The organism is Mesorhizobium sp. WSM4306 (genome assembly GCF_007003975.1).
GTDB lineage: Bacteria > Pseudomonadota > Alphaproteobacteria > Rhizobiales > Rhizobiaceae > Mesorhizobium.
Genome location: NZ_VFTC01000005.1, coordinates 166,808 through 222,255 on the forward strand (window position 1 = coordinate 166,808; position 55,448 = coordinate 222,255).

General features: G+C 63.0%; 53 protein-coding genes and 1 pseudogene (2 of these 54 running past the window's edge). 22 read left to right on the plus strand and 32 right to left on the minus strand.

Translation table 11 applies throughout. The features are described from left to right. Together FJV77_RS09320 and FJV77_RS09325 are read left to right on the plus strand one after the other, a co-directional pair. A protein-coding gene (locus tag FJV77_RS09320) for a LacI family DNA-binding transcriptional regulator (protein ID WP_142866503.1) crosses the window boundary here: on the plus strand, window positions 1–433 show its final stretch. It extends 566 nt beyond the left edge of the window; only the last 433 of its 999 coding nucleotides appear in the window; its start codon lies off the left edge, out of view; the stop codon is at window positions 431–433. A 155-nt stretch (window positions 434–588) separates the two neighbouring features. Beyond that, window positions 589–1,338: a PLP-dependent aminotransferase family protein gene (locus tag FJV77_RS09325; protein ID WP_142866504.1), complete on the plus strand. Its 750-nt coding sequence runs from the start codon at window positions 589–591 to the stop codon at window positions 1,336–1,338. Between the two features lie 502 nt (window positions 1,339–1,840). On the opposite strand, the gene FJV77_RS09330 is transcribed toward FJV77_RS09325, so the two are convergent. From FJV77_RS09330 to FJV77_RS09340, 3 genes are read right to left on the minus strand one after another with little or no spacing between them, the layout of a single operon-like run. Continuing rightward, window positions 1,841–2,182: a TadE/TadG family type IV pilus assembly protein gene (locus FJV77_RS09330; RefSeq protein ID WP_246691200.1), complete on the minus strand. Its 342-nt coding sequence runs from the start codon at window positions 2,180–2,182 to the stop codon at window positions 1,841–1,843. Window positions 2,183–2,240: 58 nt separating this feature from the next. After that, window positions 2,241–2,681, minus strand: coding sequence for a TadE/TadG family type IV pilus assembly protein (locus FJV77_RS09335; protein ID WP_142866506.1), 441 nt, complete (start codon window positions 2,679–2,681; stop codon window positions 2,241–2,243). 4 nt (window positions 2,682–2,685) lie between these two features. Then, the gene (locus FJV77_RS09340) at window positions 2,686–3,927 is read right to left on the minus strand and encodes a pilus assembly protein TadG-related protein (protein WP_142866507.1); all 1,242 of its coding nucleotides are present in this window, start codon (window positions 3,925–3,927) and stop codon (window positions 2,686–2,688) included. 254 nt (window positions 3,928–4,181) lie between these two features. Here FJV77_RS09340 and FJV77_RS09345 point away from each other — a divergent pair, with 254 nt between their 5' ends. Continuing rightward, the gene (locus tag FJV77_RS09345) at window positions 4,182–4,913 is read left to right on the plus strand and encodes a class I SAM-dependent methyltransferase (protein WP_142866508.1); all 732 of its coding nucleotides are present in this window, start codon (window positions 4,182–4,184) and stop codon (window positions 4,911–4,913) included. A gap of 63 nt (window positions 4,914–4,976) precedes the next feature. On the opposite strand, the gene FJV77_RS09350 is transcribed toward FJV77_RS09345, so the two are convergent. The 7 genes from FJV77_RS09350 to FJV77_RS09380 form a co-directional block, all read right to left on the minus strand. Beyond that, the gene (locus FJV77_RS09350; RefSeq protein ID WP_142866509.1) at window positions 4,977–5,963 is read right to left on the minus strand and encodes a methyltransferase; all 987 of its coding nucleotides are present in this window, start codon (window positions 5,961–5,963) and stop codon (window positions 4,977–4,979) included. A gap of 115 nt (window positions 5,964–6,078) precedes the next feature. Then, the gene (gene chrA, locus FJV77_RS09355) at window positions 6,079–7,470 is read right to left on the minus strand and encodes a chromate efflux transporter (RefSeq protein ID WP_142866510.1); all 1,392 of its coding nucleotides are present in this window, start codon (window positions 7,468–7,470) and stop codon (window positions 6,079–6,081) included. Beyond that, on the minus strand, window positions 7,467–8,282 hold the full coding sequence (locus FJV77_RS09360) for a chromate resistance protein ChrB domain-containing protein (protein WP_142866511.1): 816 nt from the start codon (window positions 8,280–8,282) through the stop codon (window positions 7,467–7,469). The genes chrA and FJV77_RS09360 overlap by 4 nt, the downstream gene beginning before the upstream one ends. 143 nt (window positions 8,283–8,425) lie before the next feature. Then, window positions 8,426–9,139, minus strand: coding sequence for an ABC transporter permease (locus tag FJV77_RS09365; RefSeq protein ID WP_142866512.1), 714 nt, complete (start codon window positions 9,137–9,139; stop codon window positions 8,426–8,428). A 39-nt stretch (window positions 9,140–9,178) separates the two neighbouring features. Next, on the minus strand, window positions 9,179–10,219 hold the full coding sequence (locus FJV77_RS09370; protein ID WP_142866513.1) for a cation diffusion facilitator family transporter: 1,041 nt from the start codon (window positions 10,217–10,219) through the stop codon (window positions 9,179–9,181). Continuing rightward, window positions 10,216–10,482 carry a metal-sensing transcriptional repressor gene (locus tag FJV77_RS09375; RefSeq protein ID WP_142866514.1) on the minus strand — a complete coding sequence of 89 codons (267 nt, stop codon included), beginning with the start codon at window positions 10,480–10,482 and terminating at the stop codon, window positions 10,216–10,218. The genes FJV77_RS09370 and FJV77_RS09375 overlap by 4 nt, the downstream gene beginning before the upstream one ends. A gap of 74 nt (window positions 10,483–10,556) precedes the next feature. Beyond that, complete coding sequence (locus FJV77_RS09380) at window positions 10,557–11,345, minus strand: 3-hydroxybutyrate dehydrogenase (protein WP_142866515.1); 789 nt, start codon at window positions 11,343–11,345, stop codon at window positions 10,557–10,559. A 224-nt stretch (window positions 11,346–11,569) separates the two neighbouring features. Here FJV77_RS09380 and FJV77_RS09385 point away from each other — a divergent pair. After that, window positions 11,570–12,354 (plus strand): annotated as a pseudogene (locus FJV77_RS09385) (acetoacetate decarboxylase). After that, a complete protein-coding gene (locus tag FJV77_RS09390; protein WP_142866516.1) occupies window positions 12,347–13,507 on the plus strand; it encodes a patatin-like phospholipase family protein in 1,161 nt (386 codons plus the stop codon). Before FJV77_RS09385 ends, FJV77_RS09390 begins: the two are co-directional and overlap by 8 nt. A 311-nt stretch (window positions 13,508–13,818) precedes the next feature. Here FJV77_RS09390 and FJV77_RS09400 read toward each other — a convergent pair whose 3' ends face one another. Together FJV77_RS09400 and FJV77_RS09405 are read right to left on the minus strand one after the other, a co-directional pair. Beyond that, entirely contained in the window at window positions 13,819–15,420 is a 1,602-nt protein-coding gene (locus FJV77_RS09400) for an inorganic phosphate transporter (protein ID WP_142866517.1), read from the minus strand. A gap of 150 nt (window positions 15,421–15,570) precedes the next feature. Next, window positions 15,571–16,107 (minus strand): TetR family transcriptional regulator, encoded by a 537-nt coding sequence (locus tag FJV77_RS09405; RefSeq protein ID WP_142866518.1) that lies wholly within the window; start codon window positions 16,105–16,107, stop codon window positions 15,571–15,573. Window positions 16,108–16,257: 150 nt separating this feature from the next. Between FJV77_RS09405 and FJV77_RS09410 the strand changes: the two genes are divergently transcribed. Next, complete coding sequence (locus tag FJV77_RS09410) at window positions 16,258–17,577, plus strand: efflux RND transporter periplasmic adaptor subunit (protein ID WP_142866519.1); 1,320 nt, start codon at window positions 16,258–16,260, stop codon at window positions 17,575–17,577. Then, on the plus strand, window positions 17,574–20,657 hold the full coding sequence (locus FJV77_RS09415; RefSeq protein ID WP_142866520.1) for an efflux RND transporter permease subunit: 3,084 nt from the start codon (window positions 17,574–17,576) through the stop codon (window positions 20,655–20,657). The genes FJV77_RS09410 and FJV77_RS09415 overlap by 4 nt, the downstream gene beginning before the upstream one ends. 169 nt (window positions 20,658–20,826) lie before the next feature. Here the strand turns inward: FJV77_RS09415 and FJV77_RS09420 are convergent, their stop codons facing one another. Next, complete coding sequence (locus FJV77_RS09420) at window positions 20,827–21,288, minus strand: L,D-transpeptidase (protein ID WP_142866521.1); 462 nt, start codon at window positions 21,286–21,288, stop codon at window positions 20,827–20,829. Between the two features lie 310 nt (window positions 21,289–21,598). Next, window positions 21,599–22,021 (minus strand): hypothetical protein, encoded by a 423-nt coding sequence (locus FJV77_RS32300; protein ID WP_185970249.1) that lies wholly within the window; start codon window positions 22,019–22,021, stop codon window positions 21,599–21,601. Here FJV77_RS32300 and FJV77_RS32305 point away from each other — a divergent pair. Beyond that, on the plus strand, window positions 21,999–22,169 hold the full coding sequence (locus FJV77_RS32305) for a hypothetical protein (RefSeq protein ID WP_185970250.1): 171 nt from the start codon (window positions 21,999–22,001) through the stop codon (window positions 22,167–22,169). The two genes, FJV77_RS32300 and FJV77_RS32305, sit on opposite strands and share 23 nt — an antisense overlap. A 71-nt stretch (window positions 22,170–22,240) precedes the next feature. On the opposite strand, the gene FJV77_RS09430 is transcribed toward FJV77_RS32305, so the two are convergent. Further along, on the minus strand, window positions 22,241–22,945 hold the full coding sequence (locus FJV77_RS09430; RefSeq protein ID WP_142866523.1) for a response regulator transcription factor: 705 nt from the start codon (window positions 22,943–22,945) through the stop codon (window positions 22,241–22,243). 45 nt (window positions 22,946–22,990) lie between these two features. Here FJV77_RS09430 and FJV77_RS09435 point away from each other — a divergent pair, with 45 nt between their 5' ends. Both FJV77_RS09435 and FJV77_RS09440 read left to right on the plus strand, forming a co-directional pair. Continuing rightward, window positions 22,991–23,767 (plus strand): response regulator transcription factor, encoded by a 777-nt coding sequence (locus FJV77_RS09435; RefSeq protein WP_185970251.1) that lies wholly within the window; start codon window positions 22,991–22,993, stop codon window positions 23,765–23,767. Window positions 23,768–23,883: 116 nt separating this feature from the next. Next, on the plus strand, window positions 23,884–25,971 hold the full coding sequence (locus FJV77_RS09440; protein WP_185970252.1) for a PAS domain S-box protein: 2,088 nt from the start codon (window positions 23,884–23,886) through the stop codon (window positions 25,969–25,971). A 298-nt stretch (window positions 25,972–26,269) separates the two neighbouring features. Here FJV77_RS09440 and FJV77_RS09445 read toward each other — a convergent pair whose 3' ends face one another. Beyond that, entirely contained in the window at window positions 26,270–26,650 is a 381-nt protein-coding gene (locus FJV77_RS09445; RefSeq protein WP_142866524.1) for a hypothetical protein, read from the minus strand. 515 nt (window positions 26,651–27,165) lie between these two features. Here FJV77_RS09445 and FJV77_RS09450 point away from each other — a divergent pair. Then, on the plus strand, window positions 27,166–28,368 hold the full coding sequence (locus FJV77_RS09450; protein WP_142866525.1) for an aromatic ring-hydroxylating dioxygenase subunit alpha: 1,203 nt from the start codon (window positions 27,166–27,168) through the stop codon (window positions 28,366–28,368). 206 nt (window positions 28,369–28,574) lie between these two features. On the opposite strand, the gene FJV77_RS09455 is transcribed toward FJV77_RS09450, so the two are convergent. Beyond that, the gene (locus tag FJV77_RS09455) at window positions 28,575–29,987 is read right to left on the minus strand and encodes an aminotransferase (RefSeq protein ID WP_142866526.1); all 1,413 of its coding nucleotides are present in this window, start codon (window positions 29,985–29,987) and stop codon (window positions 28,575–28,577) included. A gap of 316 nt (window positions 29,988–30,303) precedes the next feature. Between FJV77_RS09455 and FJV77_RS09460 the strand changes: the two genes are divergently transcribed. From FJV77_RS09460 to FJV77_RS09470, 3 genes are read left to right on the plus strand one after another with little or no spacing between them, the layout of a single operon-like run. Beyond that, window positions 30,304–31,221, plus strand: coding sequence for an ABC transporter permease (locus FJV77_RS09460; RefSeq protein ID WP_142866527.1), 918 nt, complete (start codon window positions 30,304–30,306; stop codon window positions 31,219–31,221). Continuing rightward, window positions 31,218–32,042, plus strand: a complete 825-nt coding sequence (locus tag FJV77_RS09465; protein ID WP_142866528.1) for an ABC transporter permease — start codon at window positions 31,218–31,220, stop codon at window positions 32,040–32,042. Before FJV77_RS09460 ends, FJV77_RS09465 begins: the two co-directional genes overlap by 4 nt. Window positions 32,043–32,094: 52 nt before the next feature. Then, entirely contained in the window at window positions 32,095–33,168 is a 1,074-nt protein-coding gene (locus FJV77_RS09470) for an ABC transporter ATP-binding protein (RefSeq protein ID WP_142866529.1), read from the plus strand. Here the strand turns inward: FJV77_RS09470 and FJV77_RS09475 are convergent. The 5 genes from FJV77_RS09475 to FJV77_RS09495 form a co-directional block, all read right to left on the minus strand. Then, entirely contained in the window at window positions 33,132–34,442 is a 1,311-nt protein-coding gene (locus FJV77_RS09475) for a flavin monoamine oxidase family protein (protein ID WP_246691202.1), read from the minus strand. The two genes, FJV77_RS09470 and FJV77_RS09475, sit on opposite strands and share 37 nt — an antisense overlap. Then, a complete protein-coding gene (locus FJV77_RS09480; RefSeq protein WP_142866531.1) occupies window positions 34,439–35,515 on the minus strand; it encodes an extracellular solute-binding protein in 1,077 nt (358 codons plus the stop codon). Before FJV77_RS09480 ends, FJV77_RS09475 begins: the two co-directional genes overlap by 4 nt. Before the next feature lie 115 nt (window positions 35,516–35,630). Further along, window positions 35,631–36,713, minus strand: a complete 1,083-nt coding sequence (locus tag FJV77_RS09485; RefSeq protein WP_142866532.1) for an ABC transporter substrate-binding protein — start codon at window positions 36,711–36,713, stop codon at window positions 35,631–35,633. A 54-nt stretch (window positions 36,714–36,767) separates the two neighbouring features. Then, on the minus strand, window positions 36,768–37,433 hold the full coding sequence (gene betI / locus FJV77_RS09490) for a transcriptional regulator BetI (RefSeq protein ID WP_142866533.1): 666 nt from the start codon (window positions 37,431–37,433) through the stop codon (window positions 36,768–36,770). A gap of 27 nt (window positions 37,434–37,460) precedes the next feature. Continuing rightward, complete coding sequence (locus tag FJV77_RS09495) at window positions 37,461–38,261, minus strand: methyltransferase domain-containing protein (protein ID WP_142866534.1); 801 nt, start codon at window positions 38,259–38,261, stop codon at window positions 37,461–37,463. A gap of 202 nt (window positions 38,262–38,463) precedes the next feature. Between FJV77_RS09495 and FJV77_RS09500 the strand changes: the two genes are divergently transcribed. From FJV77_RS09500 to FJV77_RS09515, 4 genes are read left to right on the plus strand one after another with little or no spacing between them, the layout of a single operon-like run. Next, window positions 38,464–40,083, plus strand: a complete 1,620-nt coding sequence (locus tag FJV77_RS09500; protein WP_142866535.1) for an NAD(P)/FAD-dependent oxidoreductase — start codon at window positions 38,464–38,466, stop codon at window positions 40,081–40,083. Next, the gene (locus tag FJV77_RS09505) at window positions 40,070–41,635 is read left to right on the plus strand and encodes an NAD(P)/FAD-dependent oxidoreductase (protein ID WP_142866536.1); all 1,566 of its coding nucleotides are present in this window, start codon (window positions 40,070–40,072) and stop codon (window positions 41,633–41,635) included. Before FJV77_RS09500 ends, FJV77_RS09505 begins: the two co-directional genes overlap by 14 nt. A gap of 3 nt (window positions 41,636–41,638) precedes the next feature. Continuing rightward, complete coding sequence (locus FJV77_RS09510; RefSeq protein WP_142866537.1) at window positions 41,639–42,898, plus strand: aminomethyltransferase family protein; 1,260 nt, start codon at window positions 41,639–41,641, stop codon at window positions 42,896–42,898. A 2-nt stretch (window positions 42,899–42,900) separates the two neighbouring features. After that, window positions 42,901–43,149 (plus strand): hypothetical protein, encoded by a 249-nt coding sequence (locus tag FJV77_RS09515; RefSeq protein WP_142866538.1) that lies wholly within the window; start codon window positions 42,901–42,903, stop codon window positions 43,147–43,149. Here the strand turns inward: FJV77_RS09515 and FJV77_RS09520 are convergent. The 4 genes from FJV77_RS09520 to FJV77_RS09535 all read right to left on the minus strand — a co-directional run bounded on the left by FJV77_RS09520 (window position 43,146) and on the right by FJV77_RS09535 (window position 46,335). Continuing rightward, window positions 43,146–44,204, minus strand: a complete 1,059-nt coding sequence (locus FJV77_RS09520) for a dipeptidase (RefSeq protein WP_142866539.1) — start codon at window positions 44,202–44,204, stop codon at window positions 43,146–43,148. The two genes, FJV77_RS09515 and FJV77_RS09520, sit on opposite strands and share 4 nt — an antisense overlap. A 269-nt stretch (window positions 44,205–44,473) precedes the next feature. After that, on the minus strand, window positions 44,474–44,773 hold the full coding sequence (locus FJV77_RS09525) for a GNAT family N-acetyltransferase (protein WP_142866540.1): 300 nt from the start codon (window positions 44,771–44,773) through the stop codon (window positions 44,474–44,476). After that, window positions 44,766–45,398, minus strand: coding sequence for an alpha/beta hydrolase (locus FJV77_RS09530; RefSeq protein ID WP_142866541.1), 633 nt, complete (start codon window positions 45,396–45,398; stop codon window positions 44,766–44,768). Before FJV77_RS09530 ends, FJV77_RS09525 begins: the two co-directional genes overlap by 8 nt. A 4-nt stretch (window positions 45,399–45,402) precedes the next feature. Next, a complete protein-coding gene (locus FJV77_RS09535; RefSeq protein WP_142866542.1) occupies window positions 45,403–46,335 on the minus strand; it encodes a VOC family protein in 933 nt (310 codons plus the stop codon). Between the two features lie 219 nt (window positions 46,336–46,554). Here FJV77_RS09535 and FJV77_RS09540 point away from each other — a divergent pair, with 219 nt between their 5' ends. Beyond that, the gene (locus FJV77_RS09540) at window positions 46,555–48,117 is read left to right on the plus strand and encodes an alkaline phosphatase family protein (protein ID WP_142866543.1); all 1,563 of its coding nucleotides are present in this window, start codon (window positions 46,555–46,557) and stop codon (window positions 48,115–48,117) included. Between the two features lie 88 nt (window positions 48,118–48,205). On the opposite strand, the gene FJV77_RS09545 is transcribed toward FJV77_RS09540, so the two are convergent. After that, window positions 48,206–49,537 (minus strand): PRC-barrel domain-containing protein, encoded by a 1,332-nt coding sequence (locus tag FJV77_RS09545; protein WP_142866544.1) that lies wholly within the window; start codon window positions 49,535–49,537, stop codon window positions 48,206–48,208. 256 nt (window positions 49,538–49,793) lie between these two features. Between FJV77_RS09545 and FJV77_RS09550 the strand changes: the two genes are divergently transcribed. Further along, a complete protein-coding gene (locus FJV77_RS09550; protein ID WP_142866545.1) occupies window positions 49,794–50,714 on the plus strand; it encodes a diacylglycerol kinase family protein in 921 nt (306 codons plus the stop codon). Between the two features lie 26 nt (window positions 50,715–50,740). Here the strand turns inward: FJV77_RS09550 and FJV77_RS09555 are convergent, their stop codons facing one another. Then, a complete protein-coding gene (locus tag FJV77_RS09555; RefSeq protein WP_142866546.1) occupies window positions 50,741–50,935 on the minus strand; it encodes a hypothetical protein in 195 nt (64 codons plus the stop codon). 157 nt (window positions 50,936–51,092) lie between these two features. Here FJV77_RS09555 and FJV77_RS09560 point away from each other — a divergent pair, with 157 nt between their 5' ends. Continuing rightward, on the plus strand, window positions 51,093–52,619 hold the full coding sequence (locus FJV77_RS09560) for an HWE histidine kinase domain-containing protein (protein ID WP_185970253.1): 1,527 nt from the start codon (window positions 51,093–51,095) through the stop codon (window positions 52,617–52,619). Window positions 52,620–52,638: 19 nt separating this feature from the next. Here the strand turns inward: FJV77_RS09560 and FJV77_RS09565 are convergent, their stop codons facing one another. From FJV77_RS09565 to FJV77_RS09575, 3 genes are all read right to left on the minus strand, one after another. Then, window positions 52,639–53,100, minus strand: coding sequence for a hypothetical protein (locus FJV77_RS09565; RefSeq protein ID WP_142866547.1), 462 nt, complete (start codon window positions 53,098–53,100; stop codon window positions 52,639–52,641). Between the two features lie 12 nt (window positions 53,101–53,112). Then, complete coding sequence (locus FJV77_RS09570) at window positions 53,113–53,439, minus strand: DUF883 family protein (RefSeq protein ID WP_142866548.1); 327 nt, start codon at window positions 53,437–53,439, stop codon at window positions 53,113–53,115. Window positions 53,440–53,580: 141 nt separating this feature from the next. Next, on the minus strand, window positions 53,581–54,342 hold the full coding sequence (locus tag FJV77_RS09575) for a Crp/Fnr family transcriptional regulator (protein WP_142866549.1): 762 nt from the start codon (window positions 54,340–54,342) through the stop codon (window positions 53,581–53,583). Between the two features lie 290 nt (window positions 54,343–54,632). Between FJV77_RS09575 and FJV77_RS09580 the strand changes: the two genes are divergently transcribed. Then, window positions 54,633–55,010 carry a response regulator gene (locus FJV77_RS09580; RefSeq protein WP_246691203.1) on the plus strand — a complete coding sequence of 126 codons (378 nt, stop codon included), beginning with the start codon at window positions 54,633–54,635 and terminating at the stop codon, window positions 55,008–55,010. Window positions 55,011–55,061: 51 nt separating this feature from the next. Here the strand turns inward: FJV77_RS09580 and FJV77_RS09585 are convergent, their stop codons facing one another. Then, window positions 55,062–55,448: the 3' portion of a sigma-70 family RNA polymerase sigma factor gene (locus tag FJV77_RS09585; protein ID WP_142866551.1), read on the minus strand. Its footprint extends 165 nt past the window's final position; 387 of the gene's 552 nt are visible here — the last part of the coding sequence; its start codon lies off the right edge, out of view — the gene reads right to left on this strand; it ends in the stop codon at window positions 55,062–55,064.

A 55,448-nucleotide genomic window follows, 5' to 3' on the forward strand; every position in this document is an offset into this window, starting at 1 on the left:
CGTTCCGGAGGATCAGGCGAGCGCCATGCGTCTTGCAGGCTATGGAAGGGCAATGGCGGAGGCCGGACTTCCGATCGACCAATCGCTGATCGGTCATGGCATGTTCACCATGGAATCGAGCGCGGCCTGGTTCGATCGCCTGCTGGCATCGTTGGATCCGCCGACGGGCCTGGCATGCGCCAACGAACTGGGGCTTCTGGGAGCGTTACACGCTCTCGGCAAGCGGGGTCTTGAGCCTGGCCGTGACGTCCACATCGTCACTCGTGACAGCACGCGGCTTGCACACTTCCTGCCGGCGAAGATTGGAGTTCATTTCGTGGACATGGCGGCGGTTGGGCGCAAACTTATCGAAGTCCTGGAGGGACAAATAGTCAATCCAGCGACAGCCGTTGAGACGGTCCTGTTGCAAGGTGAATTCGACCCTGGCGAATAACCCGATTGCGTAGAGGCTGGCGGTCGTAAAACGGTGGCTGCAAACCAATCGCGAGAGCGACTTGACGACCGGGGCGGGTGCCGAAGTGGTTCTTGCCGACCCTCCGAGCGAAGCCGTAGCAGCTGCGCCACCCCGACTTTGTGCCCTGACGTGACATGGCCGCTCAGCTCGGCGTCTCGCGCGGCACCGTACGCGTCGCGTACCAGCGCCTTATCGATGAGCAGTTCGCGGTCGGCGCCGGCGCTGCGGGCACCCGCGTCGCCAAGTGCCCATCGCCTTCGTCGTCGCCCTTGTGGTCGCCAGACGTGCCGCCTCTGCCGGAGCTGTTCCATACCTATGGAACGCCGCCTCTGCCGTTCCAGATGGGCGTGCCGTCGCAAGACGCCTTTCCGTTCAAGCTGTGGTCGCGCGTCGTCGCGCGAGCGGCGCGGCGGGCAGCGGCTGCGCCGGTCGGCTATCCCGATCCCCGTGGTGATCCGCAGTTGCGAAAGGAGATCGCGGCCTATGTCGGGATCGCACGGGGTCTTCGGTGCAGTCCCGCCCAGGTGTTCGTCGCCGCAGGCTATTCCGGGGCGCTTGGTCTGGCGGTGCGCGCTCTGCAGGTCGTGGGATCGCGAGCCTTGATCGAGGATCCGAGCTTCCCGATCACACGCAAAGCGCTCGACCTGTCCGGCATCACCGTGACGGCCGTTCCGGTCGACGCCGAAGGTCTGGATGTCGCTTCCGGCGTCCAAAGCGCCCGGGGCGCAGCGCTGGCGATCGTCACGCCAGGGCAACATGCGCCGCTCGGGATGACGATGTCGCTGACCCGCAGACTTGCGTTGCTCGCTTGGGCTCGGCGGAGCGACGCCTGGATCATCGAAGACGATTATCTGAGCGAGCTGCAACTGACCGGCCGGGCCTAGGCACGTCAGCCATTGCTCAACCAAGACTGAGGTCCCCGGTCTTCCGTGGGTTCTGTCCCTGCAGGCTCGCCGGGAACACCTCACCCCGAATTCTCAGCGAGCCAGCCATCCCGGCATGAGGCTACAACGGAGCGACCTCCAACCTGTAGGGTTCGACGTGCGGAAGTTGCGAAGCATCTCCCAGAGACTTCGGGCCACTTGACCTAAGACTGGGTAGCATCATCCAGACCAACGAAAACGTATGAGGATTCACTAAAAAGTTCGGAACATCAAATGGACAGGAACAGAACCAAAGCGGTTACATCAGACCTTCGAAAGCAAGTCGCAAGACTTTAGTCCGATAGCAAAAGCCAACCACTGAGGTCCCAGCGGCGGGCTTTCAACGGCTACATCCACAAGGGGAATCGACCGCCTCGCAAGTGCAACTGGGATAGGGAGGCTATGGTTCCCGGGGATCCGTTGCGGTCTGACTTGGGCCAACTCAACGAAAGCCGGTCGTAACCTAGCTGGCAACCAGCGGAACGGTGACGGTCGTAGCGTAATTTATCGGATACTGGTCGAAATACGGGAAGGCGATGACGAAGGCATAGCTGGCGGTCAGATGCGCCATCTTGAAGCCGCCGCTGGCAGGGTCGATCGAGATCGTCACAACGACGTTCTGCAGACCCAGGTTCGCCAATTTCTCCGTAGCGATGGCCTGGATGTCGCTCTGGGAAAGCGTGTTGTTCAGTTGCAGCGCCCGAGAAGAGGTCTCCAGCGTATAGCGGACGGTCGACACGGCGTTCATGGCCCAGCCGAACGCGAAGATTCCGAACAAAAGCATCACCAGGACGGGCGCGATCAAGGCGAATTCCAGCCCTGTTCCGCCGGAGCAGTCACGGCGCCATCTGGACCCGATCCTTTCAGCGGACACGGATCACCTGCTGATGACTGATCGCGCGCGGGTCCGGGAAGACACCGAAATTGAACGGGGGCACCCAGGTGCCCGTCGCCGTTATCTGGACGAAGACGGTCGGCAGCTTCGTTCCGCCGCAGATGGTGGTCGCATCCACGACCGTGGTGCCGCACAAATAGGAGCGAACCAGCACGACCGCGGCATCATCGGGCTTGTCGTTCCAGCTCGAAAGCGCGACCGCCTGCGTTCCCGTGTCATTGGACGCGCCGGCCATCACGAGATTGGCCGCGGTTTTGACGCCGGCGCGCATTTGCAGGTAACTCGTCACGTAGGACCAGCCGTCGGCGATGCCGAAGCAGACGAGGCACAGGATGGGCAGCAACATGGCAAATTCTACGGCAGCTATCCCGGATTTGTCCCGGACAATGTGCAAGGTCCGCCCACCCATCCCGCTACTCGACAAGTTGAACGGACTGCGTCGCCGGAATGTCCTTCATCCCGAGACTGGTGCAGTCCTGCTTGATGGTCGTGCTGCCGGACCACTGGATGGTGTCGGCGACGACCTGAGTGCAGCCGCCGTTCCCCGAGAAGTTGCCAAGGTAGTTGACCTGCTGCCTGGGGAAATAGATGGCGCCGGTCAAAAGCGAGTCCGCGGTGCCATTGAAAGTGCTCTGCGCCGCAGTCCCGGTCCTGTCGCCGTAGAACAGCACGCCGGAATAGGTTCCGGATGTCGGCGCGCTCAGCGTCACCTTGGCGTTGCCGTTCATGCTGACGGTGTTGCTGCCTGCCATGAAGATGGTTACCCCGCTGCCCGCGACGACCGCGTTGGCGTTGACCTTCATGCTGCCCTGCACGACATAGACGCCGGGCTGCAGGGTGACGTTGCCGCTAAGGCTCATGCCGCTGCAGTAGGTGCCAGGCTGGAGTGTTTGCGCCGTCTTGTTGCCGTTGACATTCTTGCACGGGTTGCTGGCTGTCGGGGTCGCCAGGCTGGAGAAAGGATCGGACGCCGGCAAGGCCTGGGTGATGTTTGACTTGCAGTCCGTGGTTGGTGGAACGTTCAGCACCATGCCGCCGACCGTGATCAGACAGTCGGCCTTTATCGTCGCCGAGCCCTGCGTCTTTATGGCGTCCGCGGCAATCGAGTCCGACATGACCGAGCAGCCGGTGAGATTGACGGCGGTGTTGCCGGAAAAGAGCGCAGCCTGGGCGGCCGACGGGCTGAGCGCCAGCACGCAGGCTTTCGAGGCGTCGGTGATGAGCGCCACGGCCCTCGCCTGTTCCGGAACCGGCGTGCTGTTGAAGATCGCCGTGAAGTAGCGATCGAGGTTCTGCTTGACGATGACCTCCACCGCCTTCTTCGCGGTGTTCGGGCCGGACAACGGCGGCGTGTTGACCTGGATCGTGCCCGGCGTGGCAAAATTGTTCGAGGTCGCCGACTGCGTGGCGGCGGCGATGATGGTCGGGTTGTCGGAACCCGCGACTTTCTCGAGCGCACCGGCATAGGCCGCGGCATCGGCGACGGCCTGTAGCTTAAGGCTGCTGTAGTACCAGAAGGACGTCTCCACACCGAGGCCGGCGCCGCCGACCACGATCGGCAAGGTGAAGGCAAAGGTGACGGCAACGTTACCGTTCGCGGCGCGTCTTAGGCGGCCGAAAACAAACCACATCCAGGTGAACGCATTGAATGCCATATGTTATTAGAAACCACGAATAGATAAACGAATGTCTAAAAACTCCATTCCGATTCGACGTAGTCCGACGGGCCAGGCGCAATTGTTGCGATCGCGCCTCGTGCCGCCGCTTGACTGTCGGAGGTATCGCCCCAGAAACGATGAATGCGAAAGATCGTTTTCATGGAGAGGTCACATGCCGCTATCGCGAACTTTGTTGCCGACCAAAATGACATTTTACCCGTCTGAGACGAAGCTATCGAGAAGACAGGGGGATGGTTTCAAGGCGCAAAATTGTTCAAATGTGCGGCGGGGCCGGAACGACAATCACGGGTACACTGAAGGAGCGCCTGTCAGGAATGGATTTTGATTGGCAGAGCATCAACGGCTCAGCTTCGTTTGCCGAGCGCGACTACGTGACGAACAAGCTGTCGACGTGGATGCCCATTCTTGAACCGCTGCGGGATACGCCGCTTTCGATTCTGGAAATCGGCTCCATGGAGGGCCGCTCCGCCCTCTTCTTTGCCAGCTATTTGCGAAAGGCTGTCATCACCTGCGTCGATCCCTTCCACAAACGGGGGAAACGCTTCGACAGGAATTTGAAGCGTTACGCCGATCGGGTGACGAAGATTCGCGACTTCTCACTGCCGGCGCTGATCAGACTACGCCAGGCAGGGGCGGAATTTGACCTGGTTTATATCGATGGTTGTCATGAGCGCGAAAGCGTCATGATGGATAGCGTCCTGGCATGGGGGATGCTCAAGCTTGGCGGCATGCTCATTTGGGACGACTACACCGACTATAAGGACGACAAGGCAAATTGGGAGCGTCCCACGTCCGCCGTCGATGGCTTCCTGGTCGCCTACGCGCAAGAGTTTCAAGAGATCTCGCGCACCAAACAGCTCATCGTAAAGAAGACTGCCGATACCCCGCGCTGCCCGGTGAGGGGAAAGATCGGTTCACGCCGCCTCAGGACCTTTGTGCAATCCATTCAGGGCTGGCTCTGAGAGCCACGGCGACGGGGGCGCCTCAGACAGACTTTCCGTCCGAAACCAGCCATTCCGTCACGATCAGCCCGCGAGGCGCGCACGAAATAACGTGCAGCCGTCCGGGAGGCGCGACCTGGAGATACTTCTGAATCCAGCCTCGGTCATCCACGCGCGATACTGACCTTCCGTGTAGGATTCGCCTGCGCGATAGAGATTCAGGAAGGTGAGATTGAGAAAGACACCCTCGGGCGGGCCGAGGCGATCGTCATCGACGACACCCCACCCCGCAATGGCGATCTCGCCTCCTTGCGTGAGGCAACGCGCGGCGTTCAGGATCGAACTGCGCGCCTGGTTTGGCGGAAGGATCTGGACGACGGCCTTCAGGATCGCCAGATCGTGCCGGCCGATCGATGGCGCAACAGTTATGTCGCCTTCTTCGACAACCACGTCGTCGGCACCGTATTCTGACAGGATGGCTGGCGCGACCGCTGCGACTGTTGGGAGTTCCATCAGCGTCGCCGCAATGTGCGGCCACCGCTCGCGAAGTCCGACGAGAATGGTCCCGGCGCCGCCGCCAATGTCGATCACCGAACCGATCGCCGAGAGGTCCAACTCACGGGCCAGATTTCGGCCGAAAATCACCCCGCCAGGGGCAAGGATGCGGCTGAAGGCCGCCGCGGACTCAGGCCCCGCTTCGGAAAAGTCGTGCAGCGCAGCCGGCCGGTTCTGCCGCAGCGATTCTGCGGTCAAAAGGTCGGCTCCCCAGAGCTCGCGCAGGAGCGCGTGGTCGCCACCGCGATAGGTCGGCTTGGACGCGTCTAGGAACTCCGACGCTTCGGCTCCGTTGCGGAATTGACCATCATCGACGTCGAGGAGAGCGATGCTGGCGAGCGCGTAGAGGAGCCGCGACAGACGATCGGGCTCGACCTTGAGCGCGATCCCAAGGCTGTCGGCAGTCATCGCGTTGCCGCCGAGCCGGGTGAAGATGCCAAGATCCAGCCCGGCGCGAAGCGCCAAGGCCGGGGGCACCCCTGCGATCAGCTTGTCGATCCGATCAGAATCCACCATGTCACATCCCGTTGCGCGATCCGGGACCGACTTTGAAACAGCTCGGCCGACCTCGTCAAATCAGCTTGACCGTGGTCGCGCATCATTGCTGGTTGAGCTTTGCTTGCGTCGAGCGCTACGCAGGCAGAGCCAGCAGGACCATCCCCGCCAGCGCCGAACCGGCTAATGTCGGCAGCATGCCGACCTTCAGTTTCAGCATGGCGACCATCGCGGCTGCCGCCAGCAGTGCGGCGCGCCAGTCCAGCGACGACAGCACCGGCACCTCCATCCCGAGGCCGACATGGTGCACCGCGCCGAAAACGACGTGCAGCGCAAACCACAGAGCAAGGTTCATCACCACGCCGACGACAGCCGCCGTGATCGCGGTCAGGGCTGCCGACAGCGCCTTGTTGCCGCGCAGCGCCTCGATATACGGGGCGCCGAGAAAAATCCAGAAGAAGCAGGGCACGAACGTCACCCAGAGCGTCAGCAATGCGCCGAGCGATCCGGCGACGAGCGGGCTCAGCGCACCAGCATGCCGTGAGGCGGCGACGAAGCCGACGAACTGGAGCACCAGGATCAGAGGGCCCGGCGTGGTCTCGGCAAGGCCAAGACCGTCGACCATTTCACCGGGGGCGAGCCAGCCGAATGACGTCACGGCCGCCTGTGCGACATAGGAGAGCGCGGCATAGGCGCCGCCGAAGGTGACCACCGCCATCAGGCTGAAGAAGCCGCCGAGCTGTGTCCACACACTGGCTGGGCCGGTCAGCGCCAGGATCAGCACGACCGGTCCGAGCCAGACCGGTAGCCAGATCGCGGCGGTGCGCGGCGCATGCCATTTCGTCGGCCTGGTATGGGCGAGTTCGCCGCGCTCGAACATCAGGTCGACCGCGCCTCTGACATCGGGCAAATTATCCTTGCCATGTGCGGTTCCGGAAAACCGCGCCGGCGCCAGGCGATTGCCGATCCAGCCGGCCAGCCCGGCAAACAGGATGATCAGCGGAAACGGCAGCCTGACGACATAGATGGCAAGGAAGGCTACCACCGCGATCGCCACCATCACCCGGTTCTTGAGCGCCCGTTTGCCGATGCGGATAACCGCCTCGACGACGACGGCCAGCACCGCTGCCTTGATGCCGAAGAACAGCGCCTCGATGACAGGCGCATCATTGTAGAGCACGTAGAAGATGCTGAGACCCAGCATGACCAGGGCGCCGGGCAGCACGAACAGGATGCCGGCAACGAGGCCGCCGGCGGTCCGGTGCAGCAGCCAGCCGATATAGATCGCCAGCTGCTGCGCCTCGGGTCCGGGCAACAGCATGCAATAATTGAGCGCATGCAAAAACCGCTGCTCGCCGATCCAGCGCCGCTCCTCGACCAGTTCCTTGTGCATCAGCGCGATCTGTCCGGCCGGCCCGCCGAAGGAAAGCAAACCGATCTTCGCCCACAGTTTTGTGGCCTGCCCGAAGGTCGGTGCTGAGGGCGCCTCGACACCATGAGCCTTTTCGCCAGCGGCAACGGCGCTCATGTTTTGACCCCGCTCGGCCAGTTGTGGGTTTCGTCGGTGGCGTCGCGGCACCACCTGAAAAACGCGTCATAGAGCAGCATGCCGGCCTCGAGCTGCTCGAGATCGTCGCGGAACATCCGCGAGAGGCCGAGCGATGCCGCGAGGAACCCTGCCGCCTGCGGTATGAGATCAAGGCGCGCCGTGTCGGCCGCGCGCACGATCAAAGCAAGACGGTCGAGCGCTTCGGAGCGCAGCCCGAATTCCTCGATCATGGTGTCGAAGGTACAGCGCTCGCCGCGATGGCTCCAGAACACATCGTCGATGTCGAAGGGAATCGCCGCGAAACGGTCGGCGGCAGCCAGCACTTCGGCCGGTTCGACGAACAGGAACACTGCAGAGGGATCGACGAAGCGGCGGATCAGCCATGGGCAAGCAATGCGGTCGACCTTGGGGCGGGCGCGCGTCACCCAGACCGTGCGGCCCCTGTCGTCGCGGCGCGGTATCTTGTCGGTCTTGATCACAAGACCCTTGGCCGCCAACCAGGCCTCGAAGCCGCCTTCCAGGGATTCAGCAGTGATGCCCTCATGGCGCAGCCAGGCAGCGACGCCTTGCGAGAGTTTTTGCCCACTTTGACAGATGACGACGACGTGGCGTCCGGCGAACTCGGCCGCCCAGGTGGAAACGGTCTTGAAGTCGCGCCGGGATGAAGCCGGAAGCAAGCGCGGATCGGCGTCATAGTCCTCGTCGATGCGGACATCGACAAGAACAGGCGCGTCCGGCAGGCCGATGAGACGAGAGAGCTGCGCTACGGTGATTGCGGTTGTTGACGGCATGGCGTCCACCTCCAGAGTAAGAGTTTGGACGCGATCGTTGGGCTGACGCCTCACGGGGTCGTCGCGAAGGAACCCCTTGTCACTATGCTGGAATGATCCTTCGTGCTTGTCAATCCATAACCCGGCTGTTCGTTTCAACGTCTTCAGCGCGAAGAAATTTGCCAAACCGCCACGCCAGCAAGAACGAGGCCGGCGAAACCTTCGATGCTTCTGGATACTATGTCGAACAAGCGTGGCCGGCTGTCGAAAAAATGCACCAGCCGTTCCCGAAACAGGATCGACAACACCGCCACGCAGGACAGGGTCAGCGCCACGCCGGCCATCATGGTGACCGCAAACAGAATACCGGCAAGCGGAACGCCTCTGGATATCGCGAAGGTCATCACGAACAGGGTCAGCGGGCATGGAATCAGGCCGGCCATGACCCCAACGGCTTCGCCCTCATGCTTGTGATGGTGGCCGTGGCTCAATGCGCGCCACAACATCCAGACGCCGATCAGGCCAAGCAACCCACGGCTGACGTCTTCCAGCAGCGGCGCTCGGCCAACGCTTCCCAAGGCAATCGATACCAGCGGTAACGAGAATGCCGCGATTAGCACCGCGATCGTCACATGCGTGAAGGAGAGCGTCAGTGACACCAGAAGGCCGCGTGAAACCTTCGCGTCCGAACCGGCCAGATACGTGGCCAGGACGGCCTTGCTATGTCCTGGCGTCAGGGCATGCGCCGCACCAAAAAGCACGCCCATCGGCAGAAAAGCAAGGAACGCAAGCCAGCCACCGCCAGCCGAGAGCAGCTTTATCTGATCGGCGAGCGCCAGGTAGATCGTGCGCTGGAATTCGACAAGCGTCTGGAGCATCAGCTTGGACCGGCAGAAGCGGGTGGTTTTCTGCGCACGTCAGTGTTGGTGGTCGCTGTGTTCGCCATGATTGTGGTCGTGAGGATGTGGATGCTCGTGCGCGCCATGTTCGCTCGAAAACCGGATGTTGGCAGTCGCGAGTGCAGGCATGTGTTCGAACAGTTCATTCTCCAGCGCTGTCGTGATCTTGTTTGCTTCCGCGAGCGGCAACGTTTCGTCCGCAGCGATGGCGATGTCGGCGTGCAGCTTGTGGCCAATCCAGCGGGCCTTGGCATCGACGATGTAAGCACCTGGCACATGCTCGCCAGCATGATGAATTTCGGCCATCACACCTGGCTCGACGCCGTCGAGCATACGGGTGAGCACCGAACGCGCCGATTGCCAGACGATACCGAAAATGGCGACCGTGATGAGGAGCCCGATAATCGGGTCGGCCAGCGGAAATCCGAGCCAGACGCCGATAGCGCCAATGACCACCGCAAGGCTGGTGAGCCCGTCGGTGCGGGCATGGTAGCCGTCAGCGACGAGCGCCGCACTGTTGATTTCCCTGCCGATGCGGATGCGAAACACCGCGACGGCCTCATTGCCGAGGAAGCCGACGATACCCGCCGCCGTCAGCCAGCCAAGATGCGTCACTGCCTGCGGATGGATCAAACGCTCGATAGCCTGGTACCCGGCGACGATGGCGCTGAACAGAATAACCAGCACGATGACGATACCGGCGAGGTCTTCGACCCGACCCAGTCCATAGGTGAAGGTTGATGACGGCTTGCGCCTCGCCAGCATGAAGGCGACCCACAAGGGGATGGCAGTGGTTGCGTCACCAATATTGTGAATGGTGTCGGCAAGAAGCGCCACACTGCCCGAGACAACCACCACGGCCATCTGCATTGCTGCCGTGACCGCCAGGATGACAAAAGACCATTTTATGGCCCAGATGCCCCGAACGGTCGTCGCGATGGTTGCATCGATGACGCCGTGTGTATGACCATGCGGACCGTGGTGGTCGTGATCGTGGCCGGCATGACCGTGCGAACCGAAGCCTAACCAGTCGAGGGTGCGCCTGCCGATATCGCTCATAGATACTTGGCCAACTGCTTGAGCTCCGCCAGCGAGTCGTGCGCTCCGCCCGCGGCGGTGTCGGTCAGGCAATGTTCGATATGGTCGTGGATCAGTTCTCGCTTGGCGCTGCTTATGGCGCTTTCCACGGCATGGAGTTGCTGTGCGAGGTCAACACAGGAACGATGAGCTTCGAACATGGAGAGCACTGCCGCAAGGTGGCCTTGCGCGCGCTTTAGACGCTTCACGATAGCGGGATGCGACTGGTGGGTATTGTCTGCCATGCCAGTCGACTATCCTCCCCGGGAGGATGAGTCAATCTGCAGTCTGTGATGGCGAGTTGATCTCGGGGACAGCCCTATTGCGCCGTCCAGCCGCCATCCATCGGCAAGGTCGTGCCGGTGATCTGCCTGGCCGCGTCAGAGCACAGGAAAAGCGTCAGCGCGGCAAGCTCCTCGACGGTAACGAATTCCTTGGTCGGCTGCGCCGCCAACAGCACGTCGTGCTTGACCTGCTCCTCGGTCATGCCGCGCGCCTTCATCGTGTCGGGGATCTGCTTTTCGACCAGCGGTGTCCAGACATAGCCAGGCGCGATGGCGTTGACGGTGATGCCGTCCTGCGCGACTTCGAGCGCCACAGTCTTGGTCAGGCCGGCAATGCCGTGTTTGGCCGAGACATAAGCCGACTTGAACGGCGAGGCGACCAGCGCATGCGCCGACGCGGTGTTGATGATGCGCCCCCATTTGCGCGCCTTCATGCCCGGCACCACAGCCTTGATCGCATAGAAGGCAGCGAGCAGATTGATGCGGATGATGGCCTCCCACTTGTCGTCGGGGAATTCCTCGATCGGCGCGACATGCTGTATCCCGGCATTGTTGACCAGAATGTCGAGGCTGCCGAATGCAGCTTCGGCCTCGTGCACCATGGCGGTCACCGCGGCGCCGTCCATCATGTTGGCGCCGGAATAGCGGCACTTGACGCCGAAATCCTTCTCGATGCCGGCGCGCTCCTGCTCGATCGCGGCGGCGTCGCCGAGCCCGTTGATGGTGACGTTGGCGCCTTCGGCGGCAAAGGCGCGGGCAATGGCCAGGCCGATGCCGCTGGTCGACCCGGTGACGAGCGCATTCTTCGAAGACAGGGAACCCATGGGAGATCTCGCGACTGGTGGGAGGGACTTATGAAAGGCACATAGTTTGTGCGCCGCAACATGACAATGCCAGAGCCATATGTCGGCGCTATTACAGCGCTGCGGGCGCGCTTTGCCGACCCGGCGGACACCGTCTTGAGGCTGACACGGCAGTGTCATGGTGCCGTGCAACATAATCGGTCGCGCATTCGCGCGGGGTTTTCTGATCCAAACGGGGCAACACCATGGAAATCGCCGACGTTGTGAAGCGCGCCTATGCCATGCCGCTGACCAACCCTTCCTTCCCGCCCGGCCCGTACCGTTTCTTCGATCGCGAATACGTCATCATCACCTACCGCACGACGCGCGAGGCGCTCGAAGCCGTGGTGCCGGCACCGCTGGAGATCGACGAGCCGCTGGTCAAATACGAATTCATCCGCATGCCTGACTCAACCGGCTTCGGCGACTACACCGAGACCGGCCCAGGTCATCCCCGTCCGCTACAAGGGCCAAGCATGGCGGCTACGTCCATTCCATGTATCTCGACGACGACGCGCCGATCGCCGGCGGCCGTGAACTCTGGGGGTTTCCGAAGAAGCTCGCCAACCCGAAGATTGTGCATGAGGGCGAAGTGGTGGTCGGCACGCTGCACTATGGCAGCGTTCTCTGCGCCACCGGCACGATGGGCTACAAGCACCGTGAGGCCGACCACGATCAGGTGCTGGCCTCGCTTGCCGCACCCAACTTCCTGATCAAGATCATCCCGCATGTCGACGGCACGCCCCGCATTTGCGAGCTGGTGCGCTACTACCTCACCGACATCACGCTGAAGGAAGCCTGGACGGCGCCGGCCGCGCTCGATCTTCGCCCGCACGTCATGGCCGACGTGGCGAAATTGCCGGTGCTCGACATCGTCTCGGCCGTTCACTTCAAAGCCGATCTGACGCTTGGCCTCGGCGAAGTCATGCATGATTACCTCGCCGACCAGTCTGCTGCCGGCACGACCAGACTGGAGAAAGTCAGTGCTTGAGCGTAACCGCAGCAAGGCAGCTGCCGCCACGATCGCGGAAATCACCGCGCAATACGATCGCATCGCCCTGGTGTTCCAGGGCGGCGGCGCGCTCGGCGCCTATCAGGCCGGCGTCTATCAGGCGCTGGCCGACGCCGGCTGCGAGCCGACCTGGCTGTCCGGCGTCTCGATCGGCGCCATCAATGCCGCCATCATTGCCGGCAACGAGCCGAGCCGCCGGTTGCAGCGGCTGGAACAGTTCTGGCAGACGGTCTCGGGCCGCAAGATCTGGCCCTACACGCCGGAAGGCGACATCTACCGCGACATCCGCAACCAGACCTCGTCATTCATGACGATGGCGATGGGCCAGCCCGGCTTCTTCAAGCCGCGCTCGCCCAATCCCTGGCTCCAGTTGTCGGGCGCCGAAGGCGCTACCTCCTTCTATGACACCGCCGAGCTCAAGGACACGCTGGAGAGCCTGATCGACTTCGATGTGCTGAACGACGGCAAGAAGCGGCTGAGCGTCGGCGCGGTCAATGTCAGGACCGGCAATTTCGTCTATTTCGACACCGAGAAGGTGCGCATCGAGCCGGAGCACATCATGGCCAGCGGCGCGCTGCCGCCGGCCTTCCCGTCGATTCGCATCGAGGGCGAATATTACTGGGATGGCGGCATCGTCTCCAACACGCCGCTTCAATATCTGCTCGACCAGGAAGAGGACCGCTCCTCGCTGGTGTTCCAGGTCGACCTGTTCAGCGCCCGCGGCGTGCTGCCGCGCGGTATGGCTGACGTTCTGTCGCGCCACAAGGACATCATGTATTCCAGCCGCACACGCCAGAACACCGACAATTTCCAGCGCATCCATGCGCTGAAGATGAAGTTGCTCGATGCGCTGAAGCGCGTGCCGCCGGAGCAGCTTACGGACGGCGAGAAGGAATTGATCGCCGATTATTCGGATGCCGGCGTGGTCAACATCGTCCACCTGATCTATCAGCACAAAGGCTACGAGGGCCACGCCAAGGACTACGAATTCTCCGGTACGTCGATGCGCGAGCATTGGGAGATGGGCCTGGAGGATACGGAACGCACGCTGCGCCACAAGAAGTGGCTGATGCTGCCGACCAATGCCGACGGCGTCACCATCCACGATCTGCACCGCGAGGATCCCACGTAGGGTCTGGTGAGGTAAGATACGGCGATCGCTCCGGCACAGAGCAACTTACCGTCGAGTTCCGTCACTCCCCCCCTCTGTCCTGCCGGACATCTCCCTCGCGAGGAGGGAGATTGGACGTCACGCCGGCCTTCGCCAACTTTCAACGATGCAAGAACAGGCGGTGCACCAAGGCTGCTGATCTCCCCCCTTGCGGGGGAGATGGCCGGCAGGCCAGAGGGGGGTGCGGTCCCGCCAGCGCTTCGGAATAGCCCAAAGAAAAAAGCAGCGCAGGCGACCGGCGCTGCCTTTTGTTGAGAACCTTGCAGCCCCGCTCAGAACACCTGGCGGAAGATGATGAACAGCACGAAGGCGAGCGTGATCGAGCACGGCAGCGTCAGCACCCAGGCCAGCAAGAGATTGCGCACCGTCGACCATTGCAGGCCCGACCCGTTGGCTGCCATGGTGCCGGCAACGCCCGAGGACAGCACATGCGTGGTCGACACCGGCAGGCCGAAACGGTCGGCCATGCCGATGGTGATCATGGCAACGAGTTCGGCGGCGGCACCCTGGCCATAGGTCAGGTGGCTCTTGCCGATCTTCTCGCCGACCGTGACGACGATGCGTTTCCAGCCGACCATGGTGCCAAGACCGAGCGCCAGCGCGACCGCGATCTTGACCCATAGCGGGATGAACTTCGTCGCGTTGTCGACCGCCTTGTGATAGTCGGTGACCGCCTTCAGGTCGGCGGCTTCCATCGGCAGCAGCTTCTTCTTGTCGATCAGCTTCAGCGCCTCGCCGATCAGATAGATGTCGTTGCGCGCATTGCTGACGAGGTCAGTCGGCACATTGTCGACCGAAGCGTAAGGCTGCAACGAAGCCGTGGTGTCGTGGATGTAGGTCTGCAGCGCAAAGGTCGTCTGGTCGCTCCAGGTCCGGGTGCGTACGGCATCCTGGACGGCCGCCTTGGCGTCGGTGACGGTGACGCCCGGCTTGACATAGTTGCCGAGCGCCGTCTCGACGCCGACCGAGGCCGCCTTGTAGGCCTCGAGATAGTTGATGTCGGGCGTGCGGTTGAGCGCATAGGCCGTCGGCACGACGCCGATCAGGATCAGCATGATCAGGCCCATGCCTTTCTGGCCGTCATTGGAGCCGTGCGCGAAGCTGACGCCGGTGCAGGTGAAGATCAGCAGGCCGCGGATCCACCATGGCGGCGGCGTGTTGCCCTTCGGCGCCTCGTAGAGAGCCGGATTACGAACCAGCAGCTTCATCACATAGAGTAAGACAAAGGCGGCGAAGAAGCCGACGATCGGCGACACCAGAAGCGTGATGCCGACATTGGTCGCCTGGCCCCAGTCGACGCCGCTGGTGGCGCTGCCGGCCGGCGCCATGAACTGATTGGCGAGGCCGACGCCGATGATCGAACCAACCATCGTGTGCGAGCTGGAAGCCGGCAGGCCGAGGAACCAAGTGCCGAGGTTCCACAGGATCGCCGCGACGAGCAGCGCGAACACCATCGCGAAACCCGAGGAAGAACCGACCTGAAGGATGAGCTCGACCGGCAGCAGCGACAGGATGCCGAACGCAACCGCGCCGCTCGAGGTCAAAACGCCAAGGAAGTTGAAGACACCCGACCACATGACGGCAAATTCGGCTGGCATGGAGCGCGTGTAGATGACGGTTGCCACCGCATTGGCGGTGTCGTGGAAGCCATTGACGAACTCGAAGCCCAGCGCAATCAGCAAGGCAATGCCAAGCAGGATCCACGGCACGGTCTTGGCCACCGCCAGGTCCTGGCTGAGCGCGTAACCGACATAGATGACACCGACGAGCACCAGCACGCCAAAGGCCGGCAGGAACCACTTCGCACCGCCCGATTGATTGAGCGGATGGTCCGGTCTCGGAATCCCCGCTTCGCTAGAAACAACGTCCACCATCGTCCCACTCCGTTTGCACTGCAGCAAAGAACTGGGAATGACGCTATGGCTGGTCGATGAAGCTGGTGTGACGGCTATGGTCTTTTCGATCGCGCATGGAGCGCTGCAGCGCCGGAATTTGGCCCGCCCGCTTGCATCGCGCTGATGGAACTATCCCGCAATCTCAAGCAGCGCCGATACGAGCAAGCGGCGTTCGTCGGCGGAAAGCACGTCGGAATCGAACAGGTTCATGCTGCGCAACCCTTCGATGGCCAGAAAGCAGACCAGCAGCGCCTTGAGATCCGGCGTCTCGCTCTTCAGCCGCTGCAGCAACTGCGACTTGAAGGCTTTTATCGGCGTCAGGAAATCCGGATCCTCGGCGATTGCCGAGAAGATCCACGAGGCCGTCGGCTTCGGCTCCTCGCAATCAGCCGCCGAGAGCCGGATATAGGTGGCAAGCAGGTTCTCGCCGCTGGCGCCGGCGACGCGGCCCGATTCCAGCGCCAGCTCGAAAGCGCGCAGGTAATTCTCCACCAGGCCCTGCATCAATTTGGCCTTGGTCGGAAAGTTGTAGAGCAGGCCGCCTTTCGACACGCCGGCGCGGCTGGCGACGGCATCCAGCGACAGGCTGCCGGGGCCAGCCTCGCGTGCTACGTCAGCAGCTGCGGCGAGTATCTTGTCGCGTGAATTTGCCCTTCGGGTTTTCATCGATCCCTTCCCCGGCAAGAGCCTAGGCGGAATTGACAAGACCGTCCAGACGGTACAGTAAGTTCGCCGTCATTTGTAATCGGGACTTGCCCGTGGATAGGTGTCCCGAAATTCGGCTATTTTGCCGGACACCGGCCGAGGGGACAGTTCGTGAAGCGCTTCATCTCTATCACAGCAATTCTGCTTCTGCTCGCTCTGGTGTGCGTCGGCGTCGTCGGCTTCAACCTGTTCCGTGACAGCGCCATCAAACAGTATTTTGCCACCATGAAGCCGCCGGCGACGACCGTGTCGACGGTTGTCGTCAAGCCTTCCGACTGGACGCCGGGCGTCGAGGCGATCGGCACGGTGCGCGCCGTGCGCGGCGTCGACCTGACCGTCGAAACCAGCGGCGTTGTCAAGGAGATCCTGTTTCACGCCAATCAGAAGGTTGCGGACGGCGCAGTCCTGCTGCAACTCGACGACGCCGTCGAGCGCGCCGATCTCGAGGCAACGAAGGCGCAAGTGGCGGTCGTCCAGACGGCGCTGGAGCGCGCCATCGAACTGCAGAAGCGCGGCGTTAATCCGGAGGCTACGCTCGACACGGCACGTGCAACCGCAACAGCCACCGAAGCCCAAGTGGCCAAACTGCAGGCGGTGCTCGACCAGAAGCAGCTGACGGCGCCTTTCAGCGGCACCGTCGGCATCCCCAAGATCGACATCGGCCAATATCTCTCGCCCGGCGGCGCGGTGGTGACCTTGCAGGATCTGGACACTATGCGGGTCGATTTCACGGTGCCCGAACAGCAGCTGCCGCTGCTCAAGATCGGCCAGACCGTGCGGCTCGGCATCGGCGGCAGCGGCGGCGGCGCCGACATGCCATTTGCCGGCGCCATTCGCGGCATCGACCCCAAAATCGACGCTTCTAGCCGCCTGGTGTCCGTCCGGGGCGAAGTCGCCAACCCTGATGGCAAGCTGACGCCCGGCCAGTTCGTCCAGGTTCGCGTTGAGCTGCCGCAGGAAAAAAATATCCTGTCCTTGCCGCAGACGGCATTGACGTCGAGCCTCTATGGCGACTTCGTCTTCGTGGTCGTTCCGGCAAAGCCCGCCGAGGCGGGCGCGGCTCCGCCGGCAAAGGCCGAGGATCAGAAGCCGGCCGCCGACAAACCTGCCGACGATGCCGCAAAGCCGCAGGCCGAAGCAGCCAAGCCCGCCGCCGACGCGGCAAAGTCCCCGGACAAGGCCGCCGACAAGCCCGCCGCTGCCGACGCCGGCAAACCGGCCGCTGAAGAGGAGAAGCCGGCGCTTGTCCTGTCGCAGGTGTTCGTGAAGCCCGGCCGCCGCAACGACGGCATGGTCGAGATCGTGGAAGGCATCAAGGCCGGCGACGAGGTCGTCACCGCCGGTCAGAACCGTCTCTTCAACGGCATGTCCGTTGCTGTCGACAACACCATTGATCCCAGCAAGTCGGCGAACCAGCAGGCTCAGCAATGAACGTTTCCGACATCTTCATTCGCCGGCCGGTGCTCTCCACCGTGCTGGCCTGCATGATCCTGCTCCTGGGTTTCCAGGGCATTTTCAACCTGTCGATCCGGCAATATCCCAAGGTCGACGAGACGGCGATCACCATCACGACCGCCTATCCCGGCGCCAGCGCCGATCTGATCCAGGGCTTCATCTCCGCCCCGATCGCGCGTGCCGTCGCCTCGACCGAGAACATCGACTACGTCACCTCGTCGAGCCGGCCCTCTTCCAGCACCGTGGTCGTCCAGATGAAGCTCGGCTCCAACCCGGATGTCGCGCTGACCGAGGTGCTGTCGAAGGTGCAGGGCGTGCGCGGTACCTTGCCTGACGCCTCGAAGGACCCTGTGATCGTCAAGGGTACCGGCCAAGAATTCGCGATGATGTACATCTCGATGCAGAATCCGAACATGACGAAGGAGCAGCTCACCGAATATATCGAGCGGGTGGTGCGGCCGCGTATATCGACCGTGGAAGGCGTCGCCGACGTGCAGATCTTCGGCGCCGAGGAATATTCGATGCGCGTCTGGATCGACCCGGTCAAGCTTGCCGCGCGCGGCGTGACCGCGGCCGAAGTGCTGACCGCAATCAACAACTCCAACTTCCTGTCGGCGCCTGGCAACACCGAGAACGAGTATGTCGTGTCGTCGATCACCGTTCGCTCGACGTTGCAGACGCCGGAAGCCTTTGCCGAACTTCCGCTGCGTTCGACCGACGGCCAGGTGGTGCGGTTGCGCGACGTGGCGCGCGTCGAGCTCGCCGCCGAGAGCACCGACACCAGGGTGAGCTTCAATGGCAAGCCGGGCACCTTCCTCGCCATCTTCCCGACGCCGGCCGCCAACCCGCTGACGACGGCGGAAGCGATCCACAAGATCGTGCCATTGATCCAGGACACGCTGCCGAAAGGCATGACCATCGAGATCGTCTACGATTCCACCGAGCAGATCAGCGCCTCGATCGACGAGGTGTTCAAGACGATCGCCGAGGCCGTCGCCATCGTCATCGTGGTCATCCTGCTGTTCCTCGGCTCGTTCCGTTCGGTGATGATGCCGATCGTGACCATCCCGCTGTCGCTGGTCGGCGTGTGCTTTCTTTTGTTTGCGGTCGGATATTCGATCAACCTTCTGTCGCTGCTGGCCATGGTGCTGGCCATCGGCCTTGTCGTCGACGACGCCATCGTGGTGGTGGAGAATATCCATCGCCACATGGAGGAAGACCACATGTCGCCGATGCAGGCGGCCTTCAACGGCATGCGCGAGATTTTCTCCGCCATCGTGGCCATGACCATTACGCTGGCCGCCGTGTTCGCGCCGCTGGCCTTCACCGGCGGCCTGACCGGTGCGCTGTTCCGCGAGTTCGCGGTGACGCTGGCCGGATCAGTGGTGCTGTCCGGCGTCATTGCCGTCACCATCACGCCGATGATGGCGGCGCGCCTGCTGAAGGCCGGCGCCCCCGGCCGCTTCCAGCGCATCGTCGACGGCACCTTCAGCCGTGTCGAGCATGTCTACGAGCGGGCGGTCACCGCCTCGTTGAGAAATCGGCCGGTGACGCTGCTGATGGTCGTGGCGCTGGTTGCGCTCACCGGCTTCATGTTCACCAAAACTTCAAGCGAACTGGCGCCGGAAGAGGACCAAGGCTTCCTGCTGTCGATCGTGACGGCACCGCGCTATGCGACATCCGACTACACCGAGACCTATGTCAACCAGATCCTCGGCCTGGTGAAGGACATTCCTGAAACCAGGGCGCAATTCTCCGCCGTTGCCTTTGGCGGCGCGACCAACGGCGCCTTTGTCGGCTTCGCCTTCAAGGATTGGGCCGAGCGTCAGCGCAGTTCAAAGGAGCTTCAGGCCGACATCCAGGGACGTCTCGCCAAGGTCGCCGGCGTCGAGGCTTTCGTCTTCGCGCCGCCGACGCTGCCCGGCTCCGGCGGCGGCCTGCCGATCTCCATGGTGGTTCGCTCGACCGGCGGTTCGGCCGAGGTCTACGAGGCGGCCGAGCAGATCAAGAACAAGGCGCAGGCCTCCGGCCGCTTCATCGTCGTGCAGAACTCGATGTCCTTTGACGCGCCGCAGGTGACGGTGACCATCGACCGCGACCGTGCCGCGGCTCTCAACCTGCCGATCGCCGACATCGGCCAGACGCTGACGCTGCTGGTCGGCGGCGCCGAAGTGGCGCAGTTCGACCGCGACTCCAACAGCTACGACATCATCCCGCAGGTGCCGCAGGAATTCCGCGACAATCCCGACAAGCTCGGCGAATATTTCGTGCGCAGCGTGACCGGCGAGATGGTGCCGCTTTCGGCGGTGGTGAAGATTTCGACCAACGCCTCGCCGGCCGCGATCGAGCAGTTCAACCAGCTGAACTCGGCGACGATATCAGCGCTGCCGCTTCCAGGCGTCACCACGGGCGACGGGCTGCAGACCCTGGAGAACCTTGCCAAGGAGAGCTTGCCCGAAAGCTTTTTCATCGACTATTCCGGCCAGTCCCGGCAGGAGAAGGAGCAGGGCAACACGATCCTGATCGCGTTCGCGGCCGCCGTGATCGTCATCTACCTAGTGCTGGCGGCGCAGTTCGAAAGCTTCCGCGATCCGCTGATCATCATGATGGCGGTGCCGCTGTCGATCTTCGGCGCCATCGTGCCGCTCAATCTGGGGCTTGGAACGCTTAACATCTACACGCAGGTCGGCCTGATCACGCTGATCGGCCTGATCACCAAGCACGGCATTCTCCTGGTCGAGTTCGCCAACCAGCAACGCGAGAAGCACAAGATGTCGCGACTGGAGGCCATCATCGCCTCAGCCAAGGTACGCCTGCGGCCGATCCTGATGACGACGGCGGCAATGGCGCTCGGCGTCGTGCCGCTGATCGTGTCCAGCGGCGCGGGTGCGGCGGCGCGTTATTCGATGGGCCTGGTGATCTTCACCGGCATCCTGGTCGGAACCATGTTCACCCTGTTCGTGGTGCCGATGTTCTACACCTTCATCGCCAGCAAGGACCTTCCGCATCACGCCGAGAAGCCGGATCCGAAGCTGATGCCGGTGCCCGTGGACTAAAACTGCCCCACTCGAACCGCGAAACGAACAAACGAAAAGAGGCCGGAAACTTCCGGCCTCTTTTTTGACTGGATTGATTACCGCGAAGCCCTGATGGAGCTTCAGGCGGGAGCTTGCGGTGGGGCACGGCCGTCTGGCCCCCCCCCACGACCGCTCCAACCGCAGTCTGCTACTTGACGATGACGATGCTGGTGTTGGTCGGGCCGAAGGTTTCAACCAGCTGGTAGAAGTCGGCGGCATTGTCGGGATGCAGCCGCACGCAGCCATGCGACGCCGGCTGTCCGAGGCGCTTGATGGCATAGGTCGCATGGACCGCATAGCCACCGCTGAAGAACACTGAATGCGGCATCGGCGCGTTGTCGTATTTCTTCGAGTACCACATCTCATGCATGCGGGTCGGCTTGAACGAGCCGGTCGGCGTGACATGCGCCCTGTCGCCGGTCGAGACCTTCCAGGCGAAGGTCGGCCGGCCGTTGACCAGCACTTCCATGGTCTGCTGCGACAGCGAAACACGCGCAACGATCTGGTTTGCCGCGGCATGGGCGGCGCTGTTGGCGGCGCCAAGCAGGAGCGCGGCGCCGGCAGCGGCGACGGTGACGTTGATGAGTTTGGCGGAAATGGCTCTGTACATGATGGCTCCCCTTTTTGCCGGCCCGGCCGGCGTCAATTCGATGACCGCCTTATCCTTGCGTCATGTTTCAGGCTGACTTCGCTTGATGCTCGTTTGTGTTTCGAATCTGTTTCCTCTGGTTAACAAGCAAGGCGGGCAAGGGAGAAGCCAACGAGGAGAGTCCCGTCCGTCCTGCGCACTCGGGCTGTGGCCAGGCCGCCGAACGAAGGCGCGGATATCCTTATATGAAAGAGGTTTGACTTCGCTCGAAACCCACTTGCAACAAAGTGCGGCCCGGGCGGCATGATCTGGTTACAGGCCAACCGCACAGTCATCCCAACGAGAACAGCCGGCGCCAAACGAAAATGAGCATCAGATCGACCACCCTGTCCTGGCTTTTCAGGATCAGCATTGCCGCATTTGTCGTCGGCGGCATCGGCACAGTAGCCGGCACCCCGATGACGAAACTGGCGGTCATGAATTCGGGTGAGGTTTCGACGCTGCATGCCGCGCTGTTCATAGCCTTGGTCTGGATTGTCTCCAGTCTGCGCATCAACCGCCTCAAAGCCTTCTGGCGGGTCGGCTTTGGGTTGAAGTGGATGCGCGGCCCCTCCGGCAACTTGCTGCCGAGAGGACCGAAGGCCCGCGCCGCAGCGGGGGGCTCCGTGGGCGGCGCGGGCACTTCGGGTTTATCCTGAAGCACCCGCGGTTTTTGATTTTTGGGGATACCGATGAAGACGAAATCTGCTGCCACGGTGCTTTCGGCACTGCTCTACGCACAGGGCTTGCTCGGCTTTGCCGGTCTCGCCACAGTTCTCCTGAAGGACCGCGCGCAGGCTTCCAGCGACATCGTGGTCGCCAGCGAATTGCCGTCGGGGCCATCGCTTCTGGTGGTGCGCTGACGCCTATGCATGCCGCCCAAAATTGCGCAGCGGTTTTGGGCGAGCCGCGAAACAATCCAGCCTTACTGCTCTCAGTCGGAGCGCTGCGTCGGCGGGTCGAACCGGTAACCGGCGCCTCGTATGGTGATGATGGTTTCGGTGTCGAGCTTGCGGCGCAGCCGCACGATGCGCGAATCGATCGAGCGGTCGAAGGCATCGGCGTTTTCAGCCGGCGCCGCCGCGATGATGTCGTCGCGCGTCAGCACCTTGCGCGGGCTGGCCAGAAACAGCCTCAGCAGCGCCACCTGGCCCGGCGACAGCTGCTCTTCCTCACCCGAGCGGTGCATGACGATGGCCGACCGCAAATCGACGGTGGCATTTTCCAGCACGATCAGTTCCTGGGAAGACCTGCCGCGCCGCGTCAGCAGGCCGCCAATGCGCGCGGCAAGCTCCCGGACATTGAGCGGGCTTTCAATGACGTCGGCGGCGCCAAGCTCGAGGGCCAGCACCTTGTCGACCAGATCGGCCGGTCGACAGATAAGGATGAAATCCGGCCCGGCCTTGCCGTCCACGCTCTGGCCGCCGCCATAACGCCTGAGCAGATCCCGCCCCTCCGCCTGGCTGACGCTGTCACCGACGATGACGACGTCGATGCCTCCGGCCGAAAGCAGGGATTCGGCTTCCCAGGGCTGCCGCGCCTCGCGCACGTCATGGCCACGCCGGTCGAGATGGTCGGCGAGATCGCCGGCCACCACATCGGCGACGGAAACCAGCGCGATGACGGATCGTGCAGCCATATTTTCTTCCCCTGCCCCTGCAACCGGATATGAGTGCTGGACATCATGTTTATACCCAATCTACTTTCTGCTGAAAGCGGGAGCGAGGCCATAGTGCGGGCACGAATTGTCATCGTCGAGGACGAGCCCGATCTCAGGGACGCGGTCGCCGAGTATCTCGGCGCCAATGGTTACGATGTGACCCAGGTCGGAAGCGCTGCCGAGGCGCGCGCCTTGCTGGAGACCGAAGCGTTCAACCTGGCCATCCTCGACATCGCCATGCCGGGCGAGGATGGCCTGTCGCTCGGCCGTTGGCTGCGCTCGAAAATGCCGATCGGCATCATCTATGCCACGGCCGCCGGCACCGCGCTCGACCGCATTGTCGGGCTGGAGCTTGGCGCCGACGACTACATCGTCAAGCCCTATGAATTGCGTGAGGTGCTGGCCCGTGTCCGCTCCGTGCTGCGCCGGGTTCCGCAACCGAGCCCGCCTCAGGCGGCGAAGGCGCAAGCCGATGGCGGGCGCCGGCTGAGCTTCGGTCAATTCCAGGCTGACCTCGACGGCAGGCTTGTCACCGGCGCCAATGGCACCGTCATCGACATGGCCAAGAGCGAGTTCGACGTGCTGGAGGTTTTCCTGACCCGTGCCAACCGGCTGTTGACACGGGCGGCGATCTCCGAGGCGATCGGCTTCGTCGAAGACCCGGAATCGTCGCGTGCGGTCGACATCCGCATCATGCGGCTGCGCAAGAAGATCGAAGCCGACCCGGCCAATCCAAAATTTTTGCGCACTGTGCGCGGCGAAGGCTATATCTTCTCGCTGCCGACCGGCGACGGACACTAGCAATTCCAGGAAAAGTGCGTAGCGGTTTTCCCACAGGAATTGCGTCGGAACAAAGAGATGGAACGGGTGCACCGTTCTAGAGCCCTACCACCCACGGCCCTGTATAGATGGCTGACATGACCGCTGACCCAGCACGCATGGACCTGAAGGGCGTTCGCCAGGGCGCCGCAATGGCGGCCGTGCGTGTCGTGCGCCGGCTGCGCGAAGCCGGCGACTGGCAGCGCGAGATGGACACCATCCTGGAGACGCTGTGCGTCGCCATGCATTGCCAGCGCGGCATTCTGTTCAGGCTGCGCGAATTGCCCGGCCAGGGTTTTGCCCAGTCGGTCGCCGCCTACTGGATCGATCCGCGCTTCGGCGGCGAGCTGGCCTCGCCGACAGTGATCATGCAATCGATCGTCGACAACGACCCGCTGCTGGAGCGGGTTGGGGAGGACGAACGGCAAGGCAAGATCTTCGCCGGCCACACGCGCAACCTCGACGGTTTTCTCAGGGCCGATTTCGAAAAGCAGCACATCAAATCGTTCCTGTCGGTGTCGGTGTTCGCCCACGGCCATCTGTGGGGGACGCTTGCGGTCAATGACTGCGTCAATGAGCGTGAGTGGACTGACGAGGAAGAGGCGGCGCTGCACATCATCGCGCTGGCCATCGGTGACGCCATCGAGCGGTCGCCGTCGGATGCCCATGCCAGCGAAGTCATCCGCCGCACCATGCTGCAGGCCTCGCTCGACGCCATCATCGTCATCGACGAGACCGGCTCGATCATTGAATTCAATCCGGCCGCCGAAAAGATGTTCGGCTTCCAGCGCAGCGACATCCTCGGCAAGGATCTGCTCGATACGGTGGTGCCGGAATATTATCGCAAGGGCTACGTGTCGGGGGCCGAATACATGTCTGGCCGCGGCGCGCCGATGGTCGGACAGCGGCTGGAGACGGTGACCCAGAATGCCGCCGGCGAGGTTTTTCCCATCGAGCTGACCGCGACCGAGATGCGGGTTGCCGACCGCCACCTCATCTTCGGCTCGATCCGCGACTTGCGCGACAAACTGCGCGCCGAGGAAGAGATCAACCGCCAACGCGAGAAACTGCACCAGAACGAGAAGATGGCGGCGATGGGTTCGCTGCTGGCCGGCGTTTCGCACGAGCTAAACAACCCGCTCGCCGTGGTCGTCGCGCAGTCGACGCTGCTGCACGAATTCGCCACCGACCCGCAGACCAAGGTACGCGCCGAGAAAGTGCGCGCCGCCGCCGAGCGCTGCGGCCGCATCGTCAAGAGCTTCCTGTCGATGGTGCGCCTGCATCCGGCGGCCCAGGCCGAGACCGATCTAAACCAGGTGATCCGCGCCGCACTCGAAGTGACAGCCTATGGCGCGCGCTCGAGCGGCATCATCATCGACACCGATTTCGCACCAGGCCCGCTGCTGGCGATGGCCGATGCCGACCATGTGACGCAGGTGGCCGCCAATTTCCTGATCAACTCCCAGCACGCTCTGGCCGGCATTGGCGGCGACCGGCTGATCAAGGTGCGGACGTTCCGCAGCGACCGCGGCAATCCCGGCTTTTCGGTCGAGGACAATGGACCGGGCGTGCCGGAGGCGATCCGCAGCCGCATCTTCGAATCCTATTTCACCACCAAGCCGGTCGGCGTCGGCACCGGCATCGGCCTTTCTATCTCGAAGTCGATCATCGAGCGGCACAATGGCAATGTCTGGTTCGAGGAGGTGCTGCCGCGCGGCGCACGTTTCGTCGTCCAACTGCCGGCGATCGCCAGCGGCGCGGCCATGGTCGGCGACAGCCCGGCCCGTTCCAGCGGCTTGCGCCATGCGCTGATCATCGACGACGAACCCGACGTCGCCGGCTCGCTCTCCGACATTCTGGAATTGATGGGCATCAAATCGCGGATCGTGCCGGTCTGGACATCGGCGGCGGAAACACTGAGCGACCACATGCCACCCGACATCGTCTTTTCCGACCTGCGTATGCCCGGCATCAGCGGCATCGCCATCTACCGCGAGCTGCTGGCCGAGAAGTCGGCGCTCGCCAAGCGCTTCGTGCTGGTCACCGGCGACCTGATCGGCGCCAAGGCCGAGATCGAAGCCCTCCCGGCGCAACAGCGGCCGCAGATCCTGGAAAAGCCGTTCTCGACGCTCGACGTCCGCGGTGTCCTCTCGGCCATCGCCGACCAGGTCGCCGCCGCCGGCTAAGTTTCAGAAGCACACCCCAAAGCGCCTGTCGAGATTCGGGTCAGGCCGAGCCGAGAACGGTGGACGCCGAGAACCGGAGCGGAGCGTACTTTAAGTGCGTGAGCACCGGCATACGCCGGCCGTAGCCTTAACTGCCAAAGCCGCTCATGAGTGCTTCGACCGCGAAGGCCGGAAGCGCAGGCGGCCACCGTTCGCAGGCCGGCCTCACCCGAATATCGATAGGAGCTAAAAAAAGAGGCTCCCGACCGGCAGGACGGCGGGAGCCAAGAAAGAGCGCGGGAGGAAGCGCTCGGGAGGTTCAAAAAACGTTGGGTGTCGTGGTCAGCGGCGCGGCGTTGGCGATCATGCGGATGGCACGCGCCTTGTGCACGCCGGACTGGGCGGCGATGACGCGCAGGCACTCCGCACTCTCGGCGCCCCAGGCCTGGCCCTTGCAGGCAAAATCGATTTCCGGCTCTGGCAGCCGGGCGGTCTTGATGGTGGTCGGCGCGCCCTCAACGACATTGGCCGGCGGGTTGAGCGAAGCGAAGGCCGGACCGGAAGCCGGCGTCAAGAACAGGACGGCAAGCGCGCAGGCGCCCAGCATCGAGAACATCGCGACCGGATGGTCGCTGGCGCGCTGGCGCAGTGCCAGTTTGGCGCGCCGTTCATTCCTGGCGATCTCGGCTTTCGTATACATGTTGCTCCCCTTCGATTTCTTATGAAACGAACTTAAACGCGCCTGGTAACGGGCGAATGATGCGCTTGGCTTGCCCGCGTAACAGGTTTGAAACAAGAAATTCGGGCATGTCCGGGCAAATCCGGTCATGTGCCGACGGCAGGGTTCGTTTGCGGTGCTGTTTCATGCGCGCAATCAAAACGTTGACGACAGGCGGGCCGTGAACGCAACAAAGCCTGCTGCCGGCCAGTCGAACTATGAACAAGCTCACACTGCGGATTGAATTTGCGGGCGGCAGGCATTTTTTCGTCTCCGAGCAGGGCCGCCTTTGCACGCCCAGCGGGCCAAATCCACATGCTGGACGACCATTTCAGGACCCCGACTAACGCCCGGATTTTCCGGGATTTTCTTCGATCGAAGCGGCTCCGAGCTGGCTCGATTACACCATTGAGAAACATCCTGATTTCCACAAACCATTGCATTTCAATGCAAAATATGATTTTATTGAATGAGTATTCAACAAAAGAGAGCTTTCTATGAACCCGCACCTCCGTGACGTGGCGATCCCCAATGATTGGGACCGGCGGGGCCTGCCGGGCTGGAGTTATCACTCCGACGCGCTTCTCGAACTCGAGAAGGAATACGTCTTCCGCAACCATTGGCAGATTGCCGGCCATATCTCCGACGTGCCGAACGCCGGCGACTATCTGACCATGGACGTGGTCGGCGAGCGGGCACTGATCGTGCGCGGCAAGGACGGCGTCGTGCGCGCCTTCAACAATATGTGCCGGCATCGCGGCAGCCGCGTCGTCGCCGACAGCCAGGGCACCTGCATGAACGCGCTGGTCTGCCCGTTCCATGGCTGGGTCTACAATCTCGACGGCACGCTGCGCGGCGCCGCCCGCCCGCGCTCCTTCCCCGAACTCGACAAGACCGAATTCGGCCTGATGCCGCTCGACCTCGAAATCTGGATGGGTTTCATCTTCATCCGCTTCCGCAAGGGCGGCCCGCAGACTTCGGTGGCCGAACTGCTGAAGCCTATCGAAGCCGAGATGGCTCACTACAACGTGGCCGAGATGGTGCCGTCCTGGGGTATCTGGACGCAGAAGTCGCCGGTCAACTGGAAGTCGGTGCGCGACGTCGACAACGAAGGCTACCACGTCGCCATGGCGCATCCGGCGCTGCAGGATCTCTACGGCGCGACCTATTTCGACGAGCCGTTCATCAACGGCGTGTCGCGCTCCTTCGCCACCTACAATCCGCATGCGGGACGGCGCTGGAGCGTGCGCGAGTACATCAAGCTCACGCCCGACGCGTCGCATCTGCCGGAGCATCTGCGCAGGGCCTGGATCTATTACGGCATCTTCCCCAACAACGCGCTGTCGATCATGCCGGAATCGGTGCAGTTCTATCAGGAGTTCCCGCTGTCGACCGGGCAGACGCTGCTGCGCGGTGCCATCTACCGCTACCCCGACGAGACCAGGGAACAGGCGGCGGCGCGCTACCTCGCCTACCGCATCGACCGCGACACCATGAACGAGGATGTGCAGCTTTCCGTGTGGTCGAACGAATCCATGCTGTCGGAAGCCTTTGGCGGGTTCTACCTATCCGACCTCGAATACGGCGTGCGCACCCACCACGACCATCTGCGCAAGCAGGTGCCTGTGCTCGGCCTGGAGACGGCGCCGGACGAGAAGGACATGTGGAATTTGAACGACGCGCTGAGGTCGCAAGTGTAAGCGGCGCTGAAGCTGCTTATCTCCCCCCTCGTGGGGGAGATGTCCGGCAGGACAGAGGGGGGCGCGAAGGGACGCGACCTCCCGTTACTTTGCTACCGATCGAAAGAACTTCCAGAGAAACTCTGCCACCAGGACTGAAAGGCAGGTGGGACAGCGCCCCCCTCTGCCCTGCCGGGCATCTCCCCCACGAGGGGGGAGATTGGCCGTCACCCCTGCCACACGCCCTCTTTCCGCAAATCATCCATGGTCCGCGAAATGCCTTCGCGTAGGATCGCCACCATGTCGTCGATCTGCGCGCGCGTAATGATCAGCGGCGGCGACATCACGCACATGTTTATCAGCGGCCGCACCAAAAGGCCGAGTTCATGGCAATGGGCGTCGATGCGCTTGCCGACATCCTTGTCGAGCTGCAGCGGGTCCTTGCTTTCTCGGTCGGCGACACATTCCACGCAGCCCATCAGCCCCATGCCGCGGACTTCGCCGACCAGCGGCAGTTCCTCCAGCGTCTTCAGCTGCGCCTGGAAATAGGGAGCGACATCGCGCGTATGGGCAAGCACGCTGTCTTCGAGGATGTCGAGGTTCTTCAGCGCCACCGCGCAGCCGATCGGATGGCTGGTGTAGGTCAGGCCATGGCCGAACAGCGCGTCGGGATGGTTGGAGCGACGCATGTCCTGAAGCAGCCGCTCCGAGATGATGACGCCGCCGAGCGGGAAATAGCCTGAGGTGACGCCCTTGGCGAAGGTGAGCATGTCGGGGTCGATGCAAAACACGTCGCCGGAGGCAAAGACATGGCCGAGCCGGCCGAAGCCGGTCACCACCTCGTCTGAGACATAGAGGATGTCATTGTCCCGGCAGATCTCGCGGATGCGCTTGAGATAGCCATCCGGCGGCACGACGACGCCGCCCGATGCCTGCACCGGCTCGCCGACGAAAGCCCCGATCTTTTCGGCGCCGACACGGGCGACCGTGTCGCGGAACTGATCGACCAGGAAATCGGTGAAGGCGGCGATGCTCATGCCTTTCGGCCGCCGGAACGGATCGGGCGAGAACAACTTCACGACAAGGTCGTCTGCGTCGTCCATCCAGTCGCGGTCGCGCGGCCGGCCATTGAGCGAGGCCGACAGATAGGTCGAGCCGTGATAGGCGCCGCCGCGGCTGAGGATCAGCTTCTTTTCCGGGCGCCCGCGCACATTGTTGTAGAACTGCATGAAACGCAGCGCCGTCTCGACAGCCGACGAACCGCCGGTGGTGAAGAAGGTATGGCTGAGATCGCCCGGCGCATGATCGGCAATGCGCTTGGCGAGTTCGGCCGAGGGCGCATTCATCGTGTACCAGGGCGTGTTGTAGGACAGCATCATCGCCTGGTCGTACATCACCCTGGCCAGCTCCTCGCGGCGGTGGCCGACATTGATGCACCACATGCCGGCCGGTCCGTCGATCAGCCGTTTGCCTGTCACATCGGTGATGTAGATGCCGTCGCCCTCGCCGATCAGGGCGCGTGCTTCATTGCCGACCGAGCCGGCATAAGGCCAGGGCTGGACCAGATGGCGCTTGGCGAGCTCGACCGCATCGCCGTCACCAGCCATCTCCATCGCTCTTAGGTCTCTTGCAGCCGCCATCATTGCCTCGCAGGTCTGGAGCGTAATTTTCGCCGGACACGAAACGAAGCGCCAAGTGTTGAAAAGCGGGCCTTCTTCACTTCATTTTGAATGTCCGTTCAATCAATATTACAGAAATAGCGCTTGATTTCAATCCACGGATGCGCTCATGATGAAAGAAAGCCGGCAAGCTTGGAGCACGGCCAGCAAGAGCGGTCATAGGCTTTAATTCGATCGCGCTCCGCAATAATTGGGAATAGGCAGCCGGCCCGGTCAATGGGAGTCGCATGGCGGGACAGTTCGAGCCAGCAGCCGAGATCACGCCCGGAGCGCTGCAATGACTGCAGCTGCCGAGGGGACGCCCGCTTTTGGCATGACGCGGGCCAGGCGAAACGCCCTTCTGCAGTCCGAATCCGTCCAGGGTTTTGCCCTGATCAGCCCGACCTTCGTCTACGCTTTGATCCTGCTTGTGCTGCCGATCCTGGTGGTGCTCGCCCATTCGTTCTGGACGCAGCACTACCTCGACATCGACCACACTTTTACACTGGAAAACTACCGCATCGCGCTGACCGAGCCGATCTACCGCGATCTCCTGTGGCGCTCGCTCTACATCTCGCTGACGGTAAGCTTCTTCACCGTCATCCTCGCCTATCCGATCGCCTATTTCATTTCCTTCCACGGCGGCCGCCACAAGAGCCTGTGGCTGTTCCTGATCACCATCCCGTTCTGGACCAGCTATCTCCTGCGCGTGATGTCGTGGAAGGTGATCCTCGGCTATAATGGCGTGCTCAATTCCGGTCTGATGGGCCTCGGTATCATCGACGAACCGTCGACAGCACTGCTCTACAATTCCAGCGCCGTCATCATCACGCTGACCCATGCCTGGGCGGCCTTCGCCATCCTGCCGATCTTCGTCTCGCTGGAGAAGGTCGACCGCACGCTGGTCGAGGCGGCCACCGATCTCGGCGACGGCCCGCTGCGCTCCTTCCTTCGGGTGACGCTGCCGCTGTCGGCTCCGGGCGTCATCTCGGCGGCACTGATCGTCATGATCCCGACTGTCGGCGACTACGTCACCCCGAAGCTTGTCGGCGGCAAGGACGGCGTCATGATCGCCAACGCCATCCAGGCGCAGTTCGGCAAGGCATCGAACTGGCCCTTGGGCGCGGCTCTTTCCGTCACCACCATGCTGGTCGTCTCGCTGATGGCAGGCGCCACGGTGCTGATTATTCGCGCATTGCAGAGGCTGGCGCGATGACGGCGATGCGGCGCCTCTTTGCCGGCGGCTGGCTGACCGCCTACGCCTTCCTCTACATCGTCTTTCTCTATCTGCCCGTGATCTTCCTGCCGATCTTCTCGATCAACACCGCGCCGACGCCAAAATTTCCCCTCACCGGCTATACGCTGAAATGGTACGAAGACCTGCCCAAGACGCCGGCGCTGCTTGATGCCGCCTGGAACAGCCTGATTGTCGGCGTCTCGGCATCGGTGCTGGCGACGCTGCTCGGTATCCTCGCCGCCCGTTCCATCACCCGCTACCGCTATCCCGGCCGCCGCACCATCAACGGCCTGATCATGGCGCCGCTGGTGCTGCCGGAAATCATCCTCGCCATCTCCATGCTGCTGGTCATGCTGCAGCTGGGCCTCAGCCTGTCGCTGTTCACCGTCGTTCTCGGCCATGTCCTGATCTGTATTCCCTATTCGATGACGGTGCTGACCGCGGGTTTCGAAGGTTTCGACCGCAGCCTTGAAGAGGCCTCCGCCGATCTCGGCGAAAGCGCCTTCGGCACCTTCCGGCGGGTAACGCTGCCGATGGTGGCGCCGGCTATCATTTCCAGCCTGCTCGTCTGCTTCACCATCTCGCTCGATGAGTTCGTCATCGCCTTCTTCCTGACTGGAACCGAGACGACGCTGCCGATCTATATCTGGGGCCAGTTGCGCTTCGCCGCCAAGCTGCCGGGCGTGCTGGCGCTGGGCACGCTGCTCTTGGTGGCCTCCTTTGTCCTGATGACCGTTGCCGAAGTCCTGCGTCGCCGTGCGGCGAGGCGCACCCAGAACGAGGGAGGCCTCTATGCCTGAGCCAACCCAGGCCGAACGGCCCCAATCTGATCGACCCCAAACCGACCGAGCGATGATCGAGATCCGCAGCGTCACCCGCAGCTACGGCGCCTTCAAGGCGCTCGACGACGCGACCCTGACCATCAGGGAAGGCGAGTTCTTCTCGCTGCTCGGTCCCTCCGGCTGCGGCAAGACCACGCTGCTGCGCATGATTGCCGGCTTCGACAACCCGACCAGCGGTTCGATCTCGGTCGGTGGCCAATCGATGGAGGGCATTCCGGCCAACCGCCGGCCGACCAACATGGTGTTCCAGAGCTACGCCATCTTCCCGCATCTCAATGTCGAACAGAATGTCGCCTATGGGCTGAAGCGGCTGAAGCTGGGCGTGACGGAAGAAAAGCGCCGCGTCGAAGAGGCGCTGGCGCAGGTGTCGCTGACCGGCCTCGGCAAACGCCTCGCAACCGAGCTTTCCGGCGGCCAGCGCCAGCGCGTGGCGCTCGCTCGCGCGCTGGTGATGCGGCCCAAGGTGCTGCTGCTCGACGAGCCGCTGTCGGCACTGGACAAGAAACTGCGCGAGCAGATGCAGGTCGAGCTGCGCCGCCTGCAGCAGGCGGTCGGCATCACCTTCGTGCTGGTCACCCACGACCAGTATGAGGCGCTGGCAATGTCCGACCGCATCGCGGTGATGTTCGGCGGCAAGATCGCCCAGGTCGCCTCGCCCAAGGAAATCTACCAGCGGCCGGTCAACCGTCAGGTCGCCGACTTCCTCGGCGGGATGAATTTCGTCAAGGCTGAGATCGTCGAGGAGAACGCCGCCTCGCTGGTCGTCGACACACTGGGCTTCGGCCGCGTCCGGACCGACAAGCCGAAGGCTTTCGTGCGCAATGGCGGCGGCGCCACGCTGGGCATCAGGCCGGAGCGCCTGCGGGTGCTGTGGGACAATGCGACGGCCAAATTCGAGGTCGCCGGCAAGGTGGTCGAGCGCCATTATTTCGGCGAGATCACCCATCTCATCGTCGAGATACCGGGTCTCGAAAAACCGCTTTCGGTAACCGAGACCAACGATTTCGGCGCAGACGACATTCCGGTCGGCACCCCGATTCGCCTCGCCTACGATCCCGAGGCTTTGGTGGCCATGGCCGACTGAAGCCCAGATACGATCTCTTTGGCCGCGATGCGTCCCATCACGATCGCACCTTCGACATAGCCCGGGAAAGACGGCGACAGTTCGGATGAAGCGAAATGGATCGGACCCGCGCCGGCGCGGATCGCGTGTTCGGCATCCCGTGCCGTCACATCGACAATCAGGTCGCTATAGGCGCCGCCGCTCCAGCGATCATGTATCCAGTCCCGCGAACTGAAATCGATGATATCGCCCGCATCCGGGCCAAGCGCCCCCACGAGCTTCCCGGTCACTTCCGCTCGAAATGCTGTCTCGCCAAGCGTGCGCCAACGCAGCGCCAAGGGTCCGCCAATGAAGACTATCAGCGCGGCATGCTCGGCGTCCTTGCTGGCATCGCAGGCGAACAACCCAGGCAGGTCGCGCCACATCACCATGCCGCACAGGCCCCGCTCGCGCCAGAACGGTTTTGCGTAGCGGACCAGGATCTTGGTCACCGACCCGCTTTCCCAGACGCTGAGCGCCTTGCCGAGCATCGAAGGCAGAGCGGGTACGAAATCGAGCTTGGCAGCCGTCGCCGGCGGCAGCGCCACCAGCATTTTTCGCACTTCAATGGCGCCGCTTGCCGAGACCACACGAACCCCTTCCGGCCCGTGCTCGATGCGTGTGACCGGCTCATTCAACCGAACCCGGTCGCCGAGTTCGCCGGCGAGGTCCTCGGCCAGCGATTGCATGGTCTCGCGAAGAAAATACTGTAGCTCGAACACCTCGTTGGTGATGCGGCGGTCATTGTCGATCAGATACCAGAGCGGCACCTTGTCCGCCGACAGGCACCACAGCCCTTCGACCAGTGAGCGGAACGCGGCCTTGGCGTCAGCCGGATCATCCTGCCGTTCCAGCCAGGCCGCGACGGTCAGCCCGGCAATCGCGGGATCGTCCGGATCGATCTGGTTCATGCGCTCGCGGATTGCCATCGAGATATAATAGGTGCGCTCGGCCCTCGCCGGCGTCATCGACGGATGGCTGATGAACTCGCCATCGACATAGGTTTCGACGAACGTCTTGCCGTGCGCCTTGGCCAGCGCCATCACTTCAGGCATGTCGACGCACAGGAATTGGCCGCCGCTGTCGATGCGCTCGCCAAGCCCGTTGAAGACAGCCTCCACCCGGCCACCGACTCGGTCGCGCGCCTCAAGCAATACGAAATCGATGCCGGCTCGCTTCAGTTCAAGCGCAGCCGACAGGCCGGTGAAACCGGCGCCGACGATGACGACGTCGGTTCTTTCGGTCTTGTCGCTCAATAGCCGGCCTTGATCTTCTCGAATTCGGTGACCATGCGCTGCTTGAGCTCTGGCGGCACCGGCTGTTGGAACAGCGTCTTGTCGAGGAACTTGTCGAGATTGTCGAAGCCGCGGTCGGTCAGCACCTGATGGTCGATCGCCGCCATGCCGGCGCTGTTGCCGTGACCGTAACCGAAGGTTTTGACCAGATAATCGGACACGGCATGCGCGTTGACCGCACTCAGGAAATCATAGGCCTGGTCGAGCTTGCCCGGCGCATCCTTCATCAGCACATAGCCGCACACCCAGGTCGACATGCCTTCCTTGGTGTCGCGGTTCATGGCGATCGGCATGCCTTGGCCCTTGAGCGTCACGAAGGTCTCGTTCCAGCCCCAGACGAGGTCGACCTCATTGCCCGTAAAGGCCTGGTTGAGATCGGTGTCGTCGGTCCAGTAGAAGCGGACATTCTTGTGGACGTCGCGCAGGAAGGCGGACGCCTCCTGGAACTGCGCGTCGGTCATCTTGGTCCAGTCCTTGAGGCCGACGACCAGGCTTGCCAGCGCATAGGCATCGTCGACATTGTCGCCGATGGTGACGCGGCCCTTGAATTTCGGATCGGCGAAAACCCTCAGCGACTGCGCCTCCTGCGCCGTCACCTTGTCGGTGCGGTAGAGCAGCGAGGTGTTGCCCCAGTCGAACGGCATGAACCAGGCCTTGCCGTCGGCGGTGACGGCAAGATCCTTCATCGCCATGATGCCGGGATTGAGGTCCTTCCAGCCGGCAATCCTGGAGGTGTCGAGCGGCTGCAGAATGCCGGCCGCGCGCCATTTGGTCACGCTTTGCGAGCAGGGGTGGGCGATGTCGGCCTTGAAGCCGGCCCGCATCTTCTCGAAGGCTTCGTCCTCGTCGCCGAAGAAAGCGAAAGTCGGCTCGGCGCCATATTTAGCGGTGTAGTCGGGATGCAGCAGCGGATCCTCATAACCCGACCAGTCGAACACGACGAGGTCGCCACCGCCCTCGGCATAAGCCAGCACGGCGCCGGCGCCCAATGCGAAGGCGCCGGCAAGGGCAAGGCGGCGAAGCATGGAAGTCATGGTGCGAAACTCCTCATCGCTAAAAGCAGCCGGGCGACGTTACGGAATTTCAGCGACCTTGGCGAGGCCGTCCGCCCGCCTCAATCGCGGGCAGACGGATGAGGCCGACAGGGCTTTAGTAGCCCGCTTTGATCTTCTCGAACTCGGCGATCATCTTGAGCTTGAGGTCGGACGGCAGAGGCGACTGGAACAGCGTCTTGTCGACGAATTTCTGCACGTCGTCATAGCCCTTTTCCTTCAGGATCGCCTGGTCGACACCGGCCATGCCTTTGGCGTTCGCCTGTCCATAGCCCCAGTCCTTGACCAGCACCTTGGCCGTCTCCGGATCGTTGACGGCGTTCAGATAGTCATAGGCCTTGTCGATGTTGCCGGGCGCGTCCTTGAACAGCACATAGCCACAGACCCAGGTCGAAATGCCTTCATCCGCGTCCTTCCTGGACTTGATCGGCACGCCGGCCGCCACGGACTGGACCGTCGCGTCGTTCCACGCCCAGGCGAGATCAACCTCGCCGCCGGAGAGGAGCTGCACGATATCGGTGGTGTCGGTCCAATAGGAACGGACATTCTTGTGCACCTGGCGCAGGAAGTCGGAAGCCTGCTTGAACTGGTCATCCGTCATCTTGGTCCAGTCCTTCAGCCCGATGGCAAGGCTGGCCAGCGCATAGGCGTCGTCGACATTGTCGCCGATCGAGACCCGGCCCTTGAACTTGGGATCGGCGAAGGCCTTTAGCGATTGCACATCCTTCTCGTCGATCTTGTCGGAGTTGTAGGTGAGCTGGGTGTTGCCCCAGTCCCAAGGCATGAACCACGCCTTGCCATCCGATGTGGTCGCCAGATCCTTCATCGCCATGATGCCGGGATTGAGGTCTTTCCAGGCAGTGATCTTCGAGGTGTCGAGCGGCTGCAACAGGCCTGCCTCACGCCATTTGGTCACGCTTTGCGAGCAGGGATGGCCAAGATCGGCCTTAAAGCCGGAGCGCACCTTCTCGAAGGCCTCGTCCTCGTCGCCGAAGAAGGCGAAGGTCGGCGAGTCGCCGTTCTTCTCGACATATTTCGGGTGGAAGCTCGGTTCCTCATAGCCGGACCAGTCGAACACGATCAGGTCTTTGTCGGCGGCGACAGCGAGCACTGCGGCCGAAGCCGGCAGCGTTGCAGTCAGCGCCAATGTCAGGGTCAGGCGTCGGGCTAGTCTTTTCATGCTGTTCCATCCTCTTTGTCGTAGCGTCGCCGGCTCGGCTGGCCGGCTTCCGGTTTATCCGTAGTGCTTGGGAAAGGCCGCCGCGAGGAAGGCATTCGCCGCTTGCAGCGCGGTTTCGCGCGTGGTGTCCTCGGTTCCCATCATCAGCCGCAGCCACAAGCCTTCCAGCATGGCCGACAGCGCCAGCGCCATCACCTGTGGCTCATAGCCATACCCCCCGCTCTCTTTGAGCGTTGCACAAAGATCGATGAAGACCTGCTGGTAGTAAGCGTCGCGGGAACTGCTCAGCGCCTGATAGACCGGCCGCGACTTGGCCTCGCCCCAGAAAGCGAGCCAGGCGGCGAGCTTGCGCTTGTTGCAGATCGAGCGGTCGAAATCGGCCCAAACCAGCACCTGCAATTGGCGAGCCGGGTCATCACCGGCTTTCTGCAGGGCAGCACGCCAATGTGCCGAATACTCGTCATACATATACTGCAGCGTGGCGATCAGCAGCTTCTCCTTGCTCTCGAAATGAAAGTTGACGATGCCGCGCGACAGGCCGGCACCATCGGCGACATCGGCCATTGTTGTCTCCGCATAGCCGCGCTTGGCCAGCGAATCGATGGTCGCCTCGATTAGTTGCTGCTGCCTGACCTCCTTCGACGCCTTGCGGCCGCGTTTTTCCGGTTCGTTTTTTCCAGACGTGTCGGAGGATCGCTCTTCGCGCGCTGCAGCTTTCATCGGTGCCGTCATGCTCCACATTGCCGGCTATCCCACCATAGCCGGCTTCCACCCGCGAAGATGAGTGGGACGGTGCTCACCACTGTCAAGCACCTTCTGCATGGCTTCCCAGGTTCGTATATTCTTGTCGACATAGGCAGCGCCGACGACAGCCGCGACGGTCGAATATAACGGGCCTTTCAGCCTCTCCAGCTCGCCGCGCGCGACCTCGCGATACCAGGGATTGCGATCCTTGACCGCGACATCGGCCAAGCCGGCGCGGCGCATCGCCTGCGCATAGTGCGCCGGCGACGCCATGGCGAAGGACAGGCCTTCGGCGGCGACATAGGCCTTCATCTCCGACGACGGCTCGCCGTCATGGCCAATCAACCAATCGGAGGCGGCAAAGACGCCGCCCGGTTTCAGCACGCGAAAAATCTCGGCAAACAGCGCGTCCTTGTCGGGCACGTGCAACAGCGCATCCTTGGAGAAGACGACATCGAACGAAGCGTCGGCAAAAGGCAGCGGCCCCGGCGGCGCCTGGACGAAACTGGCGCGGTCCGAAAGCTCCCGTTGAGCGGCGCGCTTGATGGCCGACTCGATCACCGGCCGCTCGATGTCGAAGCCGGTGACGTGGGCGGCACCATGGCGCTCGACCAGATGCAGCGTGATGCCGCCGGAACCGCAGCCAATGTCGAGGGTGGTCTTGCCCCGGAGCGACAGGCCTTCGACCACCCGGTCGACCTCATCAGGTCCGCCCGGCGACAGATAGCCCTCGCCCCACAGCGCCTCGAGGAAGCGGATGGCGGTGTCGTCATATTCCGGCTCGGCATCTGCCGTTTCGATCATCGAACCTCGGTCCCATCAGCCGAATTCAACACGTTCGATTGCCGGCAAAGCGTAGCGCATGCCGGAGAAAACGCAACCCCATTTGTTGAACATTCATTCAATATGGCTAGACAGAATGCCGGCAGCCATGCCAAATTCTGCGCATTCGGGGACAGGATCACGCAAAAATGAACTGCGGATCGCCTAGGGAAAGCGGACGAGAATGAAAGCTTGGGATGCGATCATCATCGGCGGCGGCCACAATGGCCTGGTCAACGCCTGCTACCTGCAGCGCGCCGGACTCGACGTGCTGGTGGTGGAGAAGAACGACTGGGTCGGCGGCGCCGCTACCAGCCGTGAATTGACGCCGGGTTTCCTCTATTCCAACTGCTCCTATGTCTGCTCGCTGTTTCGCCCCGAGATCATGCGCGACCTCGAACTGCCGCGCTTCGGCCTGCAGGTGATCTCCTATGAGGGCGGCGCGGTGTTCACCCGCGACGGCGACTACCTCGCCAACTACCGCGACCACGATGCACACCGGCGCGAATTCGCCCGCTTCTCCAAGCGCGACGCCGAAGCCTACGACCGCTACTCCCGCGACGTGACGCGGCAGTGCCGCTTCATCCAGCCGCTGCTGATGCGCACCGCGCCCGACCCGACCAGTTTTCGGCCGCGCGACATCGGCGAACTTCTCTATCTCGGCAAGAAATTCGCCGGCCTGTCATCCGAGGAGATGGCGCTGACGCTGCGCTTCTGGACCATGTCGATCTCGGAATTCCTCGACGAATATTTCGAGACTGATGTCATCAAGGCGAACTTCGCTCTGTCCGGCATCATCGGCACCGCGCTCGGGCCGATGTCGCCCGGCACGGCCTATGTGCTGCTGCACCACTATATGGGCGAGGTCGACGGCTCGGTCGGCGCCTGGGGCTATGCGCGCGGCGGCATGGGCGCCGTCACCAAGGCGCTCGCCGCCTCCTTCAAGGCGAGCGGCGGCACCATCCGCACCGGCGCCGAGGTTGACCATGTGCTGGTCGGCAGGGGCAAGGCGAAGGGCGTGGTGCTGGCCGGCGGCGAAGAGATTTACGGCAAGCTTGTCGTCTCCAACGCCGACGTCAAACGCACCTTCCTGAAACTGGTCGAGGAAAAGGAACTGCCCGACATTTTCCTGCGCCGGGTGAAGAACTTCAAGATCCGCGGCTCGTCCGGCAAGGTCAACATCGCGCTGGATTCGCTGCCTGAATTCCCGGCGCTGCCGAAGGATTCGCCGGTCTATCGCGGCGACATGCATTTCACCGATTCGATGGAGCGCATGGAACGCGCCTATGACGACTGGAAGGCCGGGCGCTGGTCGGCCGACCCGTTCCTCGACATGGTCATCCCGACGACGCTCGACCCGACCATGGCGCCGCCCGGCAAGCATTTCATGAGCTGCTTCGTGCAATACGCGCCACCCAAGGTGAACGGCCGCGAGTGGACCGATGCCGATCGCGACGGTTTCGCCGAAAGCGTGATTGCGCAGATATCGGAATACTCGCCGGGCTTCCGCGACCGCATCGTCCATATGGAGGTGCGCACGCCACGCGAGATCGAAGCCGAGGTCGGCCTCACCGAAGGCAATATTTTTCAGGGTGAACTGGCCTTCGACCAGCTGCTGTTCAACCGTCCCGTGCCAGGCTACGCGCAGTACCGCTCGCCGGTCGGCGGGCTCTATATGTGCGGCTCCTCGACCCATCCCGGCGGCGGCGTCATGGGCGCACCCGGCCGCAATGCGGCAGCCGAGATCCTGCGCGACCTTGCCAAATCGACCTCGCATATGAGCCCGGCCCATGACGTCATTTGATGCAATCGTCATCGGCGGCGGCCATAACGGCCTTGTCGCGGCCGCCACGCTGGCGAAGGCCGGCCGCAAGGTGCTTGTGCTGGAAGCCGCGGCCGACGTCGGCGGCGCCGCGCGCACCGAGGAGTTTGCGCCGGGCTTTCGCGTCTCATCGATCGCGCATGTGCTGAACCGCCTACATCCCGATGTCATCAAGACACTGGAGCTGGAAAAGCACGGGCTGCAAGTCGCGCGCACCGACTTCATGCCAACAGTTGCCTTGTCGAAGGATGGCCCGCCGCTGGTCCTCCATGGCGCCTATGGCGAAGTGCTGACCGGTTCCACTCCGTCCGAGCAATCCGCCTGGAAGGAATTGCGTGCGCAGTTGCTCCGCTATGCCGGCATATTGAAACTATTCCTCTCCCGCCGCCCGCCCGATCTCGCCGGCATGTCGCTCAAGGAGACAGCGGCGCTCGGCCAGATCGCTCTGGCGCTGAAAAAACTCGGCAAGGAAGACATGCGCGATTTCCTGCGCGTGCTCCTGATGAACGTCGCCGATCTGCTCGATGAGCAGCTAGCCGATATCAGGCTGAAGGGCCTGCTCGCCTTCGACGCCACGCTGGGCAGCCATCTCGGCCCGCGGTCGCCAACCTCGCTGCTCGGCCTCTACTATCGGCTAGCCGGCGAGACCGGCGGTGCGGCAGGCGCGCAGATGTTGCCAAAAGGCGGCATGGGCGCGGTCATCACCGCCATCAGGTCTGCGGCGGAGAAAGCCGGCGTCACCATCCGCACGGCAGCGCCGGTGGCCAAGATCATCGTCGAGAAAGGCCGCGCTGTCGGCGTCGCGCTGGACAGCGGCGAGATGCTGCGCGCCAGAACAATCGTCTCCGCCATCAACCCGGCGACCACCATGCTCGACCTCGTCGGGCCGCGCGAGATCGACACCGGCTTCGTGCGCAAGGTGAAGAACATCCGCATGAAGGGCGATGCGGCCAAGCTCCATCTGGCCCTCGACCGGCCGCCACAGTTTTCAGGCGTCGACGCCGCTGGCCATAAGGGCCGGCTGGTCATCGCGCCTTCGCCCGACCATGTCGAACGCGCCTTCAACCCGTCGAAATACGGCGAATTCTCTGCCGAACCGGTGATGGAAATCACTCTGCCCTCGCTCTCCGACCCATCGCTCGCACCTGCCGGCGCCTGCGTGCTCTCGGCGGTGGTGCAATATGCGCCCTATGCGCTGAAAGAAGGCTGGGACGCCGGTAAGCCGAAATTCCTGAAGGCGATCATGACGCAGCTTGGGACCTACGCGCCAGGCATCGGGAAATCAGTGCTGCATACAGAGCTTTTGACACCGGCCGACATCGAGGCGCGCTACCGCATGCCGGGCGGCCATTGGCACCACGGCGAATTGCAGGCCGATCAGATGCTGATGTCGCGGCCGGTCTCCGGCTGGTCGGGCTACGACACGCCGGTGGAAGGGCTGTTCCTCGCCGGCGCCGGCTCGCATCCGGGTGGCGGTGTTTCAGGTGCGCCGGGCTTGAATGCGGCCAAGCGCATTATTGCGATGAAGGGCTAGATCATGGCGCAAGCAACCAGGAAGAAGCCCGTCTCAAAAACCGCCGATGCAGCAACCTCTGCCCGCACCGCCGCGCAGTCGCATTTTCGCACCTTGCGTCTCGGCACGCCGTTCCAGCCGCGCATCGACGCGCTGGCCAGGACCCAGGACTGGTACAATTGGGCCGGCTACCACGCGCCGCATTCGCTGTGGGATGAGGAACTCGAATATTTCGCCATTCGCAGCCAGGCGGCTTTGTTCGACATCTCGCCGATGACGAAATACCGCATAGAGGGGCCTGACGCCGAAGCCTTCCTCGATCGCGTCACGCTGCGCGACGTGACCAAGCTGAAGCCTGGCCGCGTCCACTACACTGCCTGGTGCGACGATGAAGGTTTCGTCCTTGACGACGGTACGCTGTTCCGGCTGTCGCCGACCCGTTTCCGCTTATGCTCGCAGGAACGGCACCTCCCCTGGCTGCTCGACAGCGCGATCGGCTTCGACGTGACCGTCGAGGAAGAGACTGAGGCCGTCGCCGGTCTCGCGCTGCAAGGCCCGACCTCGTTTGCCGTGCTGCGCGATGCCGGTTTCGCCGGTGTCGAAACGTTGAAAATCTTCGACCTCGCCGAGTTCCCCCATGATGGCGGCATAGTGACAATCTCGCGCACCGGCTTCACCGGCGATCTCGGCTGCGAACTGTTCGTCCCGGCGGACAAGGCGCTCAGCCTCTGGGATCGGCTGATGTCGGCAGGCGAACTGCGCGGCATCCGAGCTATCGGTTACACCGCCTTGAACCGCGCCCGGCTGGAAGCCGGCCTGATCGTCGCCAATGCCGATTTCACCACCGCCGAACATGCCATCCGCGCCGACCGTCTGCGCATGCCGGACGAGATCGGTCTCGGCTTCATGATCGATCTGGAAAAAGGCCATTTCAACGGCCGCCGAGCCATCCTCGAAGCCCGCGCCAAACGCAAGCTGCGCCATGTGCTGGTCGGGCTGGAGATCGAGGGCAACATCCCGGCCGAACACGCCATCGTCTATCACAAGAAGCATCAGGAGGTCGGTCTGGTCAGCGCCGCCATGTGGTCGCCGATGGCCAAGCGCAACATCGCCATCGCTTCGCTTACGCGGCCCTACGGTGATACGATGGTGGAAGACCTCTGGGTCGAGATCTACGCCATGCGTGAGTTGCAGTACCAGAAGCTGATGAAGCGGGCCAAGGTGGTGGCGCGTCCCTTCATAAAACTCGACCGCCGCACCGCCAATCCGCCGGCGGATTTCTGACCATGGTCGATCAACAGGACGATGAGGCGGAAGCCGCCGAACAGTGGCAACTGGTCAACACGCCGCTCGGCGAAAAATGGTCGGGCCGCACGCGCTATGCCGCCGCCATGTTTTTCTACAAGCGCGGCGAGATGAGCGCCGAGACGCTCGAGGTCTACCGCATCTGTGCGCGACTGGATTCGGAGAACCCGCTGCCCATCATCAGGGATCGCGGCACCGGCCAGGACTGGCTGAAGCGCATGGGCGTTTAGCCGATCGTCCTTTCCAGCACGCTCAACCAATTGCGATAGGCAATCTTCTCGATCAGCGTTCGGCCGAAACCGCGCGCGGCGAGCGCATCGATCAGCTTCGGCAGGCCGGCGACGTCGCCGATGACGGCCGGGATCATTGCGCCATCAAAATCCGAGCCGAGACCGACGCCATCCTCGCCCAGCGCCTGCAGCAGCGAATCGACATGGCGCACCATGATGTCGAGGCTGGTGTCGGAATTCATCCGGCCGTCCTCGCGCAGGAAGCCGGTAGCAAAATTCAGCCCGACCATGCCGCCGGTCTCGCGGATGGCGCCGAGCTGCCAGTCGGTCAAATTGCGCGAATGGGTGCAGAGCGCATGCACGTTCGAATGGGTGGCGACCAGCGGCGCGTCGCTGAGCGCGGTGACATCGCGAAAGCCTTTTTCGTTGAGATGCGACAGGTCGATCATGATCTTCAGCTGGTTGCAGGCCGTGACGAGCGCCTTGCCGGCATCGGTCAGTCCCGGTCCGGTGTCGGGCGATGAGGGAAAGCGGAACGGTACGCCATGGCCGAAGGCGTTGGGACGGCTCCAGACGATGCCGAGCGAGCGCAGGCCGGCTTCATAGAGCACATCGAGCAGCGTGAGTTCGGGGTCTATCGCCTCGACGCCTTCGATGTGGAACACCGCCGCGATCGAATCTTTCGCCATCGCCGCGCGAATGTCACCGGCGCTGCGGCAGACGGTCAGCGCTCCCGCCCGCTCCAGCCGAAACAGGATCGAAGCCATGCCAATGGTGGACGTCAGCGCGTCAGCGCGCGGCAGCTCCGGTGGCAACGGCTCGTTGTCGCTCGGCGCCGGCGGCACCGCCGAGCGCTTGGCCTTCTCGACCGGCGGCGGGAAGATCGCGAACATGCCGCCGGCAAAGCCACCCTTCTTGGCACGCGGCAGATCGATGTGGCCGCCCTGCGTCCCCTCGATGAACAGCTTTTCGACGTCCGTGTCCTTCGACTGGTAAAGTCGCAGCAGCGTGTCGTTGTGGCCGTCGAAGACGGGGACGAGATCGGATTCGGTCATCAGGAAGCCATTCGGTCAGTTGGCAGGAGCGGACGAACCGCAGCGAACTTTGTACTTAGGCAAGAAGGCCTAACTGCGCAAATGCCAGAGACGTGTTCGCCCTTGTGGCTGAGCGGCTGGCATACCCCTTCTCCCCTTGTGGGGTGAGAAGGGGTATGTGGTGGCCGATCCACCTGCCGGGTCCCCGCTGCTTCGCAGCGTCCCGGCGTTCGCCGGCCTTTTATCGTGCCACCGGCACGATGAATTCGCTTCGCGAACCGGCTGCTCACCTATTGCTTCAGCACATCGGCCCATTCCAGATGGCGGCGGAACTGGGCATTGGCGAAGGGGCAGAGCGGGATGATCTTCTTGCCCGCTGCGCGCGCATCCTCGACGGCGCGGGTGACGAGCCGAAGCCCGGCACCCTGGCCGCGAAAGACATCAGGCACTTCGGTGTGGTCGATGATGATCTGGTGCTCGCCGATCTTGGTGAAGGTCATCTCCGCCTCGGCGCCGCCCGATCCGCGCAGGACATAGCGGCCCTTCGAGCCGCGGTCCTCCAGTTCGATTTCAGGCAATTGGTCAGGCATTGGTTGCTCCTTCAACCGGCGCGTCGGCAAAGAGCCGCCTTGCCGCTTCGATCTCGTTTGGCCGCACCTCGTGGCCGCCATCGTGCCATTCCACTGTGACATCGGCGCCATCGGCGCGCAAATAGGCTCCCAGCCGCGACGTCAGATGGGGCGGGCAGATCGGGTCGCGCTTGCCGGCGGTGACCAGGATGCGGCGGCCGGCAAGGCTGCCGTTCACCTGCGGTTCGAACGGGATCAGCGGATGCATCAGCACCGCCGCATCGAACAGATCAGGCGCGGCAAACATCACCGAGGCCAGGATGTTGGCGCCGTTGGAATAGCCGAGACCGAGCACCGAAGACGGCTTGGCCACCTCGACCTGCGCCTTGATGAAGCCGGCCATCTTTGCCGTCGCCCGGCCAAGGTCGTCCATGTCGTAGACACCCTCGCCGGTGCGGCGGAAGAAGCGGGCAGCACCATGTTCGGAGACATCGCCGCGCGGCGACACGATGGTCGCCTGGGGCGCGAGGTCGCGCCCCAGCGACAGCAGCTGGTTTTCGTCCGCTCCGGTGCCGTGGAAGACGAAGAGCAACGGGCCGCCGGGCGAACCCGGCAGCGCCTTATGGATGTAAGCGTCCTTACTCATCGTCTCAGCCTTCCAGCTTCTGCAGATGCTCTTCGAGATAGGGCCTGAGATGCTGGTGCTGCGTCGGCAGTTTCAGCGCCTCGCCGAGATGGGCAGTGTCCTCGTCGCGGTCGAAGCCCGGCTCGTGGGTGGCGACTTCGAACAGCACGCCGCCCGGCGTGCGGAAATAGATCGCCCAGAAATAATCGCGGTCGATCACCGGCGTCACGCCGTAGCCCGTATCGATCAGGGCCTTGCGCACTTCAAGCTGCTTGGCGCGGTTCTCCACCGCGAAGGCGACATGATGCACCGAGCCCGCGCCGAGATTGGCGAAGCCAGCCGTCGGCAGCGATTCGATGTCGACGACATCGGCGCCGTTGCCGTTCTTCACCGCCAGCCGGCTGACATTGCCTGACTTGTCGACCTCCTCGTAACCCATGAACTTCAACAGCTCCTCGGTGGCGCCGCCATCCTTGAGGCGCAGCGACACCGAATGAAAGCCGCGGATCGCTTCGTCGGCGGGAACACCGCCCTTCAACCATGGCGCGCGGCTGTCGGCCTTGTCTTCGACCAGCGCAAAACCATCGCCGTCGGGGCCGGCAAAGGCGAGGCGCTTCTCGCCGAACGTCTCCTCGCGGGAGACACCGGTAACGCCTTCATCGGCGAAGCGCTTTTCCCAATAGCCAAGCGTGCCCGCCGGCACGGAATAGACTGTGGTACCGACCTCGCCGACGCCGTGGCGGCCCCTCGCAATGTCTGGAAACGGAAAATAGGTCATCACCGAGCCCGGCGTGCCGTGCTCGTCGCCATAGTAGAGGTGATAGACATCGGGCGCGTCGAAGTTGACGGTCTTCTTGACCCGGCGCAGACCGAGCTTGTGCGTAAAGAAATCATTGTTCTGGCGCGCATCGCCGGCCATTGACGTGACGTGATGCAAGCCCTTGATCTGGTCGAGCATTATCTTGCTCCTTCCCTTGGTGTTTGTGCGGCCCTCGCCGCTGTCCACGCCTATATGAGGGGCCGCCCGGCAACGGCAAAGGCGGCAAACTCAGAATGGACTGTATCCCAATCGTGAACAGTAGAAAAATTTCGTTCACCATTTCAGTAACTGACGGTCTTGCGCCGCCGCCAGAATCCGGTTCATTGAACGTCTTCCCGACGTGACAGGATACAGCCATTGGCCGCGAAAAGCAGAAGTCCGAACATCCTATTGATCTCCTGCGACCAGTGGCGCGGCGACTGCCTGTCGGCTGCCGGCCATCCCACGGTGAAGACACCGAACGCCGATGCGCTGGCCGCCGAGGGCGTCCTTTTCAAGCGGCATTACGGCGGCGCCGCGCCCTGCTCGCCGGCCCGCGCTTGCCTTTACACCGGCCTCTACCAAATGAACAACCGCGTCTGCCGCAACGGCACGCCACTCGACGCCCGTCACGGCAACATCGCGCTTTCGGCGCGCGCCCTCGGCTACGATCCGACGTTGTTCGGCTACACCGACGTCTCGTCCGATCCGCGCACGTTGGCGCCGGGCGATCCCCGGCTGAAAACCTATGAAGGCGTGCTGCCCGGCTTCAGCGTGCGCCAGTTCCTGCCCGAGCATCAGAAACCATGGTTGTCATGGTTGAAGGCGCGCGGGCTCGACACCAGCGCCGGCTCTCCCGGCATTCACCGCCCCGTTGGCGAGGAAGCAGGCGACGGCGTGACCAACGCGCCGCCGGTCTATTCCAGGGACGAGACACCGACGGCATTCCTCGCCGGCGAATTCATCCGCTGGCTGGGCGAACAGGATGCGCCCTGGTTCGCGCATATCTCCTTCATCAGCCCTCATCCGCCCTTCGTCGTGCCGGCGCCTTACAACGCGCTGTATGATCCCACGGACGGCCCGGCCTTCCCTCGTGGCGAAAGCTGGCAGGCGGAGGCGGAAAGCCATCCCTATCTGGCCTACGATCTCGGCCGGCAAAGGCGTAAGAACTTCCGCCCCGGCACTGACGGCAAGGTGCGCGACTGGGGAGACGACAACATCGGCGCCATCCGTGCGATCTATTACGGCATGATCTCGGAGGTCGACGCGCAGCTTGGCCGCATATGGCAGGCGATCAAGGCAGCGGGAGCCTGGGACGACACGATCGTCATCCTGACATCGGACCACGCCGAGATGATGGGCGACCATTTCATGCTCGGCAAAGGCGGTTTCTTTGACGGCAGCTATCACATCCCGCTGATCGTCCGCGACCCGCGCCGCGGCAAGGCGGCGGGCTCGACCGTCGATCGCTTCACCGAGGCCGTCGACATCTTCCCAACCTTGCTCGATCTGCTGGATGCCGACGCCCAGCCGCATCTCGACGGCCGCTCGCTGAAACCGTTCCTGGATGGTCAACCGCCCAAGGATTGGCGCGACGCCGCGCATTGGGAGTTCGATTTCCGCTCGATTGCCGAGGGTGAAGCCGAACGGCTTTTCGGCATCGGCTCGCGCCAGTGCAACCTCGCCGTCATACGCACGGAAGACTTCAAATATGTGCATTTCGGCGGTGGCTTGCCGCCCCTGCTGTTCGATCTGAAAAAGGATCCGGGCGAGCTAGTCAATGTCGCCACTGACCCGGCCTATCTGAGCGTGCGGCTTGAATTTGCCGAGCGTCTGCTTGCGTGGCGCGCCGAACATCTCGACCAGTCGCTGGCGCTTGCAGAGTTGACCGAGGATGGCGTGGCTGGGTATGTGGGTAAGGCAGTAGGCAGTAGGCAGTAGGCAGTAGAATATTCTCAGCGATCCGATACTTCGCCCGTTAATTCTTCGGCTGCTGCCCTACTGCCTGATCCCTACTGCCCCTGTTCCCTTACTGTACCATCATCCGCTGCTGATCGCGCTTCTCGGCGTAGCTGCCCTTGTCGTAGGCAGCCTGCGCCTGAAGCTGCTCCTTGGTGAAGTTGGTGTAGAGATACTTCTTGCCATCCTTGTCGGTCATGAATTTGAGCTTGTCCATGCCGACCGCAACCTCCTTGGCGCCGATGCCGAGGAAACCGCCGACATCGATGATGACGGCATCCGGCTTGCTGTCCGGCGCCAGCACGACGTCGCCGATCTCGCCGACCTTGGCGTCGTTGGCGCCATAGACGATCGTGCCTTTCAGATCGTCGCCCCTGATGTCACCGACCGGCATCTCGGTCAGCGTCGATTTGTCGATCGCCGCCGTCTGCGTCGGGTCGGTGGCCTTCACGTCAGGCGACTCGGCCGCCGGAGCCTGAGCCGTCTTGTCCATCGGCGCCGGAGCAGCCGTCTCAGACGGAGCGGCGGCGGGGGCGGTGGCTGCCGGTGCAGCGGGCGTGCCGGCGTCGGACATCGTCGTCACCGGCACCGGATCATAGACCTTGCGGTCGAAGTCCGGCTGCGCCTGCAATTCCTCCTTGGTCGTCTGGGCGACCAGCCAGCGATCGCCATTCTTCTCGGCCCACTGCGCCTTGGCGAAATCATAGGTGACGTTCTTTTCGCCCAGGCCGAGGAAGCCGCCGACACCGATGACCAGCGACTGCGCCATGCCATCCTTGGTCAATACAATGTCGTTGACGTCACCGATCTTTTGGGCGTCGTCAGCGGTGCCGTTGTAGACGGTCTCGCCGATGATGTTTGTGGCAAGGTTGCCTTCGGCGCGTTTCACCACCGGCTCTGACGGCGCGGCGTTCAGATCGACAGGCTTCTGCGGATCATTCTGCGCGCTGTCGGTAGAAGCGGGCGCAGGAGCCGGATCATAAGGTTTGCGGTCGAAGTCCGGTAGCGCCGTCAGTGCTTCCTTGGTCGTCTCGGCGACCAGCCAGCGGTCGCCGTTCTTCTCGACCCATTTGAGCTTGCCGTAGTCGAAGGCGACGTTCTTGCTGCCGATGCCAAGGAACCCGCCGACGCCGATGATGGCGGATTTCGCCTGGCCATTTTCATCGAAGACGACGTCGCTGACATCACCAATTTTCTGCGCATCATCAGCGGTGCCGTTATAGACGGATTCACCGATAATATTGGTCATCAGCGCGCCCTCGGCCCGCTGCGCGGCCGGCGCGATGGTGGCGGGGGCTTCAGCCGGCGCCGGGGTCGTCGCCGGGGCGGTCGTTGACTGCGCAAACGCACCGGTTGCGATCAGCGTTGCGAGTGCAGTCGTCGCGAAAAGAGTGCGGATCATGACTAAGTCTCCTCTTGCGTGATCTCGTGCGCGCCGCAACCGGCAAACCGTTGCCGAAGGCCGAAAGCGGCGCCTCCAATGCGTTCACAACGTCGTGACAAGGCGCTTGTTCCGAAAAAACGGGGGCATCGGGATACCTCGGGCAAGTCCGTGGAATCACCCGGCATTTCCGGCCGGCCGATGGAACCTTTGTAAGGCTTCGCCGTTTCAGCCTGCGGCTGGGCATTCCGGCCGCTAAAATGAACACGGAGCGGGCATGCGATTTGCGGCGGTGCTGAACCGGGACGGCGGCACCTTGCGGACGACTGATGTTTCCGCTTTTTCGGACCGGATGCGCCAGACGCTTGAGGCGGCTGGCCACACTGTCGATATCGACATCGTCGAAGGCAAGGACATTGTCGCCACGCTCGACAAGGTCGCCTCGCGGCGCGGCATCGAGGTGGTGCTGGCCGGTGGTGGCGACGGCACCATTTCGGCCGCCGCGGCGCGGCTGATGAACAGCAAGAAAGCCTTGGCTGTCCTGCCGGCCGGGACCATGAACCTGTTCGCCCGCGGCCTGGGCATTCCGCAGACCCTCGACGGAGCCCTGACTTCCTTTGCCGACGGCGAGGTCATCGCGGTCGACATCGCCAGCGCCAATGGCCGGCCCTTCGTGCATCAGTTCTCCATCGGCCTGCATGCCAGGATGGTGAGGCTGCGCGACACCATGGAGTTTACTTCGCGCCTGGGAAAGATCCGTGCTTCGGCAAAGGCCGCCTGGAGGACGATCAACAATCCGCCCGCCATGAAGGTGACGTTGACGGTCGGCGACGCCGAGATCGTGACCCGCATCAGCGGCATCGGCATCTCCAACAACCTGTTCGGCGAGGGTCACCTGCCCTATGCCGACAATCCTGCCGGCGGCGTGCTCGGCATCTATGTCACCGTGGCACGGCGGCGCGGCGAACTGGCCAGGGCCCTCTTCGACATGGCGCGCGGCAGGTGGCGCGACAGCGATCATGTCGAGATCCATCAGGCCGACAAGGCAGTTGTGAAAATCCACACGGGAAGCAAGAAGTTCGGCGCCGTCATCGACGGCGAACTGGTCAAGCTGGAGCGCGAAACAGCTGTGCAGATTCACCCTGGCGCGTTGAATGTTCTGGTGCCGGCGCGCGCTGCGCAGGCAAAGGCCGCCTGATGCGAGCGCCGAAGACGACGAGCGCTTCAGCCGCCGGCCGGCTGGCTCTGACTGGCGGGCGCGCTCTGGTTGGCGGGCGCGCTGTTGTCGATCTTTTCGCCATAGATTTCGGCGATGCCCCAAGCGATGAAGGCCAAGAGCAGCGCTGCGATCAGGATGCGCAGCCCATGCCAACCCCAGCGCCCCTGGCGGGCCTTGTTCTCAGGGATGATCTTGATCATTGGCGGCATTCCCATCATGCGACTGCAGGCGTGGCGGACAAAGCCATGTCTGGCGAAACATGGTCGGGTAACGATTGCTTGCTACAAAAGTTCCGGGTCCCGACGGCAGCGCACAACGCGCTGCACTGCGGATGGGACCTGCAAGCGAGGGGACTTGGTGGATAAAAAGGTGGAGATGGGTCTGCCGGCCGACGTTCGACGCGCGGTGGCGGCGCCGGAGCGGCTTGCCGTGCTGCACGGGCTCGACGCGATCGACACGGCCTCCGATCCCGACTTCGATCGCATCACCGGTCTTGCCGCCGCCGTGATGCAGGCGCCAATCGCCTTGGTCACGTTGCTCGATACCGAACGCCAATGGTTCAAGTCCTGTGTCGGTCTGGACGAGACCGAGACTGCCACCGACACCTCGTTTTGCGCGCACGCCATCGCCGCCGGCGACGAGCCTATGGTGGTGACCGATGCCAGCATTGATCCCCGCTTCGCCGCCAATCCGCTCGTGACCGGTAAGCATCATCTGCGGTTCTATATCGGCGCGCCCATAGTGGTGGCCGGTGCGCGCATCGGCACCGTATGCGTACTCGACCGGAAACCGCATGACTTTCCGTCCCCTGCCGCACTCGATCGACTGAAGGCGTTGGCCAGTCTCGCCGCCAGCCTGTTTACGCTCAAAAACGCCACCCGCAGCGGCGCCATCGCCGCCGCAGCTTTGGCGCAGGAGGAAAAGCGCCGCGCCATCGCGCTCGATGCCGCCTCGCTTGCCAGCTGGGCCTGGGATATCCGCACCGACATGATCGAGTGCGATGTGCGCCTGTCGGAACTGTTCAATCTGCCGCGCTCGAACCGGTTGCGGGCGCGCGACATATTGGGCGCCATCGACCCGCGCGACGTATACCAGACCGAGACGCGCTTTCGCGACGCCCTGACCGGCAGCGACGATTATTTCGGCGAATATCGGGTCAAAGGCTTCGATCCGCCGCGCTGGATAGCCACCCGCGGCCGCGTCATCGAGCGCGACGGCGAAGGCAAACCGACGCTGATCTTCGGCGTCAACTACGACATATCGGAACGCAAGCTCGGTGAGGAACGGCAAAGGTTGTTGCTGCGCGAGCTGAACCATCGGGTCAAGAATACGTTGGCCACGGTGCAGGCACTGGCGACGCAGACCGTTCGCCATGCCCGCCGCCCAAGCGAATTCCTCGAAGCCTTCGGCGCCAGACTGCAGGCGCTGGGGGCTGCCCATAACCTCTTGTCCGATCGCGAATGGCGCGGCATCGGCATCCGCGAACTGATGCAGATCGAGGTCAAGCCGTTCGATTCGACCGAACAGCCGCGCATCGCGATTTCCGGCCCGGATCTGCTGCTTTCGCCCGACCAGGCGGTGGGGCTCGGCCTGATCATGCACGAACTGGCCAGCAACGCGCTGCAATACGGATCGCTGTCAGTGGGCTCGGGAAAGGTCGACGTCGACTGGAAAGCGCTGGGCAAGAAAGGCGCACGCCGCCTTGTGCTGACCTGGCGCGAAAGCGGCGGGCCGCAGGTCCAGCCTCCGGAACGGCAGGGATTCGGCTCGATCCTGATCCGCCGCAGCCTCGCCAAGGTCTTGTCCAGCGAGGTTGTGCACGAGTTCCGTCGGGAAGGCGTGTTCGCGGAAATATCGATGCCGTTGGAAGATTTGCCGAGCTGAAGCGTCGGGGAGTTCGGGCCTAGTCGGCCTCGTCGTCCGGATCGCCCGGCCGCGGTTTGACGTTTTCCTTGTAGATGGCATAGGCCACCAGCGCGATGATCGGTCCGAGGACAAGTTCCTTGCCGCCTTTCCCCTTGAGAAGCGACGGCAATACGGCAAGGGCCGCCGTGATGCCGAGTGCCTTGAGGTCGGCATTGCGCCTTCGCGCACGTCTACGGGCGCGCGTGCCGGCCGCCAGTTGGTAGATGAGCAGGATGAGCCCGGCAAGCACCAGGAAGCCGGCCGCGAAGCCCAGGCAGGCCGCCATCGACCCATAGCGGTCGGCGACCCAGATATAGGCCGCCCCCAGGAGAAATCCGAGCCCGCACAGAGCCGCAACCGCGGCGAGCCCATAAACGATTGCCGCCGTGCGCGCGCGGCGCATGGCGGCAATGGCTTCACCCGAGGCCAAAGCAGAAATCAGCGATGCCAGCGTCCCCATCTCTAGCGAAAACTAGCGCCGGGCGAGAAGCGCGAACAGAAAGCCCACGCCGGCTGCGATGGCCAGCGACGTCACTGGCTTTTCGCGCACATTGGCGGTGATCTGGGCTTCGATGTCCTTGGCGTTGCCGCGTAGACTGTCGAAGGCAGCCTCACCCTGGGCGCGCAACTGCTCGACGCCTTCGGCGGCGGCGCGCCGCGCCGTTCCGTAGCCATGCTCGCCGGTCTTGGCCAATTGCTTGGTCAGCTTTTCGATGTCGGCCTTCAACTGCCGGATATCGGCTTCGAGGTCGGCGTTCGTCTGGGTTTCGCCAGCGGTTTTTCCTGTGGCAGTTGCCATTCCCATAACTCCTTGCGTTTGCGTGGTTTCAAACGCCCCACACACTCCAAGGTTCCGAAATCGGAGACCATATCCATGAAAGGGTGTTTGCCTGTGCGAGTCCAGCCCCGGCTGGACTGGTTCCCTGCTGGATCAGCGGCATCAGATCAGCGGCCGGCGGCCCTCGCTCAAGCCCTCCCAGCGTGCGAGGTCCTTCAGCGCCTCCCGGTCGACCACTTCGCAACCGCCGTCGCGCCAGGCGATCAGCTTGCGGTCTATCAGCTTGCGGATCGTCTTGTTGGTGTGGACCAGAGACAGGCCGAGCGTATCGGCGATATGCTGCTGCGTGATCGGAATCTGCACCGGCGCCTTGCCGTTGAGCCCAACTACCGCCGCCCGGCTGGCGATGAAGGCGATGAGATAGGCGGTGCGCTCGAGCGCCGTGCGCCTGCCGATGCTGAGCAAATTCTCGTCCAGCATGCGCTCCTCGCGCGATGCCATCCAGGTGATGTCGTAGGCAAGTCCCGGATGGTTGCGGTAGAGCTCGTGCAGGTTTTCGCGCTCGAATACGCATAACAGCATCGGCGACAGCGCCTCGATTGAGTGCTGCATCTCACCAAGCAGGCTGCCCTGCAGGCCGATGAGATCGCCGGGCATCGAATAGTTCAGAATCTGGCGGCGGCCGTCCGACAGCAATTTGTAGCGGAAAGCCCAGCCCGACAGCACCGTGTAGAGATGAGCGCTGTGGCTGCCTTCGACGAGGACGGTCGCACCTTTGTCGACGGCAAGTTCGCCCTTCTTGAACCTGCTGACGAAGGCAAGCTCCTGCTTCTCGAAGTCCCGGAACACCTGCAACGGCCGGAGCGGGCACTTCTCGCACGGATATTGGCGGCTGGAAAAGGAACGACCATTCTGGCCAGACATTTCGACCCCTCTTCGAACGCCTCTTTGCCAGAGGCTGACCGCAACGCCTTTGCAAGGGCCGCGGTTCCGCCGCCAGCGATGCGCATGTCTTTTTTAAATGACAGGATGGCAAATAGCGATCATGACTCGCTGCACTCCAGTGAGGCGAATTCCAAGCTCGCCTGGCGTTGGAGCAGACCCGGTTAGCGAATTTTTCGGATCAAGGCCACCGGCCGTTCCCCAAAGGCCCGCGATGCGGTTGACTGGAGTCACTGAACCCGATGCTGCAAGAATTGAGGAGAGATTGCCAGGTGGCCCCATTGCTTGAGGGATTGCGAATTCTTGTCCTGGAGGATGAATTCCTGATCGCCATGGATGTCGAGCAGCTTTGCCGCGACCATGGCGCCGGCGACGTGGTGATTGCCCGCGACCTGGCAGAGATCGACGAGCAGACGGTCGCCGACAGGTTCGACGGCGTTATCGTCGACTTGATGCTGAGTGGGACGTCGACGCTCGACTTTGCCGCGCAACTGCGCCAGGCGGGCACGCCCTTCGTCTTTGCCTCCGGCTATTCGGACGCGGACGAGATCAGGGCGTCTTTCCCCGGCGTGCGACTGGTAACCAAGCCATATTCGGGAGACGATCTCGTCGAGGCGCTGGCGGTGGCCTGCGGCCGCGCGCCAGTCTGAAATGCCTTCGATCGGTACTTGAGAGCCCGAGCCCGCAAAACAGGCTCGCTCTCAGGCGGCGTTTGAGCCCGTGACCTGCGACGAGATGGCATCGGGCCCATATTCGTCTTCGCCGGAGATTTTCAGGATCTCCTGCAGCCTTGTGCGGGCACGGCTGACCCGGCTCTTGATCGTTCCGACCGCGCAGCCGCAAATCTCGGCGGCCTCCTCATAGGAAAAGCCGGAAGCGCCGATGAGGATGATGGCTTCGCGCTGGTCCTCGGGCAATTGCTCGAGCGCGCCGCGAAAATCCTTGAGATCGAGCTGGCCGTGCTGGGCCGGATGAACGGCGAGCCTGGCGGTCATGATGCCGTCGCTGTCCTGCACCTCGCGGCCGCGCTTGCGCATCTGCGAATAGAACTCGTTGCGCAGGATGGTGAACAACCATGCCTTGAGATT

What these genes read in the sequence shown, in the direction of transcription:
- FJV77_RS09470 (WP_142866529.1), top strand. Translation starts at nt 32,095, where the DNA reads ATGATCGAGATCCGCAGCGTCACCCGCAGCTACGGCGCCTTCAAGGCG.
- FJV77_RS09555 (WP_142866546.1), bottom strand. Translation starts at nt 50,935, where the DNA reads ATGATCAAGATCATCCCTGAGAACAAGGCCCGCCAGGGGCGCTGGGGT.
- FJV77_RS09460 (WP_142866527.1), top strand. Translation starts at nt 30,304, where the DNA reads ATGACTGCAGCTGCCGAGGGGACGCCCGCTTTTGGCATGACGCGGGCC.
- FJV77_RS09480 (WP_142866531.1), bottom strand. Translation starts at nt 35,515, where the DNA reads ATGACTTCCATGCTTCGCCGCCTTGCCCTTGCCGGCGCCTTCGCATTG.
- FJV77_RS09440 (WP_185970252.1), top strand. Translation starts at nt 23,884, where the DNA reads ATGACCGCTGACCCAGCACGCATGGACCTGAAGGGCGTTCGCCAGGGC.
- FJV77_RS09420 (WP_142866521.1), bottom strand. Translation starts at nt 21,288, where the DNA reads ATGTACAGAGCCATTTCCGCCAAACTCATCAACGTCACCGTCGCCGCT.
- FJV77_RS09345 (WP_142866508.1), top strand. Translation starts at nt 4,182, where the DNA reads ATGGTTTCAAGGCGCAAAATTGTTCAAATGTGCGGCGGGGCCGGAACG.
- FJV77_RS09510 (WP_142866537.1), top strand. Translation starts at nt 41,639, where the DNA reads ATGGCGCAAGCAACCAGGAAGAAGCCCGTCTCAAAAACCGCCGATGCA.
- FJV77_RS09365 (WP_142866512.1), bottom strand. Translation starts at nt 9,139, where the DNA reads ATGCTCCAGACGCTTGTCGAATTCCAGCGCACGATCTACCTGGCGCTC.
- chrA (WP_142866510.1), bottom strand. Translation starts at nt 7,470, where the DNA reads ATGAGCGCCGTTGCCGCTGGCGAAAAGGCTCATGGTGTCGAGGCGCCC.
- FJV77_RS09525 (WP_142866540.1), bottom strand. Translation starts at nt 44,773, where the DNA reads ATGCCTGACCAATTGCCTGAAATCGAACTGGAGGACCGCGGCTCGAAG.
- FJV77_RS09565 (WP_142866547.1), bottom strand. Translation starts at nt 53,100, where the DNA reads ATGGGGACGCTGGCATCGCTGATTTCTGCTTTGGCCTCGGGTGAAGCC.
- FJV77_RS09575 (WP_142866549.1), bottom strand. Translation starts at nt 54,342, where the DNA reads ATGTCTGGCCAGAATGGTCGTTCCTTTTCCAGCCGCCAATATCCGTGC.
- FJV77_RS09530 (WP_142866541.1), bottom strand. Translation starts at nt 45,398, where the DNA reads ATGAGTAAGGACGCTTACATCCATAAGGCGCTGCCGGGTTCGCCCGGC.
- FJV77_RS09445 (WP_142866524.1), bottom strand. Translation starts at nt 26,650, where the DNA reads ATGTATACGAAAGCCGAGATCGCCAGGAATGAACGGCGCGCCAAACTG.
- FJV77_RS09485 (WP_142866532.1), bottom strand. Translation starts at nt 36,713, where the DNA reads ATGAAAAGACTAGCCCGACGCCTGACCCTGACATTGGCGCTGACTGCA.
- FJV77_RS09360 (WP_142866511.1), bottom strand. Translation starts at nt 8,282, where the DNA reads ATGCCGTCAACAACCGCAATCACCGTAGCGCAGCTCTCTCGTCTCATC.
- FJV77_RS09495 (WP_142866534.1), bottom strand. Translation starts at nt 38,261, where the DNA reads ATGATCGAAACGGCAGATGCCGAGCCGGAATATGACGACACCGCCATC.
- FJV77_RS09430 (WP_142866523.1), bottom strand. Translation starts at nt 22,945, where the DNA reads ATGGCTGCACGATCCGTCATCGCGCTGGTTTCCGTCGCCGATGTGGTG.
- FJV77_RS09570 (WP_142866548.1), bottom strand. Translation starts at nt 53,439, where the DNA reads ATGGCAACTGCCACAGGAAAAACCGCTGGCGAAACCCAGACGAACGCC.
- FJV77_RS09505 (WP_142866536.1), top strand. Translation starts at nt 40,070, where the DNA reads ATGACGTCATTTGATGCAATCGTCATCGGCGGCGGCCATAACGGCCTT.
- FJV77_RS09325 (WP_142866504.1), top strand. Translation starts at nt 589, where the DNA reads ATGGCCGCTCAGCTCGGCGTCTCGCGCGGCACCGTACGCGTCGCGTAC.
- FJV77_RS09370 (WP_142866513.1), bottom strand. Translation starts at nt 10,219, where the DNA reads ATGAGCGATATCGGCAGGCGCACCCTCGACTGGTTAGGCTTCGGTTCG.
- FJV77_RS09550 (WP_142866545.1), top strand. Translation starts at nt 49,794, where the DNA reads ATGCGATTTGCGGCGGTGCTGAACCGGGACGGCGGCACCTTGCGGACG.
- FJV77_RS09400 (WP_142866517.1), bottom strand. Translation starts at nt 15,420, where the DNA reads ATGGTGGACGTTGTTTCTAGCGAAGCGGGGATTCCGAGACCGGACCAT.
- FJV77_RS09375 (WP_142866514.1), bottom strand. Translation starts at nt 10,482, where the DNA reads ATGGCAGACAATACCCACCAGTCGCATCCCGCTATCGTGAAGCGTCTA.
- FJV77_RS09545 (WP_142866544.1), bottom strand. Translation starts at nt 49,537, where the DNA reads ATGATCCGCACTCTTTTCGCGACGACTGCACTCGCAACGCTGATCGCA.
- FJV77_RS09435 (WP_185970251.1), top strand. Translation starts at nt 22,991, where the DNA reads ATGTTTATACCCAATCTACTTTCTGCTGAAAGCGGGAGCGAGGCCATA.
- FJV77_RS09515 (WP_142866538.1), top strand. Translation starts at nt 42,901, where the DNA reads ATGGTCGATCAACAGGACGATGAGGCGGAAGCCGCCGAACAGTGGCAA.
- FJV77_RS09380 (WP_142866515.1), bottom strand. Translation starts at nt 11,345, where the DNA reads ATGGGTTCCCTGTCTTCGAAGAATGCGCTCGTCACCGGGTCGACCAGC.
- betI (WP_142866533.1), bottom strand. Translation starts at nt 37,433, where the DNA reads ATGAAAGCTGCAGCGCGCGAAGAGCGATCCTCCGACACGTCTGGAAAA.
- FJV77_RS09465 (WP_142866528.1), top strand. Translation starts at nt 31,218, where the DNA reads ATGACGGCGATGCGGCGCCTCTTTGCCGGCGGCTGGCTGACCGCCTAC.
- FJV77_RS09415 (WP_142866520.1), top strand. Translation starts at nt 17,574, where the DNA reads ATGAACGTTTCCGACATCTTCATTCGCCGGCCGGTGCTCTCCACCGTG.
- FJV77_RS09340 (WP_142866507.1), bottom strand. Translation starts at nt 3,927, where the DNA reads ATGGCATTCAATGCGTTCACCTGGATGTGGTTTGTTTTCGGCCGCCTA.
- FJV77_RS09520 (WP_142866539.1), bottom strand. Translation starts at nt 44,204, where the DNA reads ATGACCGAATCCGATCTCGTCCCCGTCTTCGACGGCCACAACGACACG.
- FJV77_RS09350 (WP_142866509.1), bottom strand. Translation starts at nt 5,963, where the DNA reads ATGGTGGATTCTGATCGGATCGACAAGCTGATCGCAGGGGTGCCCCCG.
- FJV77_RS09455 (WP_142866526.1), bottom strand. Translation starts at nt 29,987, where the DNA reads ATGGCGGCTGCAAGAGACCTAAGAGCGATGGAGATGGCTGGTGACGGC.
- FJV77_RS32305 (WP_185970250.1), top strand. Translation starts at nt 21,999, where the DNA reads ATGAAGACGAAATCTGCTGCCACGGTGCTTTCGGCACTGCTCTACGCA.
- FJV77_RS09450 (WP_142866525.1), top strand. Translation starts at nt 27,166, where the DNA reads ATGAACCCGCACCTCCGTGACGTGGCGATCCCCAATGATTGGGACCGG.
- FJV77_RS09535 (WP_142866542.1), bottom strand. Translation starts at nt 46,335, where the DNA reads ATGCTCGACCAGATCAAGGGCTTGCATCACGTCACGTCAATGGCCGGC.
- FJV77_RS09335 (WP_142866506.1), bottom strand. Translation starts at nt 2,681, where the DNA reads ATGGGTGGGCGGACCTTGCACATTGTCCGGGACAAATCCGGGATAGCT.
- FJV77_RS09405 (WP_142866518.1), bottom strand. Translation starts at nt 16,107, where the DNA reads ATGAAAACCCGAAGGGCAAATTCACGCGACAAGATACTCGCCGCAGCT.
- FJV77_RS09500 (WP_142866535.1), top strand. Translation starts at nt 38,464, where the DNA reads ATGAAAGCTTGGGATGCGATCATCATCGGCGGCGGCCACAATGGCCTG.